At 59.9% G+C, this 57671-nt stretch carries 52 protein-coding genes and 1 riboswitch (1 of these 53 running past the window's edge); of the genes, 38 read left to right on the plus strand and 14 right to left on the minus strand.

The features are described from left to right. Positions 1 to 224: 224 nt before the first annotated feature. Positions 225 to 563 (minus strand): hypothetical protein, encoded by a 339-nt coding sequence (locus PL597_RS07985; protein ID WP_271364917.1) that lies wholly within the window; start codon positions 561 to 563, stop codon positions 225 to 227. A 315-nt stretch (positions 564 to 878) separates the two neighbouring features. On the opposite strand from PL597_RS07985, the gene PL597_RS07990 reads away from it, so the two are divergent. From PL597_RS07990 to PL597_RS08120, 27 genes are all read left to right on the plus strand, one after another. Continuing rightward, positions 879 to 1967, plus strand: coding sequence for a septal ring lytic transglycosylase RlpA family protein (locus PL597_RS07990; protein ID WP_137410306.1), 1089 nt, complete (start codon positions 879 to 881; stop codon positions 1965 to 1967). 75 nt (positions 1968 to 2042) lie between these two features. Then, the gene (locus PL597_RS07995) at positions 2043 to 3215 is read left to right on the plus strand and encodes a D-alanyl-D-alanine carboxypeptidase family protein (RefSeq protein WP_271364918.1); all 1173 of its coding nucleotides are present in this window, start codon (positions 2043 to 2045) and stop codon (positions 3213 to 3215) included. Between the two features lie 137 nt (positions 3216 to 3352). Further along, entirely contained in the window at positions 3353 to 4027 is a 675-nt protein-coding gene (tmk, locus tag PL597_RS08000) for a dTMP kinase (RefSeq protein ID WP_137410305.1), read from the plus strand. After that, positions 4020 to 5045 (plus strand): DNA polymerase III subunit delta', encoded by a 1026-nt coding sequence (locus PL597_RS08005; RefSeq protein WP_271364919.1) that lies wholly within the window; start codon positions 4020 to 4022, stop codon positions 5043 to 5045. The genes tmk and PL597_RS08005 overlap by 8 nt, the downstream gene beginning before the upstream one ends. 111 nt (positions 5046 to 5156) lie before the next feature. Next, positions 5157 to 6707 carry a methionine--tRNA ligase gene (gene metG / locus PL597_RS08010; protein ID WP_271364920.1) on the plus strand — a complete coding sequence of 517 codons (1551 nt, stop codon included), beginning with the start codon at positions 5157 to 5159 and terminating at the stop codon, positions 6705 to 6707. 11 nt (positions 6708 to 6718) lie between these two features. Next, complete coding sequence (locus PL597_RS08015; RefSeq protein WP_217004767.1) at positions 6719 to 7501, plus strand: TatD family hydrolase; 783 nt, start codon at positions 6719 to 6721, stop codon at positions 7499 to 7501. Between the two features lie 2 nt (positions 7502 to 7503). After that, the gene (locus PL597_RS08020; RefSeq protein ID WP_269834535.1) at positions 7504 to 8328 is read left to right on the plus strand and encodes an MBL fold metallo-hydrolase; all 825 of its coding nucleotides are present in this window, start codon (positions 7504 to 7506) and stop codon (positions 8326 to 8328) included. Between the two features lie 21 nt (positions 8329 to 8349). Beyond that, positions 8350 to 10131, plus strand: coding sequence for a chloride channel protein (locus PL597_RS08025; protein ID WP_137410300.1), 1782 nt, complete (start codon positions 8350 to 8352; stop codon positions 10129 to 10131). Between the two features lie 488 nt (positions 10132 to 10619). Then, positions 10620 to 11921: an MFS transporter gene (locus PL597_RS08030; RefSeq protein WP_271364921.1), complete on the plus strand. Its 1302-nt coding sequence runs from the start codon at positions 10620 to 10622 to the stop codon at positions 11919 to 11921. Positions 11922 to 12186: 265 nt separating this feature from the next. Continuing rightward, a complete protein-coding gene (locus PL597_RS08035) occupies positions 12187 to 13266 on the plus strand; it encodes an efflux RND transporter periplasmic adaptor subunit (RefSeq protein WP_271364922.1) in 1080 nt (359 codons plus the stop codon). Beyond that, positions 13263 to 16385 carry an efflux RND transporter permease subunit gene (locus PL597_RS08040; RefSeq protein WP_271364923.1) on the plus strand — a complete coding sequence of 1041 codons (3123 nt, stop codon included), beginning with the start codon at positions 13263 to 13265 and terminating at the stop codon, positions 16383 to 16385. The genes PL597_RS08035 and PL597_RS08040 overlap by 4 nt, the downstream gene beginning before the upstream one ends. Next, on the plus strand, positions 16382 to 17146 hold the full coding sequence (locus PL597_RS08045; RefSeq protein WP_269825678.1) for a 4'-phosphopantetheinyl transferase family protein: 765 nt from the start codon (positions 16382 to 16384) through the stop codon (positions 17144 to 17146). Before PL597_RS08040 ends, PL597_RS08045 begins: the two co-directional genes overlap by 4 nt. A 23-nt stretch (positions 17147 to 17169) precedes the next feature. After that, entirely contained in the window at positions 17170 to 17949 is a 780-nt protein-coding gene (locus PL597_RS08050; RefSeq protein WP_137410295.1) for an amidohydrolase, read from the plus strand. Positions 17950 to 18085: 136 nt separating this feature from the next. Continuing rightward, the gene (locus PL597_RS08055; RefSeq protein WP_269825679.1) at positions 18086 to 18745 is read left to right on the plus strand and encodes a TetR/AcrR family transcriptional regulator; all 660 of its coding nucleotides are present in this window, start codon (positions 18086 to 18088) and stop codon (positions 18743 to 18745) included. A 405-nt stretch (positions 18746 to 19150) separates the two neighbouring features. After that, on the plus strand, positions 19151 to 23743 hold the full coding sequence (locus PL597_RS08060; protein ID WP_271364924.1) for a type I polyketide synthase: 4593 nt from the start codon (positions 19151 to 19153) through the stop codon (positions 23741 to 23743). A 27-nt stretch (positions 23744 to 23770) separates the two neighbouring features. Continuing rightward, positions 23771 to 25867, plus strand: a complete 2097-nt coding sequence (locus tag PL597_RS08065; protein ID WP_271364925.1) for an SDR family NAD(P)-dependent oxidoreductase — start codon at positions 23771 to 23773, stop codon at positions 25865 to 25867. A 142-nt stretch (positions 25868 to 26009) separates the two neighbouring features. Next, positions 26010 to 30173, plus strand: coding sequence for a hotdog fold thioesterase (locus tag PL597_RS08070; protein ID WP_271364926.1), 4164 nt, complete (start codon positions 26010 to 26012; stop codon positions 30171 to 30173). After that, positions 30170 to 31834, plus strand: coding sequence for a PfaD family polyunsaturated fatty acid/polyketide biosynthesis protein (locus tag PL597_RS08075; protein WP_271364927.1), 1665 nt, complete (start codon positions 30170 to 30172; stop codon positions 31832 to 31834). The genes PL597_RS08070 and PL597_RS08075 overlap by 4 nt, the downstream gene beginning before the upstream one ends. Before the next feature lie 26 nt (positions 31835 to 31860). After that, positions 31861 to 33225, plus strand: coding sequence for an aspartate aminotransferase family protein (locus PL597_RS08080; RefSeq protein WP_217004753.1), 1365 nt, complete (start codon positions 31861 to 31863; stop codon positions 33223 to 33225). After that, complete coding sequence (locus tag PL597_RS08085; protein ID WP_269823945.1) at positions 33222 to 33989, plus strand: SDR family NAD(P)-dependent oxidoreductase; 768 nt, start codon at positions 33222 to 33224, stop codon at positions 33987 to 33989. The genes PL597_RS08080 and PL597_RS08085 overlap by 4 nt, the downstream gene beginning before the upstream one ends. 13 nt (positions 33990 to 34002) lie before the next feature. Further along, the gene (locus PL597_RS08090; protein WP_271364928.1) at positions 34003 to 35232 is read left to right on the plus strand and encodes a thioester reductase domain-containing protein; all 1230 of its coding nucleotides are present in this window, start codon (positions 34003 to 34005) and stop codon (positions 35230 to 35232) included. Positions 35233 to 35333: 101 nt separating this feature from the next. Continuing rightward, a complete protein-coding gene (locus PL597_RS08095; protein ID WP_271364929.1) occupies positions 35334 to 35687 on the plus strand; it encodes an ArsR/SmtB family transcription factor in 354 nt (117 codons plus the stop codon). Between the two features lie 83 nt (positions 35688 to 35770). After that, positions 35771 to 36298, plus strand: a complete 528-nt coding sequence (locus PL597_RS08100; protein ID WP_077982309.1) for an arsenate reductase ArsC — start codon at positions 35771 to 35773, stop codon at positions 36296 to 36298. Further along, positions 36298 to 37356 (plus strand): ACR3 family arsenite efflux transporter, encoded by a 1059-nt coding sequence (arsB, locus tag PL597_RS08105; protein ID WP_077982310.1) that lies wholly within the window; start codon positions 36298 to 36300, stop codon positions 37354 to 37356. Before PL597_RS08100 ends, arsB begins: the two co-directional genes overlap by 1 nt. A 2-nt stretch (positions 37357 to 37358) precedes the next feature. Continuing rightward, positions 37359 to 37781: an arsenate reductase (glutaredoxin) gene (arsC, locus tag PL597_RS08110; protein WP_271364930.1), complete on the plus strand. Its 423-nt coding sequence runs from the start codon at positions 37359 to 37361 to the stop codon at positions 37779 to 37781. After that, positions 37738 to 38484 carry an arsenical resistance protein ArsH gene (gene arsH / locus PL597_RS08115; protein WP_269823949.1) on the plus strand — a complete coding sequence of 249 codons (747 nt, stop codon included), beginning with the start codon at positions 37738 to 37740 and terminating at the stop codon, positions 38482 to 38484. The genes arsC and arsH overlap by 44 nt, the downstream gene beginning before the upstream one ends. Positions 38485 to 38672: 188 nt before the next feature. Further along, positions 38673 to 39683 carry an IS30 family transposase gene (locus PL597_RS08120; protein ID WP_271364931.1) on the plus strand — a complete coding sequence of 337 codons (1011 nt, stop codon included), beginning with the start codon at positions 38673 to 38675 and terminating at the stop codon, positions 39681 to 39683. Positions 39684 to 39781: 98 nt separating this feature from the next. Here the strand turns inward: PL597_RS08120 and PL597_RS08125 are convergent, their stop codons facing one another. Further along, positions 39782 to 40234, minus strand: coding sequence for a DUF5680 domain-containing protein (locus PL597_RS08125; RefSeq protein WP_269823951.1), 453 nt, complete (start codon positions 40232 to 40234; stop codon positions 39782 to 39784). Positions 40235 to 40400: 166 nt separating this feature from the next. On the opposite strand from PL597_RS08125, the gene PL597_RS08130 reads away from it, so the two are divergent. From PL597_RS08130 to fghA, 3 genes are read left to right on the plus strand one after another with little or no spacing between them, the layout of a single operon-like run. After that, positions 40401 to 40856, plus strand: coding sequence for a YaiI/YqxD family protein (locus PL597_RS08130; RefSeq protein ID WP_077982316.1), 456 nt, complete (start codon positions 40401 to 40403; stop codon positions 40854 to 40856). A gap of 25 nt (positions 40857 to 40881) precedes the next feature. Then, entirely contained in the window at positions 40882 to 41541 is a 660-nt protein-coding gene (locus PL597_RS08135) for a DUF1345 domain-containing protein (protein ID WP_137410290.1), read from the plus strand. A 30-nt stretch (positions 41542 to 41571) separates the two neighbouring features. After that, a complete protein-coding gene (fghA, locus tag PL597_RS08140; RefSeq protein ID WP_271364932.1) occupies positions 41572 to 42405 on the plus strand; it encodes an S-formylglutathione hydrolase in 834 nt (277 codons plus the stop codon). A gap of 59 nt (positions 42406 to 42464) precedes the next feature. Here the strand turns inward: fghA and PL597_RS08145 are convergent, their stop codons facing one another. The 6 genes from PL597_RS08145 to crcB form a co-directional block, all read right to left on the minus strand. Then, positions 42465 to 42854: a RidA family protein gene (locus PL597_RS08145; protein ID WP_271364933.1), complete on the minus strand. Its 390-nt coding sequence runs from the start codon at positions 42852 to 42854 to the stop codon at positions 42465 to 42467. Positions 42855 to 43105: 251 nt separating this feature from the next. Continuing rightward, positions 43106 to 43594: a hypothetical protein gene (locus PL597_RS08150; protein ID WP_142912206.1), complete on the minus strand. Its 489-nt coding sequence runs from the start codon at positions 43592 to 43594 to the stop codon at positions 43106 to 43108. Between the two features lie 60 nt (positions 43595 to 43654). Continuing rightward, complete coding sequence (locus PL597_RS08155) at positions 43655 to 44449, minus strand: ATP12 family chaperone protein (protein WP_271364934.1); 795 nt, start codon at positions 44447 to 44449, stop codon at positions 43655 to 43657. 29 nt (positions 44450 to 44478) lie between these two features. Next, positions 44479 to 45147: an HAD family hydrolase gene (locus PL597_RS08160; protein ID WP_271364935.1), complete on the minus strand. Its 669-nt coding sequence runs from the start codon at positions 45145 to 45147 to the stop codon at positions 44479 to 44481. Between the two features lie 6 nt (positions 45148 to 45153). Further along, on the minus strand, positions 45154 to 46143 hold the full coding sequence (locus tag PL597_RS08165; RefSeq protein ID WP_035264040.1) for an RluA family pseudouridine synthase: 990 nt from the start codon (positions 46141 to 46143) through the stop codon (positions 45154 to 45156). 66 nt (positions 46144 to 46209) lie between these two features. Then, complete coding sequence (gene crcB / locus PL597_RS08170; protein WP_269825688.1) at positions 46210 to 46587, minus strand: fluoride efflux transporter CrcB; 378 nt, start codon at positions 46585 to 46587, stop codon at positions 46210 to 46212. 197 nt (positions 46588 to 46784) lie between these two features. Here crcB and PL597_RS08175 point away from each other — a divergent pair, with 197 nt between their 5' ends. Together PL597_RS08175 and PL597_RS08180 are read left to right on the plus strand one after the other, a co-directional pair. Further along, on the plus strand, positions 46785 to 47075 hold the full coding sequence (locus PL597_RS08175) for a hypothetical protein (RefSeq protein ID WP_271364936.1): 291 nt from the start codon (positions 46785 to 46787) through the stop codon (positions 47073 to 47075). Positions 47076 to 47194: 119 nt separating this feature from the next. After that, positions 47195 to 47623, plus strand: coding sequence for a plastocyanin/azurin family copper-binding protein (locus PL597_RS08180; protein WP_269823958.1), 429 nt, complete (start codon positions 47195 to 47197; stop codon positions 47621 to 47623). A gap of 61 nt (positions 47624 to 47684) precedes the next feature. Here PL597_RS08180 and PL597_RS08185 read toward each other — a convergent pair whose 3' ends face one another. Continuing rightward, positions 47685 to 48671 (minus strand): copper chaperone PCu(A)C, encoded by a 987-nt coding sequence (locus PL597_RS08185; protein WP_271364937.1) that lies wholly within the window; start codon positions 48669 to 48671, stop codon positions 47685 to 47687. A gap of 87 nt (positions 48672 to 48758) precedes the next feature. Continuing rightward, positions 48759 to 49139 carry a hypothetical protein gene (locus PL597_RS08190; protein ID WP_077982929.1) on the minus strand — a complete coding sequence of 127 codons (381 nt, stop codon included), beginning with the start codon at positions 49137 to 49139 and terminating at the stop codon, positions 48759 to 48761. Positions 49140 to 49311: 172 nt separating this feature from the next. On the opposite strand from PL597_RS08190, the gene PL597_RS08195 reads away from it, so the two are divergent. The 5 genes from PL597_RS08195 to PL597_RS08215 all read left to right on the plus strand — a co-directional run bounded on the left by PL597_RS08195 (position 49312) and on the right by PL597_RS08215 (position 55250). Then, positions 49312 to 49497 (plus strand): DUF3008 family protein, encoded by a 186-nt coding sequence (locus tag PL597_RS08195; protein WP_173989057.1) that lies wholly within the window; start codon positions 49312 to 49314, stop codon positions 49495 to 49497. 158 nt (positions 49498 to 49655) lie between these two features. Beyond that, positions 49656 to 49743: riboswitch (glycine riboswitch) on the plus strand. A 151-nt stretch (positions 49744 to 49894) separates the two neighbouring features. Continuing rightward, on the plus strand, positions 49895 to 51034 hold the full coding sequence (gene gcvT / locus PL597_RS08200; RefSeq protein WP_271364938.1) for a glycine cleavage system aminomethyltransferase GcvT: 1140 nt from the start codon (positions 49895 to 49897) through the stop codon (positions 51032 to 51034). Positions 51035 to 51062: 28 nt separating this feature from the next. Continuing rightward, complete coding sequence (gene gcvH / locus PL597_RS08205) at positions 51063 to 51425, plus strand: glycine cleavage system protein GcvH (RefSeq protein ID WP_144574422.1); 363 nt, start codon at positions 51063 to 51065, stop codon at positions 51423 to 51425. After that, a complete protein-coding gene (gene gcvP / locus PL597_RS08210) occupies positions 51425 to 54289 on the plus strand; it encodes an aminomethyl-transferring glycine dehydrogenase (RefSeq protein ID WP_271364939.1) in 2865 nt (954 codons plus the stop codon). Before gcvH ends, gcvP begins: the two co-directional genes overlap by 1 nt. Before the next feature lie 154 nt (positions 54290 to 54443). Beyond that, positions 54444 to 55250: an endonuclease/exonuclease/phosphatase family protein gene (locus PL597_RS08215; protein WP_271364940.1), complete on the plus strand. Its 807-nt coding sequence runs from the start codon at positions 54444 to 54446 to the stop codon at positions 55248 to 55250. Positions 55251 to 55288: 38 nt separating this feature from the next. Here PL597_RS08215 and PL597_RS08220 read toward each other — a convergent pair whose 3' ends face one another. Next, positions 55289 to 55744, minus strand: a complete 456-nt coding sequence (locus PL597_RS08220; protein ID WP_269834603.1) for a hypothetical protein — start codon at positions 55742 to 55744, stop codon at positions 55289 to 55291. Here PL597_RS08220 and PL597_RS08225 point away from each other — a divergent pair. Beyond that, a complete protein-coding gene (locus tag PL597_RS08225; RefSeq protein WP_271364994.1) occupies positions 55743 to 55907 on the plus strand; it encodes a hypothetical protein in 165 nt (54 codons plus the stop codon). The two genes, PL597_RS08220 and PL597_RS08225, sit on opposite strands and share 2 nt — an antisense overlap. A gap of 58 nt (positions 55908 to 55965) precedes the next feature. On the opposite strand, the gene PL597_RS08230 is transcribed toward PL597_RS08225, so the two are convergent. From PL597_RS08230 to PL597_RS08240, 3 genes are all read right to left on the minus strand, one after another. Beyond that, positions 55966 to 56778 (minus strand): ferredoxin--NADP reductase, encoded by an 813-nt coding sequence (locus tag PL597_RS08230; RefSeq protein WP_137410277.1) that lies wholly within the window; start codon positions 56776 to 56778, stop codon positions 55966 to 55968. A 146-nt stretch (positions 56779 to 56924) separates the two neighbouring features. Continuing rightward, a complete protein-coding gene (locus PL597_RS08235; RefSeq protein ID WP_077982933.1) occupies positions 56925 to 57431 on the minus strand; it encodes a DUF934 domain-containing protein in 507 nt (168 codons plus the stop codon). Between the two features lie 10 nt (positions 57432 to 57441). After that, positions 57442 to 57671: the 3' portion of a nitrite/sulfite reductase gene (locus tag PL597_RS08240; RefSeq protein ID WP_271364941.1), read on the minus strand. Its footprint extends 1441 nt past the window's final position; only the last 230 of its 1671 coding nucleotides appear in the window; its start codon lies off the right edge, out of view — the gene reads right to left on this strand; the stop codon is at positions 57442 to 57444.

Here is a 57671-nt window from a genome sequence, read left to right on the forward strand (position 1 = left end):
TAACCGAAGTCTCTCTCCACGGCATCAACACCTCCCGCAAAGCGAAAAGTGTTACCCATGTCTCCGGTACAAAACGTCACCTATCTCTCAAGTCGGACATTTAAAATCATTCGAACAATGCTGCGTTGAGGGATGCTTCGATCCCGCTTCCTGGCTTTGGAATGGCTGGAAAACAGCGCGAACGAGAATCCCGCTGTGCGGCGGGTTCCATTTTGTCGATGCAATCATATTTCCGGGCAGCCCCGTTCATTGGCGAAGGTGATGCGATCCGGTCCCCGGCGCGTGAAGCCTTCTACGACGACACGACCCGGGGTGACGCGCACGACCTCGGGGTCGCGCAGGCCGGCCTCACGGGCGGCGGCGCGGGCTTCGCGTTCGCTACAGCCGCGCATGCGGGGCGGGCCTCGGCGGTCTACGTCCCGGTCACGATCGCGGATGATGGGGCGAACGCCGTCGGGGCCGATTCTGAGTTCCATGTCCTGCGCACCGGCGGGGATCGGCGTGGCGAAGGATACGAGGGCGACGCCCATTGCCAGAGCTACAGTTTTCATTGGCTTGATCATGTTTCCTCCCTCAGCCGAAACCGGCGGAAGCTTGTTTGCTTGCGGGGAGAGAACGCGGTTGCCCTCCGTTTGTTCCTTGCGGAAGGGGGGGCGGGAGATGCCGTTGCGGCAAGTTTGGTCCGATGGGAGGGCTGAAAAAATAGAAATCATTAACCACGTTCATTACAATTTTATCGAATTTGCAGAAGTCGTTCGCATTTTCGCCACGTTATGCACAAGATTAAGCGACTGTTAGGTGCTTCGATGGCAGGGGCAAATAATCGAGGCAAGTGAGGGTGCGGTTCTCCGAGCCAATAGCAGCGTGGGGCAGACGATTTGAATTCTACGGTCAAGAAACTCGGCATCAACGCCAGGTCGGGCGTGAAGTGGCTTGCAATTTCCGTGCTTTGCGCCGCAACCGCATCGTGTTCCACGACATCCGAGACCAAGCCTAAGCCCAAGCGCAGCAAGGAATATTTTTCCGAATCCGAATATGGCGTCAAAGCCAGTCCGCGTGTGGCCGATGGCAAGGCCATTCCCAAGGGCGGCGGGCGCGAGCTGATCGGCAATGCCTATACCGTCAAGGGCCGCCGTTATTTCCCCAAGGAAGAACCGGGTTACAACAAGACCGGCCTTGCCTCCTGGTATGGTTCCGCCTTCCATGGTCGCCTGACCGCCAATGGCGAAGTCTACGACAAAGAACATCTTTCTGCCGCACATCCGACATTTCCCCTGCCGAGCTACGCGCGCGTCACCAATATGGACAATGGCGCGTCGGTTCTGGTGCGCGTCAACGATCGCGGACCGTTCCATGAAGGCCGCCTGATCGACGTTTCAAGCAAGACGGCCGATCTTCTCGACATGAAGACCACTGGCACGGCCAATGTGCGGGTACAATACGCCGGACGTGCGCCGCTCGATGGTCACGATATGCCTTATCTGATGGCATCTTATATTCCGAAGGGTTCTCGCTCACCGGGTGTGGCGCCGGAAGGGCAGATCGCGACAGGCGTGATGGTGGCTTCAGCCTCGCCGAATTTCGTTCCGGCTCCGGCGTCCAACCCGAATTATGGCGGCTCGACCCAGACAGCGCTTGTCGGCTCCAGGAAGAATGCAGCGCTGCAGGCCATGCCGCTGGTCAATGGTTCGGCACCGGCTTTCGAACAGTTCGCGATCCTGCCGGAAATCGGTCCTTTCCTGGCCGAACGTCCGGAAGGCAATTTCATGCGTGAACCGGCGGCGCCCGGCGGCAATTATCTGCGTGTGCCGACGCCTTCCTCCAAATTTGCGGCGGCCTATTCCGAAGAATCGGCTACGGTCTCCAGGACCGCGAGCGCCTTCGACAGCGTGCTCGTCGACCGTGGCGCGCTCAACGAGCAATCGATACTCGCCCACGTGAAACGTCAGCAGGCGAAGTCGCGCTGACGAATTGAAGGATACGGCCGGCCTTTTGCCTTTGTCGCGGGCAGCCGGTTACGGCAGGCAGGACTGGGCGGTTTCATGCGCAAGGCCATTCATCGCTCCTATTGTTCGCTCCTCGCAGCGGCAGCGTTTGCGCTTTTCAGTGCAAGCCCGGCACAATCGCAGACCGGCCCCTTCATCGCCAAGGCGGAACAGGCCTATATGATCGATGCCGAAACAGGCACGGTGCTTCTTTCGCAAAATGAGGATCAGCCTTTTCCGCCCGCATCGCTCGCCAAGCTGATGACGGTGGAAGTGGTGCTGGATGCGCTTTCAAAGGGGCAGGTGACGGCAGAGACGGCTTATCCCGTCTCGGAATATGCCTGGCGCACGGGCGGCGCGCCTTCACGCACCTCGACGATGTTCGCGGCGCTGAAATCCTCGGTCAGCATCAACGATCTCTTGACCGGGATCATCGTTCAGAACGCCAATGACGGCTGTATCGTCGTCGCCGAAGGCATGGCAGGTTCGGATGCCGCTTTCGCCAAACGCATGACGGTGCGGGCGGACGAACTGGGCATGAGCCGCAGCACCTTTACCAATTCGACTGGGCTTCCCAACCCCGGCAACCGGACGAGTGCGAGGGATATGGTGCGCCTTGCCCAGCATCTGCATGACACCTATCCCGACCGATACGGGCTTTTTACCAAGCCGGATTTCGAATGGAACCGGATTTTCCAGCGCAACAAGAATACGCTCCTGATGCCCGGGAGCGGTATCGACGGTCTCGGTCTCGGTTTTGCGGAAGGCAGCGGTTTTGCGGCTGTCGTTTCGGCCGAGCGGGGAGGCCGCCGGGTCTATCTGGCGCTTGGCGGCATCGCGGACGACAAGACGCGGCAGGAAGAGGCCCGCCGGGTGGTGGACTGGGGCCTGACCGCCTTTGAAAAACGCCATCTCTTCAGCAGGGACGAAGCCGTCGGGTCTGTCAGCGTTTATGGCGGCGATGTTTCGCATATCGATCTTTCGCCGAAGGAAGATGTGAGCGTGCTTGTGCCGGTCAATAATCCGGACCGTATTTCCGGCCGGATCGTCTATCGCTGGCCCCTGAATGCGCCGCTGGACGTCGGTGCAAATGCCGGAACGCTTAAGATTTTCTCGGGCGAGCGCCTGTTGCGGGAAGTGCCGCTTTACACGAAGGCGGCGGTCGGCAAGGGGTCGCTCACCCAGAATGCGACAGGCGCGCTGAAGGAACTGCTGCTGTTCTGGCTCTGAAAGCCTGTTGCACGGGCGGCCTTGTTCCTATGCTTTTGTTCAGGCATCGGATTTTCTGAAAAGCGCTTCACACTTTTCCGTTCGATGCTGTAAACAGGCATTTCAACATTGACGTGAATTCCTCGCAGGACGTGACATTGGCCGAAAAGACCGGATTGTTCATCAGCTTCGAAGGCGGCGAAGGCGCCGGCAAGTCGACGCAGATTCGCACGCTTGCCGAGGCGCTTCGCGGCCGTGGTTTCGAGGTGGTCGTGACGCGTGAGCCGGGCGGCTCGCCGGGTGCGGAGGCCGTTCGGCATGTTCTGCTCTCGGGTGCGGCAGAGTCCTTCGGGGTGCGCATGGAGGCAATCCTGTTTGCGGCGGCGCGCAACGACCATGTCGAAGAGGTCATTCGTCCGGCGCTTGCGCGCGGCGAGATCGTGCTCTGCGACCGCTTTCTTGATTCCTCGCGTGTCTATCAGGGCACGACCGGCAATCTGGAGCCTGATTTCATTGAGACGCTGCAACGGATAGCCATCGATGGCGTCGTGCCGGAGTTGACGCTGATCTTCGATATCGCCGCCGAAAAGGGTCTGGCCCGCGCCAGAAAGCGCGCGGATGAGGGTGCTACGCCGGATCGGTTCGAAAAAGAGGAAATCGAGACCCACGAGAAGCGTCGTGAGGCCTATCTGGATATTGCGCTCGCCGAGCCGCGTCGTTGCCGGATCGTGAACGCCGACCAGCCGCAGGAAAAGGTGACGGAGGATGTCATGTCCTTTGTCGAGCCGTTGCTCGAGCGTGCGGGAAAAGCTGCGGACGCCGCGCATGAGTGAGGTTCAGGGCGTTCTCGACGGCGCGATTGCGCCGCAGCAGAACACGAGGCTTTTCGGGCACGAGGAGGCGGAGGCCTTTCTTGCGCAATCCTATCGCTCCGGCAAAGGCCATCACGCCATTCTGATCGAGGGACCGGAGGGGATCGGCAAGGCGACGCTCGCCTTTCGTTTCGCCAATCATGTGCTGACCCATCCCGATCCCGCATCCGCGCCGGATTTCCTTGCCGATCCCGATCCGCAATCACTGGTCAGCCGGCAGATCACCGCCTGCGCCTCGCACAATCTGCTGCATCTGACCCGTCCTGTGGACGAAAAGACGGGCCGTGTGAAATCCGCCATTACGGTGGACGAGGTGCGGCGGGCAGGGCACTTCTTTTCGCAGACATCCGGCACGGGCAACTGGCGCATCGTCATCATCGATCCTGCCGACGATCTTAACCGGAACGCCGCCAATGCCATCCTGAAAATACTGGAGGAGCCACCGAAGCGGGCGATGTTCCTCGTGCTTTCGCATGCACCGGGAAAATTGCTGCCGACCATCCGTTCGCGCTGCATGCCGCTCCGGCTCGTGCCGCTTTCCGATGCGGCGATGGTGCAAGCGCTCGATCAACTCGACATCAGCCCCGAAGGTGAGAAACGCGACGCTCTGCTTGCCGCCGCCAAGGGCAGCGTGGCGCAGGCGCTGAAACTGATGAATTATGGCGGTTCCGACATTGTCGAGGTCTTTGCCGAAGTGATGACTGCCGAAGGGCCGGGCGCGCGCAAGCGCATGCACAAGCTTGCCGAGGTTCTGGCGCAGAAAGATGGCGACATCGTTCTCGGATTCTTCATGGAGCATGTGACGGAAGAGCTGATGGCGCGAGCGCGGGCGGCGGCAATGGCGGGTGACCTTGCGGCGGCAGAAAAACATGCACGGCTTTCCTCGACGCTTTCGGAGCGCATCACTGTGGCGCAGGCCTATAATCTCGACAAGAAGCAGATGGTGCTTTCCATTCTGGAAGATATTCGTTCGGTTTAGGCGCCGGGATATGAATCATACCCGAAATGGGGAAGTTGTTGTTTCGCTGCTGCGAACAATGGTTTAAGAGCGGTCTATCCAAAAAACAGCCTGTAAAGTCGATAGACCGTCATGACAGACAAGACACCGTTCTACATCACCACCGCGATCTCCTATCCCAACGGCAAGCCGCATATCGGCCATGCCTATGAGTTGATTGCGACGGACGCCATGGCACGCTTTCAGCGCCTGGACGGAATGGATGTTTTCTTCCTGACCGGCACCGACGAACATGGCCAGAAGATGCAGCAGACGGCGCGGGCGGAAGGTATTTCGCCGGAAGATCTCGCCCAGCGCAACTCCGACCAGTTCCGCGAGATGGGCAAGCTGCTCAACGCCTCGAACGACGATTTCATCCGCACCACGGAAGAGCGTCACCATGAGACCTCGCGCAATATCTGGAACCTGATGGCCGGTAGCGGTGACATCTACAAGGACAGCTATGCCGGCTGGTATTCCGTGCGCGACGAAGCCTATTACGCCGAGGACGAGACGGAAGTGCGCGCCGATGGCGTCCGTTACGGGCCACAGGGCACGCCGGTGGAATGGGTGGAAGAGGAAAGCTATTTCTTCAAGCTCTCCGAATATCAGGATAAACTCCTGAAACTCTACGAAGAGAACCCTGACTTCATCGGTCCGGCCGAGCGTCGCAACGAAATCATTTCGTTCGTGAAATCCGGTCTTAAGGACCTGTCGATTTCCCGCACCACCTTCGATTGGGGCATCAAGGTCCCCAACGATCCGAAGCACGTCATGTATGTCTGGGTCGATGCGCTGACCAACTACATCACCGCGACTGGTTTCATCGAGGATAAAAACGGCCCGCGTGCGAAATATTGGCCCGCCAACGTGCATATCATAGGCAAGGACATCATCCGTTTCCACGCGGTCTATTGGCCGGCCTTTCTGATGAGCGCCAAGCTGCCGCTGCCCAAGCGGGTCTATGCGCATGGCTTCCTGCTCAACAAGGGCGAGAAGATGTCGAAGTCGCTCGGCAACGTCGTCGATCCGGCCAATCTGGTAAACCATTTCGGTCTCGATCAGGTCCGTTATTTCTTCCTGCGCGAAGTCTCCTTCGGCCAGGACGGCAGCTATAGCGAAGAGGGCATCGCCACCCGTATCAACGCCGATCTTGCCAATGGCATCGGCAATCTCGCCAGCCGTTCACTCTCGATGATTGTCAAGAATTGCGACGGCCAGATCCCGACGCCCGGTGAGTTCACCGAAGAAGACAAGGCGATGCTTGGCTCCGCCGATGGGCTGCTTGAGATTTGCCGCGAGGAGATGGGCAAGCAGCTCATCCACCGTGCGCTTGCGGCCATCATCGCCGTCGTCTCGGAAACCGACCGCTATTTCGCCTCGCAGGAGCCGTGGGCGCTGAAAAAGACCGACCCTGAGCGCATGGGCACCGTGCTTTACGTTACGGCGGAAGTGGTGCGCCAGATCGGCATTCTCCTGCAGCCCTTCATGCCGGAATCCTGCGAGAAGCTGCTCGATCTCGTCGCTGCGCCTGCCGATAAACGTGATTTCGCTGCTTTGGGCGCAGCTGGCCGTCTGGTTCCGGGCACGCCGCTGGAAGCACCGAAGCCGGTTTTCCCGCGTTATGTCGCGCCGGAAGCTTGAAGGCGACAACCATGCTGATCGATACCCATTGTCATCTGGATTTTCCCGATTTCGAGGCCGAGCGCGACGACATTATCGCCCGTGCCCATGCTTCTGGCGTCGCCCAGATGGTGACGATCTCGACCCGGGTGCGTCGGCTGCCGGAGCTTTTGAAGATCGCGGAAAAATATCCGTCGGTCTTCTGTTCGGTCGGTACGCATCCCAACAATGCCGACGAGGAACTGGATATTTCCGCCGACGAGCTTGTGCGGCTCGCGGAGAGCCATGACAAGATCGTGGCGATCGGTGAGGCGGGTCTGGATTATTTCTACGATACGCAGAAGCCGGAAGACCAAAAGACCGGCCTCATCCGCCACATCGAGGCCGCAAGACGAACGAAGCTGCCGCTCGTTATCCACAGCCGCAGCGCCGATGAGGACATGGCCGCTATATTGCGCGAGGAAAGCGACAAGGGGGCGTTCCCCTTCATTCTGCACTGCTTCTCTGCCGGCCTTGAATTGGCGAGAACCGGCGTCGAACTTGGCGGTTATGTGTCCTTCTCCGGTATTCTGACCTTCCCGAAATCGCAGGATATCCGCGATATCGCCGCCACCGTGCCGCTGGACAGGCTGCTGGTGGAAACGGATGCGCCTTATCTCGCGCCAAAGCGCTGGCGCGGGAAGCGCAACGAACCCTCCTATGTGGTCAACACAGCAGAGGTTCTGGCCGAGGTGCATGGCGTTTCCTTCGAGCGCATGGCCGAAATCACCACCGAAAACGCCTTCCGCTGCTTTTCCAAGATGACAAGGGTGTAGACGTGGCAATCTACCGTCGTCGCTTCACGGTTCTCGGTTGCGCGTCGTCGCCTGGCGTGCCGCGCATCAACGGCGACTGGGGCGCCTGCGATCCCGAGAACCCGAAGAACCGGCGTACGCGAACGGCCTTCCTAGTGGAGCAGATCGGCCCGGATGGCGGCAGGACGACCGTCGTTATCGACACCGGCCCGGATTTTCGCGAACAAATGATCGCGGCGAAGGTGGAGGCGGTCGATGCGGTGCTTTACACCCACGCCCATGCCGACCATCTGCATGGCATTGACGATCTGCGCATCTATTTCGCTCTTCAGAAACACCGCATCCCCATCTATGCCGATCCCGTTACCATGGCGCGCATAAGGGACGGTTTCGCCTATTGCCTGGAGACCCCGCCGGGCAGCAACTATCCGCCCATCGTCGAACCGCGGATCATCGCCGATATCGACACGACCTTGATTATAGACGGGGCAGGCGGGCCGATCCCATTCAACGTGCATATGCAGCAGCATGGCGATGTGCATTCGCTGGGTTTCCGTATTGGTGACGTCGCCTATTGCACCGATGTCAGCGATTTTCCGGCAAAAAGCCTGCCGAAGCTTGCCGGTCTCGATGTCCTCGTCATCGATGCGCTGCAGCACCGTTATCACCCCAGCCATCTTTCGCTGGAACAGGCGCTCAGCTGGATAGAAAGATTCGCACCCAAAAGGGCGATCTTGACCCACATGCACATCCCGCTCGATTATGAAACGGTGATGCGTGAAACGCCTGATCATGTTGAACCGGCTTATGATCAGATGCGTTTCGAAATCGAGATCGAAGCAGCCTGACGCCGCCTGAGAAGGAATAACATGTCGACCAAGCCTTTCCGTGCACCCAGTATGGCGAGCTTTTTCGACAATCTGCGCGCCAGCCGCCTGCGGGCGATGTTTCGACGCGGTGAAGTGGGGCTGGTGCTTCTTGCCGTCTTGATCGGCATTGCAGCGGGCCTTCTGGTGGCGTTGATCGGCGCCCTGAGCACGGCGTTGCATGTTATGGTTTTCGGCGTCGAGCGGCTGAGCAGCAGCGATCTCTCCGGCCGTATCGTGCTCGCCGGGCCGATCGTCGGCGGCATCGTGCTCGGCATGATCATCTTCATTCTTTCGAAGACACGCAAAAAACCCATGATCGACCCCATCGAGGCGAATGCGCTGCATGGCGGTCGCCTGTCGCTAACGGACAGCATCATCGTGTGCGTGCAGAATATCGTCTCCAATGGTTTTGGCGCTTCTGTCGGGCTTGAGGCAGGCTACACGCAGATCGCCAGCGGCGTTGCCTCGAAGATCGGCATCAAGCTGAAACTGCGGCGAGGGGACATGCGTATTCTTGTCGGCTGTGGTGCGGCGGGCGCTATTGCTGCGGCCTTCAACGCGCCTCTGACCGGGGCGTTCTACGCCATCGAACTCATTATCGGCACCTATACCGTGGTGACGCTTGCGCCGCTCATCGTCGCGGCGCTGGTGGCGACGACGGTCATCGGAATTATCGGTGGCCATGGCATCTCGATCGATATTGTCGATGCCAGCCGTGTGACGCCGGCCGATTATGTGCCCGCCATCTTTCTCGGCGTCGTGTGTGCGGCCATTGGCATCGTGCTGATGCAGGCAGTGTCCTTCATCGAAGAAACTGCGCGTAAAAGCGCCATTCCGGGCTGGCTGCGTCCCACGATAGGTGGCGTGGCGGTGGGTGCTCTTGCGCTGATTTCACCGCAGGTACTGTCGAGCGGCCATGGCGCACTGCATCTCAACATTGATGCCGAACTGACGATATATGGGGTGGCCGGGCTGTTTCTGCTGAAGGCCGCGGCCAGCGCCATTTCCATCGGCTCGAACTTCCGCGGCGGCCTCTTTTTCGCATCGCTGTTCATGGGCTCGTTGCTCGGCAAGATTTTCGCGCTTTGCGCACCCTATATCGGTTATGGATCGACCGCGCCCATCGTTTATGCCGTGATTGGCATGAGCGCCTTTGCCGCCGCCATCATCGGCGGCCCGCTGACAATGACGTTTCTGGCGCTGGAACTGACAGGCGACTTCCAGATCACGGCTCTGGTGCTTGCCGCCGTCATCACCACCTCGCTCGTGGTGCGCACCACCTTCGGTTATTCCTTCGCCACCTGGCGTTTTCACCTGCGGGGCGAGAGCATTCGCAGCGCCCACGATATCGGCTGGATCCGCGACCTGACGGTCGGCAAGATGATGCGCGCCGATATCCGCAAGGCCAATGTCAGCATGGGGCTTCCGGCCTTCAAGGAGAAGTTCCCGCTCGGCTCCACGCAACGGGTGATCATGACCCATGATGACGGGCGTTATGCCGGCATCGTCCTTGTCCCGGAAATCTACGCCGACCCGATGGATCGCGACCCCAGCAAAATCAGCCTCGAAACCTATCTGCATTACAAGAACGACGTGTTGCTGCCGACCATGAATGCCCGGCAAGCGGCTGCGGCCTTCGATGCGGCGGAAAGTGAAGCCCTGGTCGTCGTCAACGACAAGATCGAAAATCGTCCTGTCGGATTGCTGACTGAAAGCCATACGCTGAGGCGCTATAGCGAAGAACTGGATTTAAGACGCCGGGAGGCATCGGGTGAGTTCTGATATTACATTATATTGCCTGCTTTAAATTTTGATATAATTATATTATTTCTATCCGTATTCACCTCAATTCTTCGCGGAAAAGAGGCTTTTCTCCGCGCAAACACGCGTCGGCTGAATCCCTGTGACAAGCACGGAAATGCGGGTCGAGGACTGGCTCCGGCCCGGGGAGCCAATTTGTCGCGTATGGGCGCAGAAAAAGCTGCCCCAATGTCCAGTCTTCACCATCGCCTGACCTCGCCTGCACACGCGACCCCAAACGACATTTCCCGTCACCCTGTCATTTTTCTCGAGCCCCGCTTGACAAAAAAACATTCGTCGCAATAAATAGACTGACTACTTAATTAATGAAAGAAACGGCTAAGATGAGCCGGGCAGGCGAGGTGTGAGGATCGTTCACACGGGTCCGCTCCGGGAACCTGTGCGGCCGGATATTTACTGCCTTCATCCTTACCGGCAGCGCCGTGAGCCGATGAAACTTGGAGAGTGTTATGCCTTCAGACAGCAGCACGGTTGAGACGACGCCTTTTGCGGCTTCCTGCGGCAAACTCGAAATGGTTTCGGAGCCCGGGTTTCGCGGGCTCGGTCTTCCGCATCGCCGTGCGCCGCTTTATGGCGTCATCGTTGCCGGGGGGCTGTCGCTTTTCGGCAATGCGGTGGCGGCCGTTGCGCTGCCCTGGATCGTGCTGTCCCTGACCGGCAATGCCGCATGGACGGGGATAGCGGCGGCGGCGGGCATGATACCGCTGGTTATCGGCGCTTTCTGCGGCGGCCCCGTCGTCGACCGTTTCGGTTCGCGCATCGTTGCGGTAACCGCCGATCTCGCTAGCGCCCTGAGCGTCGCGGCCATTCCCTTTCTGATGATGACCGGGCAGATGGATATAGGCCTGCTACTCTGCCTGATCGTGGTCGGGGCGCTGCTCGACGGTCCGGGTATGATCGCCCATGATGCAAGGGTGCCGGAACTTGCTCGCATCGCCCGCATGCCGATCGAGCGGGTCACCTCGATAGATGAGTTGCTTGATAATGCGGCGATGATTTTCGGCCCGCCGGTCACGGGGATCGCCATTGCCGCTTTCGGGATGGAATATGCCTTGATGATCACGGCGGCCTGTTCGCTGCTCGCTGCCGTGATCGGCGCGATCTGTTTGCCGCGTCATAGGCGCAAGTCCGTCGATGCGGATCGCGGCGATGCGACTTTTGCGGGTCTGCGCTTTCTGCTCACGGAGCCGATTCTGCGTCTTCTGCTCATCGTCGCCATGGTGATGCTGGCGGTTTTCGGGGCGCTCAACGCCGTTGTCCTGCCGGTGCTGTTCAAGGCCAGCGGAGCGGATGTCCTTAATCTCGGGCTGTTTCTCTCGGTTTCCGGGGCAGGGGCGGCTTTGTCGGCGGTGGTTTTCGCCATTCGCGGCCACTCCTGGAACGGCCGGGCCGTCCTGCTCGCAGGCATATCCGGCGCGACGCTCTCCATCGGCCTCGTCGCTTTCCTTCAGAGCGGTCCCTTGCTGCTCATCGCGGCTGCCCTGGTCGGTCTTTCCACCGGGGCGCTCGGCCCGCTCGCCAATGCGATATTTCTGAAACGCGCGCCGGCTGCAATCCGCGGCAGCGTGCTTGGAACCACGGCGGCGATTGCGATGACGGCGACGCCGCTTGCCGTGCTGATCGCCGGTTTCGGCCTTGAGGCCGCCGGCGCTGCCCGGTTCTTGTGGGGGCTCAGCGCCACGCTCTGTCTGCTGCTGCTCTGGGTTTTCCTCAACCCGGTCGCGCGCGCGCTGAAGAAATCGCCGCCATGATCGGGCCTCCACCTTTTTTGCGATGCAATCAAACCATCCGTGCGCCGCAGTTTTTGCCACACCCGATGTTCGAACCCGGACCCGTCCTGCCATGAACGACCTGAATTCCTCTTTCCCAAACCACCAGCCCACAAATCCTCGGCCATTGCTCGGAGAAACGACAGGACGACGGCCTTCCAGACGCCTGCTCTGGTGGACGCTGCTAGCCATTGGACTTGCAGGCGGTGCTACCTGGCTGATATCGCCGGTTGAGGAGGCGCCCGCCGTGAGTCAGACCATGACGCCTGTCAAGGTACGGCCGCATGTGTCCGTCGTCACCGCAGCGCCTTATGGTTTCAACGCCGGGCAGGATGTTGCCGGGCTTCTCGCCGCCCGCAACGATATTTCCATCGGTACGGCCGTCACTGGCCAGCGCATCGTCGAGGTTTTCGTCGATGTCGGCGATACGGTTGCGGCCGGGCAATTGCTGGCGCGGCTGGAAAGCAGGACACTCGCGGCCCAGGTTGAACAGACAGAAGCAACCGTCGCCCGCGCCCGCGCCGCACTTGCCGAGGCCGAGGCGGCTGAGATAGAGGCGAGCGAGAATCTGCGCCGCGCCGAAGGGCTTTCCGGCTCCAGCGTCAGCAAGGAACAGCTTGGCCAGCGCCGCGCCGCCGCGGCCATGGCGCAGGCAAAGATCGAGGGCGCCCGTGCCGAACTGGCGGGTGCGCAGGCGCAACTGACCCAGCACCGTCTCGAGCTGGAGCGGACCGAGATTCTTTCGCCGAAACCCGGCCTCATCACACAGCGCCATGCACGTATCGGCGCGATGCCCGATGGTACGGAGCCGCTGTTTCGCCTGTTGCAGGATGGCGAACTGGAGTTTCTGGCCGAAGCGCCGGAACGGGTGCTGCCGTCCCTGCAGACCGGCCAATCCGTAGCGATCGCGGTCAATGGCGTCGGCCGCGCCATTCAGGGGACCATCCGGGTCGTCGAACCGGCGGTCAACACACAAAGCCGTCTCGGCATCGTGCGCATCGCCGTTCAACCGGCCGCCGATCTGAGGGCAGGTGCCTTCGCGCGCGGCAAGGTCGATCTCGGCGAGCGCCGCTTCCTCGTCTCCGTTCCTGAAGCAGCATTGCGGCTGCGCCGCGAAGGTGCGGCCCAGCTTGTGGTGGTCGATGGTGAGAACAAGGTGGCGCGCCGTGCCGTTCGTGTGGGGCAGGCGCAGAACGGCGTCGTTGAAATCCTTGAAGGGTTGAGCGCGGGCGAGCGCATCGTGGAAAGCGCCAGCGCCTTCCTGCGCGACGGCGATGAGATCGTCGGCATCAGCGAAATCGCACAGAAAGAAGAGGGGCGCCGATGACCAATATTTCCTCATGGGCCATCCGCCGTCCCATCCCCACCATCGTCCTTTTCCTGCTTCTGACGCTTATCGGCATCCAGTCCTTCATGAAGCTGCCGGTCAACGCCAATCCGCGCGTCGATTTTCCGATTGTCACGGTCTCCATCGTTCAGGCGGGCGCGGCCCCGGCGGAGCTTGAAACGCAGGTGACGCGGCGGGTCGAAGGTGCGATTTCGGGCCTTGCCGGCATAAGGCATATCCAGTCGACCATCGGCGACGGGCTTTCCACCACGACGGTGGAATTTCAGCTCGGCATCGATACGGCCCGCGCCACCAACGATGTGCGTCAGGCCGTCTCGCAGATCCGCTCCGAAATGCCGGGCGATATCGAGGAACCGACAATCGCCAGCCTCGATGTCGAGGGTGGCGCGATCCTTTATTTCGCGGTTCGCGCCCCGCAAATGTCGCCCGTCGATCTTTCCTGGTTCGTTGACGAGGCCATCGGCCGCGAATTGCTGACGACCAAGGGCGTTCAGCGGGTGCAGCGCATTGGCGGCGTCAGCCGTGAAATTACCGTCCAGCTCGATCCAGACCAACTCACCGCTTTCGGCATCAATGCCGAGGATATCAACAATCAGGTTCAGGCCTTCAACACCAATGTGCCCGGCGGCAGAAGCCGGCTCAACGAGAAGGAACAGTCGATCCGCGCCGTCGGCGGCGCGATCAGCGCCGGCGAGCTGGCGGAGCGGCCGATCAGCCTGCCGAACGGCCAATGGACGACGCTCGCCACGCTCGGAAAGGTGACGGATGGCGCGGCTGAGCCGCGTGAACTGTCACGCCTCGACGCTGAGCCGGTGGTCGGCTTTTCGGTGTTCCGCGCCAAGGGGTCGAGCGACACGGCAGTCGAAGACGCCGTCAATGCCACGATTGCCCGGTTGGTCGCCATCTATCCCGGCGTCGAGATCAACCGGGTGCTTTCGACCGTCGATTATACCCGGGCGAGTTATCAGGTCGCTATGGAGACACTGATCGAAGGTGCTGCGCTGACCGTCGTCGTTGTCTTCCTCTTCCTGCGCGACTGGCGGGCGACGCTGATTGCGGCCGTGGCCATGCCGCTTTCGATCCTGCCCACCTTCACGGTAATGTTGTGGTTCGATTTCACTCTCAACAGCATCACCCTCCTGGCGCTGACGTTGGTGATCGGCATTCTCGTGGATGATGCGATTGTTGAGGTGGAAAATATCGACCGGCATCTGCATATGGGCAAGCGGCCGTTTCAGGCATCCATCGATGCGGCCGATCAGATCGGTTTTGCGGTTCTTGCCATCACCGCCACCATCGTCGCGGTGTTTCTGCCGGTCAGCTTCATCGGCGGCGTCATTGGCCAATATTTCAAGCAGTTCGGCCTGACCGTGTCGGTTGCCGTGCTCGCCAGCATGCTGGTGGCGCGTCTCGTGACGCCGCTGATGGCCGCCTATATTCTCGTACCGAAGGCGGTGAAGCACGAAGAACGCGGTGCGCCGAAGTCCCGCATGGGCCGGGGTTACGTAGCGCTTCTGGAACTTGCCCTTCGCCATCGGCTGAAAACCTGCGGCATCGGCGTTCTGGTGCTCGTCGGTTCCTTTCTGCTGGTGCCGCTTCTGCCCTCAGGCTTCCTGCCGAGCGACGACCGCAGCCTGTCGCGTATCCTGATCGAGCTGCCGCCGGATTCGACGCTGCGCGATACCGACAGTGCCGTGCAGTCGATAACGACGGCGCTCCGGGAAATGCCGGAGGTTAAAAGCGTCTTCGCCTCCATCGGCAGGACGGATGACGGCCCCGACGTTGCCCGCGCCTCCCTGCTGGTCAATCTCGTGCCGGCCTCCGAGCGTACGCTTTCCCAGCGTCAGTTCGAGCTTGGTGCAGCAGACCTGATTGCTCGCACACCCAATATCCGCTTCGCTTTCCAGAATGAAAATGCGGCGCGCGATATTTCCGTCATCCTCGTCGGCGACGAGCCGGAGAAGCTGGCCACTGCGGCTCTTGCCGTGGAAACCGGCATGCGCGGCATCGAGGGAATTGCCAATGTGCAGACCGCCGAACCCCTGCCGCGGGCGGAATTGCAGGTCAGGCCGCGTTTTGACGAGGCGGCTCGGCTTGGCGTTTCCACGCAATCCATCGCCGCCGTCACGCGTATTGCCACAACTGGCGATACGGACGCCAATTCCGCCAAGTTCAATATCGGCGACCGACAGGTGCCGATCCGCGTGATGATCGACCGGCGCGCGCAGAGCAATCTCGATACGCTCGGCATGCTCAGGATGTCGGTGGCGAATGGCAGCCTGCCGCTGTTATCGGTGGCCGATCTTTCGGTCTCGGAAGGGCCGGGGCAGCTCAACCGCTTCGACCGCATGCGCCGGGTGACCGTCAGCGCCGATCTCGCGGGCATTCCGCTTGGCGTCGCGCTGGAGCGCATCAATGCGCTCGACGCCGTGACCTCGCTTCCGGCCGGCGTGCGGCAGGTGCAATATGGCGATGCCGAATATATCGGTGAGATGTTCCAGAGTTTCAGCGCCGCCATGCTGTTCGGCCTCATGATGGTGCTGGCCGTGCTGATCGTTCTCTTCAAGGATTTTCTTCAGCCGATCACCATCCTCGTGGCATTGCCGCTTTCGGTGGGCGGCGCAATTGTCGGTCTGCTGCTTTATGGCGGCGCGCTCGATCTGCCGGCGGTCATCGGCTTGCTGATGCTGATGGGCATTGTCACCAAGAACTCCATTCTGCTGGTGGAATTCGCCATCGAGAAGCGCAAGGGCGGGCTCAGCCGCCAACGGGCGCTGGTGGAATCCGGCGTCGAGCGCGCCCGTCCGATCATCATGACCACGCTTGCCATGGTTGCTGGCATGATGCCGGCGGCGCTGGGGGTGGGGGCGGATGCCGGTTTCCGCGCGCCCATGGCGATTGCCGTGATCGGCGGCCTCATTACGTCCACCCTGCTGAGCCTCGTCTTCGTGCCCGTCGTCTTCACCTATATGGACGATCTGCGCGGCTGGCTCAGCCGCAGGCTGCAACGTCTCACCTCCGTGACCGCCGCAGACCGGGCAGCGGCGGAGCGCCGGATAGCCGCTGGCGTGGCTGAAACTGCGCAGGGGCATGGATGATGACAGACGCTCCGGTCTCAGGCCTGACGGCGACCGCCATACACGAGCATATCGCCGCCGCCGGGCGATCCGAGGGGTTTCTGTCCGGCCCGGTTTTTCTCGATACCGGATCGGAAGACGTCATCGCGCTCGAGGTGCAATATCACCTGCCATTCTACCGGATGGCCCTGTTCGACCGGCTGGACGTGGCGATGCCGAAACTGCTGGCGGAAGCGGTTCCCAAGCGGCAGGCGGAGTTTCTCGCGGGCCGTTTCCTGGGGCAGGCGGCGCTCACGCTTTTCGGGCATGACCCTCAGCCGATCGGCATCGGCAACAGGCGCGAGCCGGTATGGCCTTCAGGCATAAGCGGCTCGATCAGCCATTCCCACGGCATCTGCGTGTGCATGGTAACGCAGGAGCACGATGTCAGGGTCGGTGTCGATATAGAAAAGATTGAGCCAGGGGCGGTAACGGAGATCATCCTGAAGCGCGCCCTGGCGCCGCTGGAGCGCAGGCTGATTGCCGAACTGGAGGAATGTGACGCAAGCATACTGCCTTTTCTGGTGTTTTCCGCCAAGGAGACGCTGTTCAAGGCGCTTTATCCGGTGGTTGGACGCCATTTCAATTTCCAGGCGGCGCGTCTTTTCGAAAAACCCGGTCGCGATGAACTGCGGCTGGAACTGACGCGCCCGCTACATCGCTCACTTCCGGCGGGACGCCGTTTTTCCATACGCTTTTCGGTGGCGGGCAGTTTTGTCCGCACCTGGCTTGTTTGTCGTTAAACCCATATTTCAGGGAGATATAGATGAGTGACAGGGATCTTCGCGTAACGCTTGTGCAGGCCGATCTGGCCTGGGAAAACATCGAGCGGAATTTGCAGCAGTTCGACCGGCATCTCAATGAGATCGAGACGACGGATCTGATCGTCCTGCCGGAGATGTTCACCACAGGTTTCAGCATGAACCCGAAGGCCGTGGCGGAACCCATGGATGGGCAGGCAGTAAATTGGTTGCTGGAAACCGCACGCCGGCATGACGCGGATATCGTCGGCAGCGTGGCGATTGCTGAAGACGGCCGTTATTTCAATCGGCTGATCTGGGCGCGTCCCGACGGCACGCTCATTCATTACGACAAGCGGCATCTATTCACCTATGCAGGCGAGCACGAGCATTATACGCCGGGGCAGGCGCAGCAGTTGATCGAGCTAAAGGGCTGGAGCATCGCGCCTTTCATCTGTTTCGATCTGCGCTTCCCGGTCTGGTCGCGCAATCGCGGCCAATATGATGCTGCGATCTATATAGCGAGCTGGCCCGCCCGGCGGGCCTCCCACTGGAAAACGCTGCTGCCGGCCCGGGCCATCGAAAACCAGTCCTACGTCATCGGCGTCAACCGCATCGGTATCGACGGCAATGATCTCTCCTATGACGGCGACAGCATGGTCATCGACCCCCTGGGCGAGACATGTTTTCACGCCAATGTGAACGCAACCGTGCATCAGCAGCGGCTCTCCCGTCAATTGCTGGATGAAACCCGGACGAAACTGCCTTTTTTGCGCGAATGCGAACGCTTTGAATTGACCGCCTGATGCCGCTGGCAACCGAAATTCGGTCGGGGCGGGTGCTCCTCCGCCCTCCATTCGCCTCTTACGGGTAAGAGCGGGTTGACAAGGGGCCGCGATATAATTAATGGACTAAGCGCTCAATTAATTTATGGGAGCAATCATGGCCCGCAAGCTGGATCCAGCCAAGCATGAAGCCAAGCGGCAGCAAATTCTTGAAGCCGCCATTACCTGCTTCGCACAAAACGGCTTTCACCAGACGACAACGGCGCAGATTTGCGCGGCGGTTGGCATGAGCTCCGGCAATCTCTTCCACTATTTCGACAGCAAGGAAGCGATCATTGAAACGATCGTTGCCGAAGAACGTCGGGAAACCGCTGACTATTTTGCCGAACTCGGCGCGGCGGACGATCAGTTCGGTGCGATTTTGGGTTTCGTCGACGCCTCGCTGGAGCTTGCGACCGATCCGACCTATGCCCGGCTGGTGCTGGAAATCGCTTCCGAAGCCATTCGCAACCCAGCCATTCATGCGCTTGTACGCACCGCAGATCAGGAAATTCGCGCGGGCATCGCCGATCTTGTGCGCAAGGGAATGGAACGGGGACAGATCGACACCAACCTCGACGCCGAGCGGGCCGCCACCTGGATCGCGGCGTTGATAGACGGTGTTTTCTCGCGTCTGGCGGTCGATCCCGATTTCCAGCCACTTAAAGAAGCTGAGATGATGCATCTGATCGTCGGCCGCTTCCTATCGGCACGGCGATATTCCAAAGCAGCGGATGAAACCGGCCAATGTGCGACGCCGGCAACGGCTGGGGCATAGGCCCGTACCGAATAGTCCTGGAAAACCGGACTGCGGTTTTCATTTTATGTCTCCGGCAGCCGCCGACATGCGGCGGCTGGCTCGCTTGTATCTATGAGAAATCCGATCGTTGATGCGTGGATTTTGACAGCTAGTTTTCACCAACTCAACCAAAGATGTCTGAATTATGAAATTTCAACGTAAAGTATATTAATGCTTTTCAATTGAATGAATATGTGTTTTATACGGTATCAGACACTTAAGTTCGAAATTAACTTACGAATATACTTAATAAATATTCCGATAGCGGAGTTTTTATTTCGCCTATTTACGCGCTAAGACGCGATTATTTCGAATTACATCCTGATTTTTCTTGTCTCTGACGGGAGCGTTGCTTTCCGTCCCCAGGGAAGGACTATTATTGTGATGCTGCAGAACCACACACCTACACCGCCCCCTCTGGATATCGCGATCGTCGGCATGGCCAGCCATTTTCCCGATGCGGCCGATCTTTATGATTTCTGGTCCAATATCGTGAACGGTCACGACGCGATCCGCGACGTCGAAACGGTCGATCCGGTGGAATATTGGAAACCGGAGGATTATTACGATCCCGATCCACGCGCTGCCGACAAAGTCTATGGCCGCAAGGCCGGCTTTGTGCCACCGATCAATTTCGATCCGGTCGGTTTCAAGTTGCCGCCGCTGATGCTGCAATCGATCAGCACGGCGCAGCTTTTCGCGCTGCATGTTGCTAAACAGGCCATGGCGGATGCTGGTCTCCTGGGGCCGGGGGCCGACAAGGTCGACCGCGACCGGATCGGCGTCATTCTGGGCGGCTCCGGCAACGGCAATACGGCGTTTTCACTGGCGGTGCGTCAGCAAATCCCGTTCCTGCGTAATATCCTCCTCAATAGCGGTTTGTCCGCGGAGGTGGCGGAAGACACGGTCGAGCGATTGCAGGGCCTGTCGCTGGAATGGAACGAGGATAGTTTTCCCGGCTTTCTCGGCAATGTGGCCTGTGGCCGCATCGCCAGCTATTTCGATCTCGGCGGCACGTCCTACATGGTCGACGCCGCCTGCGCGAGCAGTCTCGCCGCCATCAAGGCCGCTATCGGTGAATTGACGGATGGCAGCTGCGACGCCGTTCTGACCGGCGGCGTCAATCTCGAAAATTCGATTTTCTCTTTCCTGTGCTTCAGCAAAACGCCGGCTTTATCGAAAAGCAACCGATCGCGGCCCTTCGACAAGAAATCGGACGGCATGATGCTGGGCGATGGCGTCGGTTATCTGGTGCTGAAGCGGCTTTCGGACGCCGAGCGTGACGGCGACCGCATCTATGCGGTGATCCGGGCGCTCGGCGCTTCCAGCGACGGCCGCGCCAAGAGCATTTTCGCGCCGCGTTCGGAAGGTCAGGTAAAGGCGCTGAAGCGCGCCTATGCCCAGGCGGGATTGACGCTGGCCGACATTCAGTTGATCGAGGCGCATGGCACCGGCACGGAATCCGGCGACGAGACCGAGATCAAGAGCCTCCTCAGGCTGTCCGAGGAGCAGGGTATCGATGGGAGCCATTCCATCGCCATCGGCAGCATCAAATCGCAGATCGGCCATACGCGTTGCGCGGCCGGCGCGGTGGCGATGATGAAAGTGGCGCTCGGCCTTTATCACAAGGTTCTGCCGCCGACGATCAATGTGGAGGAACCGACAGAGGCTCTGACCCGGCCGTTCTACATCAATACGCTGGCGCGCCCGTGGATGCGCCCGCCGGGCGGCGAATTGCGGCGCGGGGCGCTCAGCGCCTTCGGTTTCGGCGGCACCAATTTCCACGTCATTCTGGAAGAATACGAAGCGGAAACGCGCGAAGAGGCCTATAGGCTGAGCCGGTCGGCGCAGGTTCTGGCGTTTCATGCGCCGACACCCGCCTTGCTGGAGGCGACGTGCCTAGACGCTCTTTCGCAGCTTTCCGGGGAGGCGAAGGCTGCCTTTTTCGAGGCACATCTGGCGGATGGCGGCAGGCTCGCCCCTGCGCCATCCTCCGCCCGTCTCGCTTTCGCGGCAGCGACGCCGGAAGAGGCGCATGAACTTCTGGCGCAGGCCGTGCCCCTGCTGCAATCCGGGTCTGACAAGGCGTTCGAACATCCGGCTGGCATCTATTACCGGCCCGAGGCGGCGCCGGTTGCAGGCCGTATCGTTGCGCTTTTCCCGGGGCAGGGCGCGCAATATGTCAATATGGGCGCGGGCGTGACCCTTGATTATCCTGAGCTGCGTCAGGCGGTGGAGGAGGCCGATGCCGTGGCGCTCGCTGCCGGCTTTCCGCCTTTGTCGGCTGTCATTTACCCCCAGCCGGCCTTTTCCGATGAGGAAACTCTCGCGCAGGCCCGCGAGCTGACCCGCACCGCCAATGCGCAACCGGCCATCGGTGCGGTGAGCGCCGGCTACTTCCGGCTGCTGCGACGTCTCGGCTTTGCGCCTGATTTTGTCGCCGGGCACAGCTATGGCGAGTTGACCGCGCTCTGGGCGGCGGGCGTGCTTTCGGATGCGGATTTTCACCGTGCCTCGATAGCGCGCGGCCGCGCCGTCGAGATGCCGAGCGGCTTTGCCGATCCGGGTGCGATGCTCGCCGCGCAGATGCGTCAAGAGGAGGCAGGAGAATTGCTTGCCGCCGTCCCGGATATCGTGATCGCCAATGACAATGCACCGGAACAGCTTGTTTTCGGCGGTTCCACGGAAGCCATTGCGCGCGCTCATGCCTGGCTTTCGCAGCGTGGCCGCCGCAGCCAGACCCTGCCCGTTTCGACAGCCTTCCACACGTCCTATGTCAGCCATGCGGCCGATCCCTACCGGGAAGGTATTGCCGGCGTCGAATTCACAAGACCGCGCTGCGCGCTTTATTCGAGCGCGACGGCCGAACCCTACGGCGATGACCCCGCGCATTATCGCGATGCGCTGGTGGGGCAGCTCGTACAGCCGGTGCGTTTTCGCGATATGATCGAGCGGCTCTACGCCGATGGCGGTTATCTGTTCGTCGAGATCGGTCCCAAGGGCATTCTCGGCAAACTGACCGCCGACATTCTAAAGGGCAAGCCGCATGCGGTGGTTTCGCTCAATCCAAGCGCCAATGGCGAAGAAGCAGTGCAATTGCGCAGGGCGCTGGCGAAGCTGGTGGTGGAGGGCGTGCCCCTTTCCGCGGCTGACCCTTACGCCCGCAAGCGTTCGCCGGAGGAGCGGCCGGACAGGCAGGCTTCCAGCTTTACCCTTCAGGGCGGTTTTTACCTAACCGAGAAGAACCGCAAGCGACGTGAACATGCGTTGCGCCACGATACGCGCGTGGTGGAGAAATTCCTCGCCGAGCGCACCGCCCGACGCGGGACCGAACCGTCCGTTTATCCGCCGCCCCAAACCGCGCCTCAGCCCGTACAGAACGCTCCCGCACTGGTTGCAGAACCCGTCTCCCCCAATTTGTCCTCCTCCACTCAGCCCTCCCATGCCACTGACAGGATCGAGATAACAATGACGCGCCAATCCGAGAATATTCCGAAGCCGGACCAGATGGACAGGCAGATCGAAAGCCAGAATTTGCTCAGCCAGCTTCACCAGCAGTTCCAGACCAACCAGAAAGATTATATCGACATGCTGGGGTCTCTGGTCAGCAAGCAGCACAGCCTGCTGGAGAAGTTCCACGGCCATCCGCAGATGGAGAGCATGACCACAAGTCTGGCCCGCAGCCTGCAATTGCTGGAGCGCAATCAGGAACTCTACCATTCCAACCATGAGCGATATTTCGACAACCAGATGTCGCTGATGAGCGGCGAGGCGGTCCGCAGCCGTGCGCCTGTGCCTGCCCTTTTGCCGAACACGCTAGAGATGCCGAATCCGGCGGAACCGCTGGCATTGCCGCATCATCAGAGTTTGGCGCCCGCGCCGCAGACGGAGACAAAGCCCGCCATTGTGTCGGCTACGCAGCCGTCCGCTGCCCCGGTTACGGCCATTGTCGCTCCGAAACCGCTTGTGCCGACAATGTCCGTTCCTCAGTCAATGCCGGTGGCTGCTCAGGCTCCGCTTCTCAGCGCCGAGGATCAGTCGCGAATCGCAGTCCTTGAAGCCATAACCGAAGAGCGGCTGATCCGCGAATTAACGGAAATCGTCAGCGAGCGCACGGGATATCCGGTCGACATGATCGGCGACCAGATGGATCTGGAGGCCGATCTCGGCATAGACTCCATCAAGCGTCTGGAAATTTTCGGCGCGATGTTCGACCGTCTGTCGAATGGCACGCGGCTTCTGGACGATGCGGACAAGAACCGCAACGACGAGAATTTCGATATCGAAACCATGAGCAATATCGCCAAGATGACGCAGTTCTTCCTGCGCACCATCGGCGAATTGCTGGCCGATATCAAAGGCGTGTCACCCGTGACCGCCGTTACGGAAACGCCGAAGCCTGCCGCCCCCGCCAGCGCGTCTGCCGCGGTCGGTGCTTCCGTCGTTACCCTCCAGCGTCTCGGTGTGGTGACATCCACGAAGCTCTCCGGCACGGGCGACGAGGAGGACTCCCAACCAAAAAAAGCTTTGGCTGAGCAGGATGCATTCGCGCCTCTTGCTCAGCCGGTTATCGCCGCCCCTGTCGTCTATCGTCAACTTGTGGTGCGTCAGGACCTTTCGCGGCCGGACAGAATGCCGCTGGCGCTCGCCGCCGGCCGCATCTGGCTTATCGTCGATGACGGCAAGGGATTGAGCGAGATATTGGCCGCGTGCCTGATGGGGCAGGGGCAGAAAGTCACCCGTATTCAATTGTCCGCGCCGGCAAAACCGGCAAAGGGCAAAAGAACCGCAAAGCAGCAAGCTGCCGGAACGGCCGTGGAGGGTGTGAGAGATTACAGTCTCCAGGACCGCGGCAAAGCGGCCATCGAGACTTTGATCGCCGAAATCGAACAGGCGGAAGGTCCGATTGGCGGCTTCATCCATCTGCAACCTGCAACTGGAGCGGCATCGCTCGGTGAAGTCTTTGCCGAGGTCTGATATGACGCCGCCGAGACGCTATTCACAATGGCCGGCGTCCTGCAACCGCGACTGACGCATGCAGAGGGGCGCAGCACCTTCTTCGCCGTCAGCCAATATGACGGTGCGCTGGGAACGGCGGGCAGGGGCCTCTTCAACGCGGCCGGCGCGAGTGTCGGCGGATTGGCGAAATCGCTCGCCGTCGAATGGGAAGACGTCTTTTGCCGCTGGGTGGATATTGATCCGGACCTCACGGCTGAAGAAGCGGCCGACCTCATCATCGAGGAGCTGGAAGACCCGCAGACGGCGCTGGTGGAGGTTGGACGCGGTTCTGAAGGATCCCGTATGACCCTGACAGGCCGCGCCGAACCGGTGACAACCCAGCAGGAGACCGGGCTCAATGCGGACAGCGTGCTGCTCGTCAGCGGCGGAGCGCGCGGAATTACCGCCGATTGCGTGATTGCATTGGCCGAACGTCACCCGGTCCGTTTCGCCCTGCTGGGACGCACGGATATCGATGCGCCGCTGCCCGAATGGGCCGAGGGCATCGAGGGCGATGAGGCCCTCAAGGCGGCGGCGATTGCGGCCATGCAGGCCGAAGGCGAACAGCCGACGCCGGTAAAAGTGGAAAAAATGCTGAATGGCCTGCGCCATGCGGCACAAATCCGCCAGACCTTGGTCAGGATCGAAGAACTGGGCGGCAAGGCGGCTTATTTCGCCTGCGATATCGCCAACGCGAATGATGTCGAGCGCACGGTCGTCGCCGTCGAGGAAACCCTCGGCAAGGTTACTGGCATCATCCATGGCGCTGGCCTTTTGGCCGACAAGCGTATCGAGAAAAAGACCGCTGAGGATTTCACCGCGGTTTTCGATACCAAGGTGCGCGGCCTGCAAAACCTCATGCAGGCGCTCCGGCCGGAGGCAATAAGGCATCTGGTGCTGTTTTCGTCCGTCTCAGGTTTCTTCGGCAATGCCGGGCAAACCGACTACGCCATGGCGAACGAGGCGCTGAACAAGTTCGCGCATATGTTCAAGGCGAACTATCCCGATGCTTTCGTCCGCAGCATCGGCTGGGGTCCGTGGGATAGCGGCATGGTCAATGACGTGCTCAAGAAGGCGTATAGTGAGCGCGGGCTGGCGATCATTCCGGTGGAAACGGGTAGCAGGTTCTTCGCCGACGAGTTCGGCTCCGGCGAGGCTGCGCAGATCCTGGTGGGCGGCGACAGCTACAAGGTGGCGTACACAGTCAAGACGATAACGGCCTCGCGCATTGTCGAACGCGTCGTCAATCTCGATACCGCGCCCTTCCTCGCCGACCATGTGGTCGACGGGCGGTTCGTCCTGCCGGCGACGGCGGCAGCGAGCTGGCTGGTGAAGCTAGCGGAAGACATGTTGCCCGGCTACCGTTTCGAGACCCTGCTCGGCTTCAAGGTTATCAAGGGCGTTGCTTTGCATAGCGGGGAAACCTGCCTTCTGGAGGCGCAGATCGAACCGGCGGTGGCGACCCATGGCCTGGCTGCCGGCGACCGGCATGCGCTGACGATCTCGGTTTTCAGCGGGTCGGGTTCCGAACGTCACAACCGCTATATCGGCACCGTGGTCCTGAGCCGTGAAATGAGCCTTCGCCCGCGCCTCGGTTCCTTCGATCTGCGCAAAGATGATGAGCCGCTGGGTTATCCGCTCTATGGCACGCCGCAGGAAGGCCCGCTGCTGTTCCACGGTCCAAGTTTCCGGGGGCTGCGGGAGGTGCTGAATGGCGGCGACCATGGCCTGACGCTCGCCTGTAAACTCACGCCGGTGGAAGAAGCGATGCAGGGGCGGTTCCGCACCACATCCTTCAACGCCTATATCGGTGACGTCTTCATGCAGGCGCCGTGGCTGTGGTTGATCCTCGGCAGCGACTATGCCGGATTGCCTTCCGCCATCGGCCGTGTCGACCGGTTCGCCACGCTCGGTTTCGGTGAGCCGTTCTTCCTCTCCATGACGATCAAATCCCTCACACAGGCAAGCCTGCTGGTGGATATCGCCGTGCATGACGAGGTGGGGCAGCTTCATTTCCGGCTGTCGGATGTCCAGTTCACCATTTCCCGGCAATTGCGCGCGCGGCTGGTGGGACGTGAAGAAAAGGTCGAGGCGGCTGAATAGCCGCCCGACAATTCTTCGGAAAAGCGAAGGCTTTCCGGGGCACCCGTAACAACAGGCAGAGAGACGCATTCCACATTCCGCTTCTGGTCGTTCAGGCCGGGAACGCTCTCTTCTGCGCGCAATTTGACGAAGGACTATGGCGATGGGACAGATAGCAATCACGGGGCTCGGATGCGTTTTCCCAGGAGCGGATTCGCCGGACCGTTACTGGCGCAATCTGGTCGAGGGCAGGGACTGCACCTCCCCGCTTTCCGCCGTCGAACTGGGCGTCGATCCCGCCCTTTATCATCATCCCGAGCCGGGAACGCCAGACCACATCTGCTATACTAGCAATGGACATGTGCGTGACTTCCGTTTCGATGCCGAGGGTTACCGGCTGCCGGCCAATGAGCTTCGCGCGCTCGATCCGCTGTTTCACTGGACGATGCATGCCGCACGTCAGGCGCTAGAGGATAGCGCCGCGTTGCCGAAGCGCTGCGGCCTGATCGCCGGCAATATCGGCATGCCGACCCATTCGGGCAAACGCCTGATGTCGGGTTTCTATCATCGCATTCTCGAACCCTATCTGCGCGAATTGCTCGACAGGCCGGATTTTTCCTTTGCTTCCTATTGGGATGCCTCGGGGCTTTCCGGTCTCAACCTCATGACCGGCAGCCACAATGCCACCATCGCGGCTCTGGCGCTCGGCCTGTCCGGCCCGACCTATGCCATCGATGCGGCCTGCTCCTCGGCGCTTTATGCGATCCGCGTCGCGAGTTCCTACCTTCTCGACGGCAGCGCCGACATGATGCTGGCCGGGGCGGTCTGCCATGCCGATCATATTTATCTCGACCACGGCTTCAACGTGTTGCAGGCGTTTCCGTCCGATGGGCGTTCCGTTCCCTTCGACCGCGCTTCGCAGGGGCTGAAGGCCGGGGAGGGCGCTGGCATCGTGGCGCTGAAACGTTACGAGGATGCACTCCGTGACGGCGACCGGATTTACGGCGTCATCGAGGCGATCGGCATTTCCAACGATGGCGGCGCCAAACATATGCTGCTGCCGGACCCGCATGGGCAGATGCTGGCGCTGCAGCGCGCCTATGCCGGCATTTCGCCCGACATCGACTATCTGGAATGTCATGCGACCGGCACGCCGGCCGGCGATCAGGTGGAGCTTTCCACCATCGAGCGTTTCTTCGGCGAAACCAAGCTGCCGCTTCTTGGCGCAAACAAGGCCAATAACGGCCACAGCCTCACCGCATCCGGCATGGCTAGCCTTCTGAAAGTGCTTCTGGCCATGCGCCATGATCTGATACCGGCGACGCTGGATATCGAGAACCTCGTCGCCACGCCGAAGGGCCTCGTCAACCGCGACCATATCGTGCGGGAAAACCACCCCTGGGCAAAGGGGGGAAAACCACGCCGCGCCGGCATCAACGCCTTCGGTTTCGGCGGTGTGAACGGCCATATGGTGCTGCGCGAACATGTTGCCGATGGGGCCGTTCCGGTCGCCGCGAGCACGCGGGTCGTGGCTCCGGCAGAACTGGATATTGTCGGCATCGCCATGGCCCTACCGGGAACTGACAATGTGGAAATCTTCCGCGAGACCATCACCACCGGACGCCAATGGTTCCAGCCCCTGCCGCGCACGCGCTGGCTCGGCCTCGAGCAGCGCCGCGATATTCTCGCCATCGGCGGCATGGATGAAGCGCCGGAGGGCGGTTATATCGAGAGCTTCGATTTCGATTGCCGCCATTTCAAGCTGCCGCCCAAGGTCATCGGCAATCATCTTCTCGCCCATGCCTTCTTGTTGCCAGTGGCCGAGCGGGCTTTTCTCGATGCGGGTTATGCGCTCGACGGGCAGAGACGCAATATTGCGGTGATCGTCGCAAGGGATGTCGATCATAGTTGCCTGCGCTATCAGGCACGCAACGAGATCGGTTGGCAATTGCGCGATAGCCTCGATCGGTGCGGCATTACGCTTTCCGCCGAGCAGATGCAGGCGCTGCAGAGGATCGTCAAGGACAGCCTGTTTCCGGAACCCTTCCCCGAAGGGATCACCGGCGGGGTCGGCAATATTGCAGCAAGCCGTGTCGCAGCGCATCTGCGGCTCGACGGTCCGGCCTTCGCACTCTGCTCGCATGAAAGCTCGGCTTTCAAGGGGCTGCAACTGGCACGCTACATGCTCTCCGAACATATGGTCGACGCCGTCATTCTGGCCAGCAGCGCCTGCGATGGCGGGCTGGAAAACATGGTCTATGCCACACCCCATCGCAGCCAGCCGGTGGGCGAGGGCTGCGGCGTCCTGATGCTGGAAAAGGCTGGGAGCGGGGCGGCGGGCCGGGCCTATGCACGTCTGCGCGCGCTTGAAATACAGCATGACACGACCCCCGGCGTGAGCTTCCTGCCATCGGCGGATGCGGTGGCCCGTACGGCGCAGGCCTGCCTGCAAAAAGCGGGCGTCGCACCTGCGGATATCAGCTATATCGAGCGCTACAGCATGGCGCAGGACGCGGAGGCGCGCGTCGAGGCGGATGGGCTGGAAAAGGTCTATGGCACGTCGGTTCCGGTTGGAAGTTCCAAGAATAATTACGGACATCTCGGTGCGGCGTCCGGCATGCTCAGCCTGATCAACACGGCGCTGGCTCTACATTACGGCCTGTCGCCGCGATCCACCAACGGGCGGCAGCTGGCGGCCGTCAGCGGCATGGGTGTCGACCGGGCCTATGCGCATATTGTGCTCGAAAGTCCGGCCTCGGCGCGGCCGCATGCCACGGGTCCATCGGTGAAGGCGCCGGCGGCCGATCCGCTGCTGGTCAGGGTTTTCACCGGACGGGAACGCACCATCCCCGAGGTCATTCTCGATCCCGCCAATATCGCCCTCTTTCAAAAATCACGGTTCGGGACGCCGCATCGGCCGTCCCCGGCGGTGGTGGCCGAATCTTTCCCCAAACCGGTTACCGACTGCCTCCAACGCCTGCCGCTGGACTGGCAGCAGAGGCAGGCGGTCCGCAATGCCCGCACAAATCTGCGCTTCATGCAAACGGAACAGGTGTTCTATCGTCGCCTGCGCCATATGATAGCCAGCGAAACGGTCGTGCCTTCGCGCCCCGTGCTGTTCGACGAAGCGCAACTGGTCGAGCTGACGGACGGTTCGGTGAGCCGCGTGCTCGGGCCGGATTATGCACTGGCCGATAGCTACGCGATCCGCACACGTATGCCGTCACCGCCCTATATGTTCGCGTCCCGCATCACCGATACGACCGCAAAAGCAGGAGCGCTGGAGCCGTGCCGCATCGAATGGGAACTCGATCTGCCTGACGACGCCTGGTTCATGTGCGAGGACAAGGTTCCGGCTTTCGTGGCGCTGGAATCCTCGCATGCGATGATCGTCGCCTTCACGCTCATCGGCTGCGACCAGCTCTTCAGGGGCGAGTTGCGCTATCGGGCGGTGGACAGCCGCACCTTCGTTTACGGCGAAATGCCGCGCACCGGCGAATTGCTGCGCGGGCGGGTGGATATCAAATCCTTCCTCAAGGTCGGCCGCAATATTCTGGTCTCCTATGAATATTGGTGCCTTGCGGATGAGCGGCCCGTCTTCCGTCTGGAGGCGAATTCCGGCTTCTTCCTGCCGCGCGATCTGGAACGGTCCAAGGGCGTGGATCCAGCGCCTTTCCTCAAGAATGACGGCCCGGTGCGAAACCCGTTCACGCCGCTTCTCACCTGCGCGAAACAGCATTTCGGCAATGCCGAGATCGAGGCGCTGGGCGCTGGCAATCCCGCCGGCTGCTTCGGACCCGACTATCGAACCGACGCCGTTCCGCCAAAGCTCTGGACGCCAATGGCGCGGATGCTCGACCGGGTCGTCTCCGTCGACCCGAAAGGCGGGGCGTTTGGCCTCGGCTTGGTGGTGGGCGAGCGCGATATCGATCCCGACCATTGGGCTTTCAGGGCGCATTTCAAGAACGACCCCTGCCTGCCCGGAACGCTGCTGGTGGAAGGCTGCGAACAGCTCCTCAAATTCTACCTCGCCTATCTCGGGCTTTATTCGGCTCCCGGCCTCCATGGCCACACGCTGACCGATCACCAATACAGCGCCAAGTTCCGCGGCGAGGTGAAGCCGCAGCACGATATGCTGCGCTACCGGCTGACCTGCAAATCGATCGACGTCGCCTATGGCGAGGATGGCGTCACGCTGGAGGCCGCATCCTTCGTTTTCGTCGCCGAGATCATCCACAAGGACAATGTCATCGGCATTTGCGACAATCTCGGCGCCGGTTTTTCCCGTCGCCGCAACGACCAATCATCATGGGTGGCCGCAGCATGAACGAGAACCTGCACATCAATTCCAAACCGCTACTGCGGGCATGGCGAAAACAGGCCGGTAGCCCCGCTTCCATCGAGACGACCGGCCGGCTTCTCGCCGATCTCGGTCGCCGGCTCTATGTGGTGAATGCCGGCGACCGGCTGTCGCTTGAAACGACATGCAACGACGCGCAGGCATGCGAGGGCATGGTGCCGGCGCTGGAACCGCAGCAGCTCGGCGATCCAGCCTTCCTTCACGATTACGGCGTGCGCATGGCCTATTACGCCGGCGCAATGGCGAATGGCATCAATTCCGAGGACATGGTGATTGCGCTAGGCCGGCAGGGGCTTCTCGGCTTTCTCGGTGCGGGCGGGCTCGGCCGCGAGCGTGTCGCATCGGCGCTGGCGCGCATCGGCGCGGCTCTCCCACATGGACCCTGGGGCGTGAATCTTCTTCACAATCCCGGCGATGCCGAATGGGAGATGGACGTGGTGCGCCTGTGCATCCGCCACGGCGTCAGGGTTGTGGAAGCATCAGCCTATATGAACCTGTCGCCGGCCGTTGTTTACTGGCGTGCGTCCGGGCTTGCCCAAAATGGGCAGGACGGCATCGACATCCGCCACCGCATCATCGCCAAGGTTTCGCGGCGCGAGGTGGCGCAGCATTTCATCCATCCGGCCCCGGAAAAAATATTGGCGAGGCTGGTGGAGGACGGCCTGATATCTGCCGATCAGGCGGAGATGGCGGGCGAGGTGCCGATGGCAGACGATATCACCGTCGAGGCCAATTCCGGCGGCCATACCGATAATGGCGTGCTGAGCTGCGCCTTTCCTTCCATTGCGGCGTTGCGTGACGACATCGTCGAAACCCGCGGCGAGGCGTTCCGCGTCCGTATCGGTGCGGCGGGCGGTATCGGCAATCCGCAGGCGGTTTACGCCGCTTTCGCCATGGGCGCGGCCTATGTCTGCACCGGTTCGATCAACCAGGCCTGCATCGAGGCAGGCACCTCGCCACAGGTGAAAGCGCTGCTCGGACGCGCCAAAATGGACGATGTGGCGATGGCGCCATCCGCTGACATGTTCGAGATCGGCTCCAAGGTGCAGGTGCTGAAGGGAGGCACCATGTATGCCATGCGTGCGCAGAAACTCTATAATCTCTACAAGCAATATGACGGCCTCGAAGATATTCCGGCCGCCGAGATCGCCGGTCTGGAGAGCGTGATTTTCCAGAAATCGCTGCCGCAGGTCTGGGAGGAGACACGGCAGTTTTTCAAGGCGCGCGGCAATCCCAAAATTCTCGAAGCGGCGGAAGCGCATCCGAAGAAACGTATGGCGCTGGTCTTCCAGTGGTATCTCGGCCAATCCTCCCGCTGGGCGATTTCCGGGGCGAAAGCCCGCGCGGTCGACTACCAGATATGGTGCGGCCCGGCCATGGGCGCGATCAACGAGTGGCTGCGCGGCAGCCCCTATGAGGCGGTTGAAAGCCGCTCAGTCTTCACAATCGCTGATCTTATGATGCGCAATGCGGCCTATCTGGCGCGGCTTGCCGCCCTTAAACATGCGGGCATGCCGGTGCCGGAAGCGCTTTATCGTTACCGGCCTTGGGCGGGCCATTCCGCGCCGCACCTCATGCCGTCCTCACCAAACTCCTCCCTGCCAATCGGAACCGTCCCGGCAGCATAGCCGGCCCAACTGGAGAAAGCACAGCCATGATCACAGATACAGACAGCAAGCTGACGCTGAAGATTTCGCGCGATTTCTACAAGCGGCTCTGGGAACTGATGCCGGGCGGCACCCACTATAATTTCGGCGATGCCGAGCGCGCCTTCGTCGTGCCCTTCAACAAGGGCCGCAATTCCCGCGTATGGGATCTGGATGGCAACGAACATCTGGATTTGTTCTGCAAATTCGGCGCGCTTTTCGTCGGTCACCACAACGAGGCCTATAATGAGGCGCTGATCCACTACATGGAAAAGGTCACGTCCGTCGATACCTGCGATCTGGAGATCGAGGTGGCGGAGTTGATGATCAAGCACATCCCCTGCGCCGAGATGGTGCGCTTTTGCCTCAGCGGCACGGAGGCGGTGCAGAATGCGCTGCGGCTGGCGCGCGGTTTTACCGGCAAGAACCGTTTCATCCGCTTCCATGGCCATTATCACGGTAATGCCGACAACGTCATGGGTTTCCGCAAGAAGGACAATCTCGATTTTCCCGTGCCGGAGAAATACCAGGGCGACATGCTCGATACGCTCGGCCGTGCGGAAGGTGTGCTTGAAAGCCAGAGCTTCATGCTGCCGTGGAACGATATCGATGCGCTGGAAGCCACCATCCGCCGTTACGGTAATGAGATCGCGGCCGTGCTGATGGAGCCGATCTGCATCAATGGCGGCGGTATCTTCCCGGTCGAAGGTTATCTGGAGCGGACGAAGGAACTGTGCGAAGAGAATAATATCGTTCTGATCTTCGACGAGATCATTACCGGCGTGCGCCTCGGCCTCGGCGGTGCGCAGGATATTCTCGGTGTGACGCCGCATCTCGCCACCTTCGGCAAGGCGCTCGGCGGCGGTTCGATGCCGATTTCCGCCATCGCCGGCCGGCGCGACATCATGGACCTCTATACGCGCGGCAAGGTCATCCATGCCGGCACGTTCAACGGTTATCCGCTGGGTCTCGCTGCGATCAAGGCGACTTTCGACATCGTTGAAAAGGATCCCGGTTGCTACGACCGGATGCGCCGCTACACCGAGCAGATCTCGGGCGTCTTTACAAGGGCGGCGAAGGCTGCCGGCATGCCGCTCGTCATTCAGGGCATGCCGACGGCGCTGGTCTATCACTCGCAGGAAGAGCCGGTGGATCGTTCCGAGGGCTATTCGCACAAGGTGAAATTCTGCGACATCATCATCCGCGAGGTGAGCAAGCGCCACGGCATCCAGTTCTCGCCGCTTTCGCGCATCTATTCCAACCTCCTGATGAACCAGGACGATGTGCATTTCTTCGAGGAACGCATTTCCGATGCGCTCGTCAATGCGCGCAAGGTCATGGAAATCGCCTTCAAGGACGAGGAAGTCGCGTGAGCCAGCAAATTGCGGTCGTGACAGGTGCTTCCGGGGGCTTCGGCGCCGCCATTACCCTCTCATTGCTGGAGGTGGGTTATGCTGTGGCGGCAACGGATATCGACGTCGCCGCGCTGCAACGCCTTGCGCGGGAGGCCGGCAATCCCGAGCGGCTCGGCATTTTCGCCATGGATGTGACGAACCATGGCAGCGTCGAGCAGGCGTCGGGCGCTATTGCCGATAAAATGGGACTGCCGGTGACCGTGCTGGTCAATAATGCCGGCATTCTCGACCGCACCTATTGCGTCAACGATCGCAGCCAGACGCAGTCCCGCAAGGTCATCGACGTCAACCTTGCGGGCGCGTTCAACTGCACCGGCGTATTCACGCGCTCCATGGTGCGCCAGCGTTACGGGCGCGTCATCAATATTGCATCGATTGCGGGCATCTGGGGGGCAGGGGGCGGGGCGGCTTATGCCGCCTCCAAGGCTGGCCTCATCAAGGCTTCGGAATCCTGGGCGCAGGAGCTTGGCCAGTTCAACATCAGCGTCACGGCGATTGCGCCGGGTATCTGCAAGACCAACATGTCGAAGCCTTTCGAACAGGAAGGCATCAACGACACGGTGGCCGATGAACGTCTGGTGCGCTCCATCGTGCCGGTCGGGCGCTGGGGCACGCCTGAGGATGTGGCGGAAGTCGTGACTTTCCTTGCCACCTGCAAAACCAATTATCTCAATGCCGCGGTGATCCCCATGGATGGCGGCATGCGGGTCGGAACGCTGTGAACGGAGATCGGCGATGACATATGGGAACGATGTGGAAAACATCCTGCTGACCGGCGCCACCGGCGTGATGGGCGGCCGTTTGCTGCAGGAACTATTGAGCGCGACGAAAGTGACGATTTATTGCCTTGTACGCGCGGCCGATGCGGCAGAGGCAAAAAGCAAGATTGAAAGCGTTTTGTTCTGCTACGATGAGGAGCGCAGCCTGAAGCAGGAGGCCGACGCGCGCATCGTGCCGGTTCTCGGCGATGTTTCCCGGTCCAATCTAGGCTTGCAACGGCAGGTGTGGCGCGATCTTGCCGCCAGGATCGACCTTGCGCTGCATTGCGCGGCCAATGTCAATCTGATCGCCTCCTATAGCAGGATTGCGCCGGTCAATGTCGGCGGTTCGGCTAACATGGTGGAGCTGTGCCTCGAGGGGAAAATTCCCCTTTTGCACACATCGAGCTTCAGCGTCATTGGCGACAAGATCTATGAGGATTTCACGCTTTATGAGGATGCGCTCGATGTCGGTCAGCGTTTTCCCGACATGGATTATGAACGCTCCAAATTCGAGTCGGAAAAGCTGATGCATGCCGCCGGGCAAAAGGGCCTCGATTTCATTATCGTGCGGCCGGGCAATATCTGGGGCGACAGCCGCACCGGGCGTTATCCGTTGACGCAGACCAAGGTGAAGGGCATTTATTACGAAGCGGTGCGCGCAATCGTGGAAACCGGCTTCACCTTCGCGTCTGATGAGGATTTCGACATCACGCCGGTCGACTATGTGGCGCGGGCAAGCCTTCACCTCGCCATGAACTGGCGTGTGCATAACCGCCGCACCTTCAATCTCGTCAACCCGAAGCCCATCGACTGGAATACGTTGGTGGAACAGGTGCGCGATTGCGGCTACGTGATCCGCGAACTCTCGCGCGACAATTATTTCGATGCGCTCAATCAGGGCCGGATGCTGCGGGAGGGCAAGGCATACAGCTCGGTCTTCACCGATCTGCTGTCAATGCTGGGAAATGGCGACTATGTACGCGACAGCGGCAAATACGATACTGCCAACACCCGGAAGGCGCTCGCGGGAAGCGGGATAAGCTGCCATGAATGCGATGTCATGCTGATGATGCGCTATCTCGACTATGCCTTCGAAAAAGGTTTTCTGCCGCTCGCCGGTAGCGGCTTTCCGCTGGCCGAAATTTCCAGGACCGTCGTGCCGCGCGGTTTCATGGAACGGCTTTACGACGCGAAGCTGGTTTAAGCGCGTGCACGGGCAGGGCGAGGGGGATTCCTTCGCCCAACCTGTCGACCATGACGATATTCGGTACTTGACACATTCAATATATCCATTATTCTGGATTTATGGATAACAGTAGTGCAATCACCGCGCTTGGCGCGCTCGCCCAATCTACCCGACTGGAGACCTTCCGGCTTCTCGTGCGCCACGAGCCGGATGGCATTCCGGCCGGTGAGCTTGCGCGTCTTCTCGCCGTTCCCCAGAACACGATGTCGGCGCATCTCGCCACGCTTTCCCGGGCCGGTCTGGTCAAGAGCGAGCGGCAAAGCCGGTCTGTCATCTATCGTGCCGATCTTGACGGGTTGCGCCTGCTGACCCTGTTTCTGCTGAAAGATTGCTGCGGTGGTTCGACCGAGCTTTGCGCGCCGTTGATTGCCGAGCTGACGCCCTGCTGCAGCTTGCAGGCGACGCCGTCATGAACGCCGCCTGGCTGGTGTCCATCATCTCTTCTGCTTCGATCGCGGGGCTTGCCAGGCCACCGATCTAACCACGGACCGAAACCATGACCGATAAGATCTATAACGTGCTCTTTTTGTGCACGGGCAATTCCGCTCGCTCCATTCTTGCCGAATCCATTCTCGCCAAGGAAGGTGAGGGGAGGTTCAATGCCTATTCGGCCGGTAGCCAGCCGAAGGGAGAGGTAAATCCTCACGCCCTGAGGGAACTGGCCGTGCTGGGTTATCCGACCAGCGGGTTCACCTCGAAAAGCTGGGACGTGTTTGCCGGACCTGATGCGCCACGGATGGATTTCATCTTCACGGTGTGCGACAGCGCCGCCGGCGAAGCCTGTCCGGTCTGGATCGGCCATCCGATGACTGCCCATTGGGGGATAGAGGATCCCGCCGCTACGGTCGGCTCTGAGATCGAGGTTCAGCGCGCCTTCGCGCAGGCCGCTCGTTTCCTCAAGAACAGGATCGCGGCTTTCGTCAGCCTGCCGCTGCAATCCATCGATCGTATGGCGCTGGAGACCCGGCTTCGACAGATCGGTGCACTGGATGGAACCACCAATCCTGAAGGAAAGTCGGCCTGATGTCCCTGTTCGAACGTTATCTGACCGTCTGGGTGTTTCTGTGCATTGTCGCCGGTGTGGCGCTCGGCCATCTGATGCCCGGTGTCTTTCAGCTCATCGCTGCGGCCGAGATCGCCAAAGTGAACATTCCGGTTGCGATCCTGATCTGGCTGATGATCATTCCGATGCTGCTGAAGATCGATTTCCGGTCTCTTTCGCAGGTCGGCATGTTCTGGCGCGGCATTGGCGTGACCTTGTTCATCAACTGGGCCGTCAAGCCGTTCTCGATGGCGCTGCTCGGCTGGTTTTTCATCGGCTGGCTGTTCCGCCCTTATCTTCCGGCCGGTGAGATCGATTCCTACATTGCCGGGTTGATCATCCTTGCCGCGGCTCCTTGCACGGCCATGGTCTTCGTCTGGAGCAACCTTACGCGGGGTGAGCCGCTGTTCACGTTGTCGCAGGTCGCGCTCAACGATGCGATTATGGTCGTGGCTTTTGCTCCCGTGGTCGGCCTGCTGCTCGGTCTTTCCGCCATTACAGTGCCGTGGGCTACGCTTCTTCTTTCCGTTGCGCTTTATATTGTCGTTCCGGTCATCCTCGCGCAACTGGTCAGGCGCCGGCTCATGGCTGACGGAACCTCACGGACGCTGGATTACGTTCTCGCGAAATTGCAGCCGATTTCGCTGGCGGCGCTGCTTGCGACACTGGTTCTTCTCTTCGCTTTTCAGGGCGAGCAGATCATTGCCCAGCCGGCCGTCATCGGCCTCCTTGCCATCCCCATCCTCATCCAGGTCTATCTGAATTCGGGGCTCGCCTACGTCCTGAACCGCATGACGGGTGAGCGCCATTGCGTCGCTGGGCCTTCCGCACTCATTGGCGCCAGCAACTTCTTCGAACTCGCGGTCGCGGCTGCCATCAGCCTGTTCGGGTTTCAGTCGGGTGCGGCGCTGGCAACCGTTGTCGGCGTCCTCATAGAAGTTCCGGTCATGCTTTCGGTCGTCTGGATCGTGAACCGCTCGAAGGACTGGTATGAGGCTGCACCCGCCGTTTCCCGAACGATAACGACCGAAAGGCAATGACCATGGACGCCACCATCTATCACAACCCGTCCTGCGGGACGTCGCGCAACACGCTGGCGCTGATCCGCGCGGCAGGGATCGAGCCGACCGTGATCGAATATCTGCGGGAACCGCCGACACGCGAGCAGCTTGCACGCATGATTGCGAATGCGGGGCTGACGGTGCGCGAAGCCATGCGCGAAAAAGGGACGCCTTATGCCGAGCTCGGTCTCGACAATCCGGACCTGACTGACGATCAGTTGCTCAATGCGATGATGGAAACGCCGATCCTCATCAATCGTCCCTTTGTCGTAACGCCACTCGGCACCAGGCTCGCCCGTCCTTCAGAGGCCGTGCTGGATATTCTGCCGGACACATTCAAAGGGCCGTTCTTCAAGGAGGATGGCGAGCAGGTCCTCGACAGTGAAGGAAAGCGCGTTGCCTGATAGTTTTCCCGCGTTGCAGGGGCATCACCTGCACAGCATCGACCCGGTGGCTCTGCGTCCGGCGTTTTCGACCCATAAACCACGCATCCTGATCCTTTACGGCTCGCTGCGCGAAGTCTCCTATAGCCGTCTGCTGGCATTCGAGGCCGGGCGGCTGCTCGAACGGCTCGGTTGCGAGGTTCGGATATTCGATCCGAAGGGCTTGCCTTTGCCCGATGAAGCGCCGGTCAGCCACGCCAAGGTGCAGGAATTGCGTGAACTTTCAGAATGGTCGGAAGGACAGGTCTGGGTAAGCCCCGAACGCCATGGCGCGATGACCGGCATCATGAAATCACAGATAGACTGGATTCCTCTTGCTATCGGTTCTGTACGGCCGACGCAGGGCAAGACACTCGCCGTCATGGAAGTGTCTGGCGGCAGCCAGTCCTTCAATGCCGTGAACCAGATGCGAATTCTCGGCCGATGGATGCGGATGATTACCATTCCAAACCAATCCTCGGTGGCAAAGGCCTATCAGGAATTCGACGCGGAAGGCCGGATGAAGCCGTCATCTTATTATGATCGGGTCGTCGACGTCTGTGAGGAACTGGTGAAATTCACGCTGCTGACGCGTGACGCTTCCAGCTATCTCACAGACAGATATAGCGAACGCAAAGAGTTGACAGATGAACTTGAGAAACGTGTTTCGCTAAAATCAATCTGACGGGCTGGGTTCGGTTCAACGTTTCGTGCTTTTCAATCGTGGTTGAATGCGGCTGAAATCCAGACCCACAGCATCAAATAAGTTCCATAATCTATCTTATGCGATTAACAGCTTGGCTGAGGTGGGTTCAAGGATGAAGTGCGACTTGCGAATGATACCAATGGGTTGTCACTCGCAAGGAACCTGCAATGAAACGCACCTACTCCCATATCGACATGGATGAAAGACGCAAGATCGCCCGCTGGCGTACGGCTGGCCTGACTGTTGACATCATCGCCGAGAAGCTTGGACGCCATCGCTCGACAATTTTCCGCGAGATCCGGCGCAATATGTTCATCGATGACGCGGTCTCCAATCTGAACGGCTATTATTGTGTCACGGCGCATGACATGGCTTGCGAACGGCGGACCAAACTGCGCAAGCTGATGCGCTTCTCGCATGTCCGGCAATCTGTCATCGACCGGATCATGCACGGCTGGTCGCCACAGCAGATCGCTGGCCGGATGCGCCTTGAGCGGCATCCAGTATCGGTTAGCCACGAAACCATCTACAAGTTTGCATACTCATCTGACGGCCAAGCGATCAAGCTGTGGCGGCACCTGCCGGAGCATCGAGCTCGGCGGCGACCGCGACATGCCAGACGCAAGCATGGCCAACGGTTTAGTCCGGAACTCAACATCCTGCGCCGCCCGGATGTGGTCGCCGATCGCAAGCAGTTCGGGCATTGGGAGTGTGACCTGATCCAGTTCCGAAAGAAGTTTGGAAAGGCCAACGTCACATCACTCGTTGAACGGGTCAGCCGCTTTGCAATCTTTCTGCGCAACAATGATCGGCAGTCTCGACCGGTCATGAACGGCCTCGTGCAAGCACTTCAGACCCTGCCCCACCTCGCCCGTCGTTCCATCACGTTCGACCGTGGCACGGAGTTCACCGACTGGCCTTACCTACAGGCGAGCATTGGCACCCAGACCTGGTTCTGCGACCCTCAATCGCCGTGGCAAAAAGGAACCGTCGAAAATACCAACAGGCGGGTACGGAAATGGCTTTCGAGAGAGGTCGATCCCTTATCCGTAACCGACGCCGACCTCATTGAGATCTGTAACCAGCTCAATGCCACGCCGCGCAAATGCCTCGGCTATCGAACGCCGGCGGAAGTCTTCCGAAAGAAACTGCTCGCCCAAATGCGGCATGCCAGCTAGCTTGAAACGCCCCGCAAGTCGCGCTTCAGCATGAACTCACATGATTTGAAGCCTGGCGATGGAGCGTTGAAACATCATCGTCCCATCCTTCGCCTCTTTCACGGCTTTATCATTCCGCCATGATAATCGAGCCGGTATGTCTCGACGTGTCCCCGGTAAATGCGCTCCAAGCCGGTGAAGGACTGGAACTCTCCGGCATTCGTGTCGACATAGACCAAATTCTCCACCGGGTGGGTGAAGCCGCCGAGAAAGCGGCCCTCACGATAGAGCGTGGAAAGCGACCTCTGGATGACCCTGCCGGCCGTGGCGCCATCGATCATGTCGGGCCGGAGGATGCGGCCGTAATAACTCATCGCCCACACCGCCGTTCCCTGATGCCAAACGACCTCCTGACCTATGAAATCGGTTCCCCCGAAATAGCTGTCGATATAGTGCCAGTCGCCGTTCCGATAACCGAGATCGTGCGATCCCTTGCGAGTGGGCGTCGCGGAGTTGTTGCCGCCGCCAACATACGTCGCGGACTTGGCCTGCACGATGAAATCTTCCAGCATGGGAAACCTTTGGGAAGTAAGAACATAAAGTGAACATAGGTGATTTTTGGGATGTTCGCAAGTGCGCCCCTGCCCTGTGTCGAACCCGCATTTCAACAATGGCGGGCTTGGTAATCGCGGCGTTTGCGCTTAGAAGCATGGCAGGAATTATCCGAAAAGAGTGTCCATGCCGCAAAACCCGCAGATCTATGTCGATGCCGATGCATGCCCCGTGAAGCCGGAGATTCTCAAGGTGGCGGAGCGGCATGGGCTGGAAGTGACCTTCGTTGCCAATTCCGGCCTGCGTCCGTCGCGCGATCCTATGGTAAAAAACGTCATCGTATCCGCCGGTTTCGACGCGGCGGACGACTGGATCGCCGATCATGCAGCCGAAAACGACATCGTCATCACCGCCGATGTGCCGCTGGCCGGCCGCTGTGTCGCCAAGGGTGCGCTGGTGACCGGGCCGACGGGCCGCGTTTTTGACCAGTCGAACATCGGGATGGCGACGGCGATGCGCGATTTTGGCGCGCATCTGCGCGAAACCGGTGAAAGCAAGGGATATAACGCGGCTTTTTCGCCGCGCGACCGCTCGGCTTTTCTGGAGACGCTTGACCGTTTCTGCCGCCGTGTCAAAAAATGACGGCGCCAACGGAGAGGCGCCACCCATGAACCCGGCCACTATGAAAAGCAACAGCTATCGTCGCCATCAACCTTTCGTCATTGCTTTTTTGGTCGGCGCCGTGAGCCTTGGCCTGGCGCTGGTTTTTGCGCCGCCGCTGGCGATCGAGATCGCGGCCGTTCTGTTCTTCCTGACCTATCTCACCTTGATTGCATTTCGCCTGTCGGGGTTGACGGCGCAACATCTGAAGGCCCATGCCGATAGCGATGATCTGCCTGCGGTCGCCATCATCGCCGTCACGCTGCTTGCCGTTGCCGTCGCGGTGGTATCGTTGTTTCAGGCCCTCAATCATACCGGCGAAACAGTCTGGGCGCTGCTCATCGCCTTCGCCTCGGTGATCTTCGGCTGGCTGACCATCCACACCATGACCGCCCTGCACTACGCTCATCTTTACTGGCGGCCGGCGATGGCCGACGGCAAGCCCCAGCATCGCGGCGGCATGGATTTTCCGGGGACGAAGGAACCCTGCGGCTACGACTTTCTCTATTTCGCCGTGGTGATCGGCATGACGGCGCAGACGTCGGATGTGGGCGTAACCACGACCGCCATGCGTAAGGTCACGTTGCTGCACTCCATCGTTTCTTTCTTTTTCAATACGGTTTTGGTAGCGGCGGCGGTGAATGCCGCCGTCTCGCTTGCGGGCTGAACCGATTTTCTTTTCAAGAGGACTGTCTTCATGAACATTATTTCGCAAAATACGGCCTTTGGCGGCATGCAGGGCGTATTTTCGCATACATCGGAAACCCTGAAATCTGAGATGACCTTTGCGGTTTATGTGCCGCCGAAGGCGATTCATGAGCCCTGCCCGGTTGTCTGGTATCTCTCGGGCCTCACCTGCACCCACGCCAATGTCATGGAGAAGGGCGAATATCGCCGCATGGCGTCTGAACTCGGACTTATCATCGTCTGCCCGGATACCAGCCCGCGCGGCAATGACGTGCCGGATGAGCTGACCAACTGGCAGATGGGCAAGGGCGCCGGTTTTTATCTCGACGCCACGGAGGAGCCGTGGTCGGAGCACTACCAGATGTACAGCTATGTGACGGAAGAGCTGCCTGCCCTAATCGGCCAGCATTTCCGCGCGGATATGAGCCGCCAGGCCATTTTCGGCCATTCGATGGGCGGTCATGGCGCGATGACCATTGCGCTGAAAAAACCCGAGCGTTTCAAGAGCTGCTCGGCTTTTGCACCCATCGTTGCACCCTCTTCCGCAGACTGGTCGGAACCGGCGCTGGAAAAATATCTCGGTGCTGACAGGACCGCATGGCGTCGCTATGACGCCTGCTCGCTGGTCGAGGATGGCGCACGGTTTCCCGAATTTCTGATCGATCAGGGCAAAGCCGATAGTTTCCTGGAAAAAGGCCTACGCCCCTGGCTGTTCGAAGAGGCGATCAAGGGCACGGATATCGGCCTGATGCTGCGCATGCACGATCGTTACGACCACTCCTATTATTTCATCTCCACTTTCATGGATGACCATTTGAAGTGGCATGCGGAGCGGCTGGGGTAAGGATAGAAAGAAGGTTGGCGGCGCCCTTTAAGCGCCGCCGCTTCATATCTAACCTGACATTACAGGATACGGGCAATGACCTTGATCTCGAAATCGAAGCCGGCAAGCCAGTTGACGCCGACGGCGGTCCAGTTCGGGTAAGGCTTTTGGCTGAAAATCTCCTGCTTGACGGTCATGATCGTGCCGAACTGGTTTTCCGGATCCGTGTGGAACGTCGTCACATCCACAATGTCGTCGAAGGTGCAGCCCGCCGCCTCAAGCGTTGCCTTGAGATTTTCGAAGGCCAGCCGGACCTGTCGCCCAAAATCAGGTTCAGGCGTTCCATCGGCACGGCTGCCGACCTGGCCGGAAACGAAAAGAAGGTCACCGGATCGGATAGCTGCGGAATAGCCATGCTCCTCGTAAAGCGCATGCCTGTTAGCGGGGAAAATTGCTTCGCGTGCGGTCATTGTGGATCTCTCTCTTTTGGCTGGAGTGGTCATGGACGCGAGAAGCGTTGCTCTTATTCAAAGAAGGCTTCGGACGTCCATTTACATACGTTACGTATGCCAGATAATTACATACGCGTCGCATGTCAATTATATATACGCGACGTATGTGAGCTTAGAGGCACAGAAGATGCGCCCGATTGAAGCTTGAGATATTTCTGAAGCTGAGATGCGGACGAATAGCCGTCACGCCCTCGCCTTTTGTGTCCTGCTTATGGAAACAGAGCCGTCGCAAGCGTCGTCGGAGCGCGCCGGTTCAGCCTGAATTCGCGGATCACGCGTTCGGCGACGCCATAGGCAAGTTCCTGCTCTATTGACTGATCGTCGAAGCTGACGACGGTGGCGGTGAATTTGGCTTCTGCAATTACCTCTCCCGTCGCAACGGCGGCGGCGCGGACGATAACCTTGGCTGACGCCCTTTCCCCGAACAGGAAGGGACCGCGTGTAACGGATGCAAGTCGGATGGTCAGCACCACGCGCGGCCTTGTTTCTCCACGCGCCGTGGTTTTGATCGCATTTTGCACCTGTGCATGGATGGACTGCATCAGCGCCGGGGCGACATCCGGGCGTGCCGCGACGAACGCGCCGCGCACGTCGTAAAGCAGCCGGTCGGTATTGGTCGCTTCCGGTTCCAGCCTGAAAGACATGAGCACGAAACACGCCAGCACAAGAATGCCAAGGCGTTTTAGCGTGGTAATCATGATCAGCGGCTCCCCTAACGTGAGGTAGCCACATGTTCGACGATCAGGGTTAGAAAAGCGTTAAGAGGCGCTCTTCAGCGACTCCAGAACATTGAGGGCCGCCCGCATGTCGACAAGCCTGACGGCGCGGCGCTCCAGCGCCTCCTCGTCCTCGCCCCATTGCTCGGCGGACCAGTCCTCGTCCAGATGGGCGAGCGCCCATGTTTCTTCCAGCTTCAGCTGCCCTTCCGCGAGCGCCAGCGCCAAAATGGCTGAGCCGGTCAGAGACGTCATGGTGTGAAGAGCGGCAAGCGCAATCGGTGTGTCGTATTTCTTCAGCGTTACCGCAAAAGCGGCGATGGCTTCGCGCGGCTGGTCCTGATGCATCACGCCTTCTACGAGAAGGAAACGCGCGCCGAGCACATTGGCCGACCAGTCCAGCACGGGATCCCAGTGGTCCGTCTGCCGCGCAACCAGCGCTTCCGGGTCGCCGGCCCTATAGCAGAGGAGATCGGAAGAAGAAAAACGAAGTACGTCCTCAAAAACCGCCTGCGTGTCGTTGGCGACGCCATCAATGGCCGTGTTCACATGCCGAGAGACGGGCATGACCACCGGATTGACCACGTCTTTCTGGGCGTCCCATTCATCGCGAAGCAGCTCCGCCAGCGCACGCGTCGGGACGGTCAGTGGCTTCTTGGCTGGAGTGCGCAGCGGCTTGCCATCGAGAAGGATGGTAAAACCGCCCTCCTCCGCCTCGCCGACGGTGACATCCTTGTAGAACCGCTTCGGCAGAGGCTTCTGCATCTGGATCTGCGCGCGCAGGATCGGGTCGGGATGGCTCAGGCCCTCCGAAAGGTCGTTCAGGAGATCACGCATGGCACGTCCTCGTCAGTCGGATAGAAAGGTTATTCAAGAATATCGGCCGGAACATAGGCCTGAATTTCGCGCGGGTGGTTGACGACCGCATCGGCGCCCGCCTTCCAGAGATCGTCTACCGAGGCATAGCCCCAGGCGACGCCGATTGCTTTTGCGCCCGCAGCCTTGGCCATCTGCATGTCGTAAATCGCATCGCCTATTACGACAGTATCGGCCGGAACCATGCCGGTTTCATGGCAGCATTCCATCACCATGGCCGGATGCGGCTTGGAGGGGCAATCATCCGCCGTACGCGAAACGATGAAGTGATCGGCAAGGCCGTGGGTCTGCAGTATATGGGTAAGACCGCGCCGGCCCTTGCCGGTCACCGCCCCGATCAGCACATCGTCACGTTTCGAAAGCGCATCGATCAGCGGGGCGATACCGTCGAAAAGCGGCACGGTCATTTCCGAGCGCTCCCGCAGGGGATGATAGATTTCCCTGTAGCGTTCTGTCATCGCCTGCGCCTCGTCATCCACATGTGCTTTGCCGAGCATGCGGGCGATGGCAATATCGAGCGTCAGTCCGATGATCGCCTTGGTTTCGGAGATATCGGGGCGCGGCTTGCCGAAATCAGCGAAAGTGTCTGCCATGACGGCATGGATCAGGCCGGCGCTATCCACCAGCGTTCCGTCGCAATCGAAAAGAACCAGTTTCATGGGCTGTCAGTCTTCCCTATCGCCATCGGCCACGTCGAGACCGAGCAGGTTCCAGGTTTGCACCATATGCGGCGGCAGGGGTGCGCTGACCCGAAGCCGACCGCCATTCGGATGCGGAATATCGATGTGGCGCGCATGCAGATGTAGGCGCTTCTGGATGCCGCCCGGAAAATCCCAGTTCGGATCGTCGATGTAATATTTGGGATCGCCGATGATCGGGTGGCCCATATGCAGCGCGTGCACGCGAAGCTGATGGGTGCGGCCGGTATAGGGTTCCATTTCCAGCCAGGCGAGATTCTGCGCGGCGGTATCGATGACGCGGTAATAGGAGACGGCGTGATCGGCCCCCTCCTCGCCATGTTTGGCGATACGCATACGGTCGCCATCCATCGTCTGTTCCTTGACGAGCCAGGTGGATATCTTGTCCTGATGTTTGCGCGGCACGCCCTTGACCAGCGCCCAATAGGTCTTCTTGGTATCGCGTTCGCGGAAGGCGGCCGTCAGCTTCTGCGCAGCGCCGCGGGTGCGGGCAACCACCAGCACGCCCGACGTGTCGCGGTCCAGGCGGTGTACCAGACGCGGCTTTTCGCCCTTCTGGTTGGTCCAGGCTTCCAGCAGCCCGTCAATATGGCGAGTGACGCCGGAGCCGCCCTGCACGGCGATGCCGGCCGGCTTGTTGAAAACGAAGACCTTGTCGTCTTCATGCAGCAGCATGCGCGCGAGAAGCTCCCCATCTTCGGAATGTTTGAGATCCTTCGATCCGATCGGGCCGCTTTTGACCTTGAGATCGGAATCGACCGGCGGAACGCGCACCATCTGTCCCGGCTGCACGCGTGCATCCGTCTTCACCCGGCCGCCGTCCACACGCACCTGGCCGGAGCGCAGAAGCTTCTGCAGCTGCCCGAAACCAAGTCCCGGATAATGAATCTTGAACCAGCGATCGAGGCGCATACCGGCCTCGTCGGCCCCGACCTTGATGTGCTCGATACCTGCCATGAAATTTCCAGTCTTTCTGTCCTGATCGCGCGCCCTGTTCGCCAGCGCGCCGTTTGGACCAAGCCTTTAGAACAAACTGCGGCCCAAGGCCAGCCCGGCGAAAACCGCAGCGATGGAAACCACAAGGCTTGCAAGCACGTAAACGGCGGAAAGCCCGAGTGTGCCGCGTTCGAACAGCGAGACCGCATCGAGCGAAAACGACGAGAACGTCGTAAAGCCGCCGAGCACGCCGGTGACGAGAAACAGGCGCATTTCCATTGACGCGTTCAGTCGTCGCGCCACGAGCTCCGCCAGAAAGCCGATCATGAAAGAACCCGCCACGTTGACAGCCAGCGTTCCCCACGGGAAGTTTGCTCCCGCCAGCCGGACGCTCCAGACACCGACGAGATAACGGAAGACGGAACCGATTGCGCCGCCTGCTGCGACAAGAGCGATATTGATCATGGGATGATGTCTCCGGGAGTTGCCGGACCGGGCAGTCCGACGCATTTCTAGACCAAGGCAACCGCTGGCGAAACCCCCTCGTCAGCTGCTTTCATCGATTAAAATACGATTAAATTGCAGTGTCGCGATTTAGCCTTCCAACAAGATGCGAGTGCTAATATTCGGTTTTCAGGGTCGCCAAGATGACCGGGGGTTGGATGACACAGGTTCTTTCTGTTTCTGCGAATACGGCAGCCTACGCGCTGGAAGCCGTGAAGCCGTCGCAGCGCGCTCCGCGCAAAACCGAAGTCGAAGACGCCATTCACGAATTGGCACGCAAGGCCGAACGTGGAGAGGACTTCCAGCTTCGCGGCATGATGACGGCAATCAAGCCGCCGGCCTTGGCACTCTATTTCCTGACGGTTGCCAGCCAGCGCCAGGAGCAACAGGCAACGCTGGAACAGGCCCAGCGGGCATATGAGGATAATGAAGGAAATAAATTTATTTAATATCATGTGTTTATAATAATTTCCGTATCCATTTTATGATATATGTCAGTTTGATTTCACGCGTTCAGGTTGCCGTCAGTTAGATTTCCTAATCCTCCGACATCCACTGGAGGAACATCATGACATCATTGATCCGTTACGCCACCGTCTTCGCAGCAGTGCTGACAGTTTCTGCGCCGGCTTTTGCTGCCACCACCATCAAGGTAACCGAAGGCGGTGAAGGCGGAGGTCCCATGACGCTCGTCTTGGACCAGAAGACGGTCAAGGCAGGGGACGCGGTATTCCAGGTCCATAATGACGCAATGAGCGAACAGCACGAGATGATCCTCGTAAAGCTGAAGTCGGCCGATGAGAAAATCCCTCTCAACACAGCCAAACATCGCGTCGATGAAAAGCAGTTGAAGAGCCTTGGCGAGGTGGCAGACCTCAAGCCCGGTGGCGATGGGCAGTTGAAGGCGAAGCTGACGCCCGGGGCCTATCTTCTCTTCTGCAACATCAAGGGTCACTACGAAGCAGGCATGCAGGCCAGGCTAACCGTTACAAAATAAGAATGGCCGACTAACTGAGGCTGCCGGATGGGTATTGCGTTCCGGCAGCCTCTTTTTATCGTCAGTTGTGCTGGTGTTCGCCCTTGGCCTCACCGCCCTTGGCTGCGCCCGTCGAGAGGGTAATCTCGACTTTGCCGGCCTTCTCAAAGACCAACGTCACCGGCACCTTGTCGCCTTCGGCAAAGGGTTTCTTCACATCGAAGAACATCATGTGCAGGCCGCCGGGCTTCAGTTCCACCGTCTGGCCGGCGGGAATGACGATGCCGTCATCCAGCTTGCGCATTTTCATGACGTCGTTGACCATGGCCATCTCGTGGATTTCAGCGCGACCGGCGGAAGAGGATTCGACCCCAACCAGCTTGTCGTCGCTGTCGCCGGTGTTCTTGATGGTGACGTAACCGCCTCCGACCGGCTGGCCCGGTAGCATCGCCTTGGTTGCGCCATCGGATACTTCGAGGTTGCCGGCCTTCACGACATCCATATCCATCGCCATGGCGGAATGATCGTGCCCACCGGCATGTTCCGACTTCGCGGTTACCTTGATGGTCGGCGCCGGGCTTTTCAGCGAATGCGGATCGACACCGGCGGCTGCGACTTCATCCCAGGAGACCTTGCCCTTGTCGCCGCAAAGCTGCGTCACCTTGAACGGCAGGTCCTGCCCCACTTCAACGCCGGAGATTTTGCCCTGCACGGCGAAGGTGTCGTAGAACTCGTCCGGCAGGTTGCCACCTTTCCAGCGGATCTCGACCGGTCCGCTTTTAATCTCCTTGCCGTGGTTCTTGTAGGTCTTCTGGTAGTCGCCCTTGATGATTTCCAGTTCCCAGCCGGCCTTGGGCTGTGGCTTGGCGGAAATGAATCCTTCCGGCAGCTTGATCTGAATTTCGGTCGTGGCGAGCCCGCCGTCGCAGCCATGCGGCACCTGGAGGGCCGCGACGATGGTGCTTTCCTGTTCGGCCGAACCGTCAACGAAGGTGGCGTGGGCGAAAGCCTGCGCGGTCGATACCGAAGCGACGAAAAGGCTGCATGTGATGATCTTGGTAGTTTTCATTTGCTTGTCCCTGCGACTGCTCTCCCTCTGGGTCCGCGCAGCCGCTCCGTGCCGCCAAAGGCGGCGATGATACCGTAAAACGAATAATCAGTCGGACAGGGTTGGCGGGCCGCGCGCAGCGGGTTTCTGGATCGTCAGCACGGAGCGGAAGCTCCATTCCGAAGGCAGGCGATTGTCGAGCCAGGCAAATTCAGTTCTCAGCCAGCCAGCCATATCGGGCGTCGGCAGAAGAATGGACGAGGCCAGGAGGCAGGCCTCGCAAAACAGAATGGCGTCGCGGGAATGGGCGGGGCCTTCCTTGGTATGGGAAGCGTTGACGCCGTCGCCATGACCAAAACAGATTTCCGCAAAGGTGCCGTCCGGCAGCCGGTAACTCTCGTCAAGGACAACCTGAGAGCTGACGGCAAGCGCGGGCTTGTGGGCAAAACCGAGCGACAACATCAGGGCAGCGCAGAAAATGCGAAGCATCTTCTCCAATTCTGCCAGCCGTCTCTTTCGATCTGTATCCATACTCTACGCGATATCTCGCTTTCCTGCCGATTTCAAAGGGGAATTTTGCCGCAGGCTCGATAGTTGCGAGGGAACAATCAATGCAAGCCGGCATTTTTCTGCTGGAGCCATCGTTTCAAAGGAGGCAACCATGCCAGCCAAATCGAAAGCCCAGCAGAAAGCCGCGGGTGCAGCTCTCGCCGCCAAACGCGGCGAAGTGAAAAAATCAAGTTTACAAGGCGCTTCAAAAAGTATGGAGAAGTCTATGACAGAAAAGGAACTTGTTGATTTTGCCTCGACGAAACGGAAGGGCTTGCCGGAGAAAAAATCCGATTAGCATTGCATCTTTACGCTGGCCGAATCCCGGTCGCTGAAACGCATCTGCAAACCTTTCGACGAGACGGCTGCTATGACGATGGCGCAGATGGAGCAAGAATCTGTTCAGATGCGTCATTTGGTCCTTGCCAATAGCCGGGCTTCGAAGATAATGAGCGCGCATCATCGTTGGGAGAAACCGCTTCAATGCGGTGCCGAAGGAGCAACCGCCCCGGAAACTCTCAGGCAAAAGGACCAGCGGTGACGACGGAACTCTGGAGAGAAGCCACCTTGATCTAAAGGACGGCTCGCCGAAGGGATAACAATCTCAGGCGACAAGGACAGAGGGGGCTCTTGAACCGGCGCATCGCGCCATGACCTGAGCCCGCGCGATATATCGCGCAACCCTGGAGGCGTCCTTGGACGATACCGCCGCGCTGAAAACCACGCCGCTGCATTCCCTGCACATAGCGCTTGGCGCCCGCATGGTGCCTTTTGCCGGTTACGACATGCCGGTGCAATATCCGGCCGGCGTGCTGAAGGAGCATCTTCAGACGCGCACTTCTGCAGGTCTGTTCGACGTGTCCCATATGGGTCAGGTTATCCTGAAGGCGAAGTCCGGCAACAATGAAGATGCCGCACGTGCGCTCGAAAAGCTGGTGCCGGCGGATATTCTCGGCCTGAAGGAAGGCCGGCAGCGGTACGGTTTCTTCACCGACGAAAACGGCGGTATCCTCGACGACCTGATGATCACCAATCGCGGCGATCATCTTTTTGTTGTCGTCAACGCCGCCTGCAAGGATGCCGATGTTGCCCATATGAAGGCGCATCTTTCCAATGCTTGCGAAATAACGCTTCTCGATGACCGGGCGCTGATCGCGCTTCAGGGACCGCGCGCGGAAGAGGTGCTGGCGGAGCTTTGGACAGGCGTATCCGACATGAAATTCATGGATGTGCAGGAAGTGCCGTTGCATGATGTGCCCTGCATCGTCTCCCGCTCCGGTTATTCCGGCGAGGACGGTTTTGAAATCTCCGTGCCTGTGGACAAGGCAGAAGAGATCGCCAAGGCCCTGCTCGAACATCCCGATTGCGAAGCCATCGGGCTTGGCGCGCGCGACAGCTTGCGTTTGGAAGCTGGCCTTTGTCTTTATGGCAACGATATCGATACCACGACCTCCCCCATCGAAGCCTCGCTCGAATGGGCGATCCAGAAGGCGCGCCGCGCCGGCGGTGATCGCGAAGGCGGTTTTCCGGGGGCGAAACGCATTCTTGGCGAACTCAAGGATGGCACCGCGCGCCGGCGTGTCGGTCTGAAGCCGGAAGGCAAGGCCCCGGTGCGCGGCCATTCGAAGCTTTTTGCGGATGCCGAAGGCAAGACGGAAATCGGTGAAGTCACCTCAGGCGGTTTCGGCCCCTCGGTCGAAGGTCCCGTCGCCATGGGTTACGTGCCAACGGCTTACACGGCTCCCGGCACGGCGATCTTTGCGGAAGTGCGTGGCAAATATCTGCCCGTCACCGTCGCCGTCCTGCCCTTCATCAAGCCCACTTATAAACGCTAATCCTCATTCCATCTCCGGAGAGAACACGATGCTGAAATTTACCGCAGAACACGAATGGCTGAAGTTCGAAGGCGACGTCGCCACCGTTGGCATTACCAGCCACGCCGCTGAACAGCTTGGCGATCTGGTTTTTGTCGAATTGCCGGAAGTGGGCGCCACCTTCGCCAAGGATGGCGATGCTGCGACCGTTGAATCCGTTAAGGCCGCGTCCGATGTCTATTGTCCGCTGGATGGCGAAGTGGTGGAAATCAACCAGGCCATCGTTGATGATCCCTCGCTCGTCAATTCCGATCCGCAGGGCGCCGGCTGGTTCTTCAAGCTGAAACTCTCCAATCCGGCCGATGCCGAGACGCTGCTCGACGAAGCAGCCTACAAGGAGCTGATCGCGTAATGACGACGCCCACCGAATTCCATTTTACCGACTACCAGCCCTATGATTTCGCCAACCGGCGTCACATCGGGCCGTCGCCGTCGGAAATGGCGGAGATGCTGAAGGTTGTCGGCTATAAGAGCCTCGACGCACTGATCGACGCCACCGTCCCCTCCTCCATCCGCCAGAAGGTGCCGCTGACCTGGGGTGCCGCGCTGACCGAACGCGAGGCGCTCGACCGCCTGCGCGAAACGGCCAACAAGAACCAGGTGCTGACCTCGCTGATCGGCCAGGGTTATTACGGCACGATCACGCCCCCGGTCATCCAGCGCAACATTCTGGAAAACCCGGCATGGTACACGGCTTACACGCCCTACCAGCCGGAAATCAGCCAGGGCCGCCTTGAGGCGCTCTTGAACTACCAGACTATGGTCTGCGATCTGACCGGTCTCGATGTCGCCAATGCATCGTTGCTCGATGAAGCGACGGCCGCCGCCGAAGCCATGTCCATGTGCCAACGCGTCGCGAAATCCAAGGCGACCGCCTTCTTCGTGGACGCCAATTGCCACCCACAGACCATCGCGTTGATTGAGACCCGTGCGGCGCCGCTCGGCTGGAAGGTGATCGTCGGCAATCCCTTTACCGATCTCGATCCTGTCGACGTGTTCGGCGCGATCTTCCAGTATCCCGGCACACACGGCCATGTCAGCGATTTCTCGGGCCTGATTTCCCGTCTGCACCAGACGGGCGCGATCGCCGCGGTTGCCGCCGATCTGCTGGCGCTGACGTTGCTGAAATCTCCCGGCGAAATGGGTGCTGACATCGCCATCGGCACCTCGCAACGTTTCGGCGTTCCTGTCGGTTACGGTGGCCCGCATGCGGCTTACATGTCGGTCAAGGACGCGCACAAGCGTTCCATGCCCGGCCGTCTGGTCGGCGTCTCCGTCGATGCGCGCGGCAATCGCGCCTATCGCCTGTCGCTGCAGACGCGCGAGCAGCATATCCGTCGCGAAAAGGCCACTTCCAACATCTGCACGGCGCAGGTGCTGCTGGCCGTCATGGCCTCCATGTACGGCGTCTTCCACGGCCCGCAGGGCATCAAGGCGATTGCCCAGCAGACCCACCAGAAGGCCGTTTTGATGGCCAAGGGCCTTGAGAAACTTGGCTACGTCATTGAGCCGGAAACCTTCTTCGACACCATCACCGTCGAAGTCGGCCATATGCAGGGCGTCATCCTGCGCTCGGCCGTTGCGGAAGGTGTGAACCTGCGCAAGGTCGGCGCGACCAAGATCGGCATGAGCCTCGACGAGCGCACGCGCCCTGCAACGCTTGAGGCCGTGTGGCGCGCATTCGGCGGCAATTTCTCGATCTCGGATTTCGAGCCGGAATATCGCCTGCCGAAGGAACTGCTGCGTACCAGCCAGTACATGACGCATCCGATCTTCCACATGAACCGTGCCGAAAGCGAGATGACCCGGTACATCCGCCGTCTTTCGGACCGCGATCTGGCGCTCGACCGCTCGATGATCCCGCTCGGTTCCTGCACCATGAAACTGAATGCGACAGCGGAAATGCTGCCGATCACCTGGTCGGAATTTTCCGACATCCATCCCTTCGTGCCGGCTAATCAGGCGCTCGGTTACAAGGAGATGATCGACGATCTCTCCGAGAAGCTTTGCTCGGTGACCGGTTACGACGCCTTCTCCATGCAGCCGAATTCCGGCGCGCAGGGGGAATATGCGGGGCTTCTGACCATCCGCAACTATCACTTGGCCAATGGCGACAGCCATCGCGATATATGCCTCATTCCAACGTCCGCCCATGGCACCAATCCGGCCTCGGCGCAGATGGCCGGTATGAAGGTGGTGCCGGTGAAGGCACGCGATAACGGCGACATCGATATCGATGATTTCCGTGCAAAAGCAGAGCAGTATGCAGAAAACCTCTCGTGCTGCATGATCACCTACCCGTCCACCCACGGCGTGTTTGAGGAGACTGTTCGCGAGATTTGCGATATCACCCACAAGCATGGTGGACAGGTCTATCTCGACGGGGCCAACATGAACGCCATGGTCGGCCTCGCCCGGCCCGGCGATATCGGCTCTGACGTTTCGCACCTCAACCTGCACAAGACCTTCTGCATTCCGCATGGCGGCGGCGGCCCGGGCATGGGACCTATCGGCGTCAAGGCGCATCTGGCGTCGCACCTGCCTGGCCATCCGGCGACGGACGGTCGTGAGGGTGCGGTGTCTGCCGCGCCGTTCGGCTCGCCGTCGATCCTGCCGATTTCCTGGAGCTATTGCCTGATGATGGGCGGCGAAGGGCTGACGCAGGCGACCAAGGTGGCGATCCTCAACGCCAACTACATCGCCGAACGGCTGAAGGGCGCTTACGACGTACTCTACAAGTCCGAAACCGGACGTGTGGCGCATGAGTGCATCATCGACACCCGGCCCTTAGCGGACAGCTGCGGCGTGACGGTGGACGATGTCGCAAAGCGCCTCATCGATTGCGGTTTCCATGCACCGACCATGAGCTGGCCGGTTGCCGGTACGCTGATGATCGAGCCGACCGAATCCGAGACCAAGGCGGAAATCGACCGTTTCTGCGATGCCATGCTGGCGATCCGTGAGGAAGCCCGCGACATCGAGGAAGGCCGTGCGGACAAGAGCAACAATCCGCTGAAGAACGCGCCGCACACGGTGGAAGACCTCGTCGGCGAATGGGATCGTCCCTATAGCCGCGAAAAGGGCTGCTTCCCGCCCGGCGCCTTCCGCATCGACAAATACTGGTCGCCGGTCAACCGCATCGACAACGTTTATGGCGACCGCAACCTCATCTGCACCTGCCCGCCAATGGAGGCCTACGCCGAAGCGGCGGAATAAGGCAACGGTGCAAGCCGACACGCGAAGGCCTGGAGCAATCCGGGCCTTTTCCGTCAAGGCGACATTTTCGCTATCTGGCTCACGCTTCCGCATGGTTGATCACGGTATGTCCCGTGTTAAACAGATGACGCTGCGACATGGGGATGGAGTTGGAATGCGTCTGATTTGCCTGAACGGTTGGGGCGGAAAGCTCCACGATGAACTTGTCCCTTATATTGTCTCGTCCGACCCCGATATCTTATGTCTGCAGGAAGTGGTGCACACACCGGTCGCCACACAGGACTGGCTGAGTTACCGTGATCACGGCATCGAACTACCGCAGAGGGCGAATTTCCTGCGTGATGTCGCCGAGGCCTTGCCGGATCATGTGGCGATATTTTGCCCTGCGGCGCAGGGCGATCTCTGGCAGGGCGTGACTCGATATTCTTCCCAATGTGGACTGGCGACATTCGTACGCAAGTCCATAGCCATCGTTGCGCAGGCGCAGGGGTTTGTGCATGGAGCCTTCTCCGCGGATGGATATGGCGATCATCCACGTTCACGCACGGGCCATGCCATCAGGGTTTTTGACTTCACGACCGGTCAGCCCGCCGTTATCGCCCACATGCACGGCCTGCGAGATCCCAACAACGGCAAGCACGACACCTCCGACCGTCTGGCGCAGGCAAAACGTCTCGTCCAACTTGTAAAAAACATTGCGGAGGATGGCGACAGGATCATCGTCTGCGGCGACTTTAATGTCCTGCCAGAGAGCCAAACCTTTGCCATACTCAAGGAGTTGGACCTCGTCGAGCTTGTCACCACACGCGGCTTTACCGATACTCGGACGTCACACTACCCCAAACAGAACCGCTATGCGGATTACGTGTTGGTCAATGAGGCCGTGAAAATCGACTGCTTTGACGTGGTGAAAAGGCCGGAAGTATCGGACCACTGCCCCCTGCTCCTGGAATTCCACTGACAATTGGGTTGCCTTTCCCGACATCGTCATTTGCTCGATCAACGCACCAGCCTTATATCGCTCGTTACCACCGTCTTGCCTGTCTTCCCATCCTTGTCCGTGGTGCGCAGCCGCAGGCCGTTATCGCCGATTTTCTCTATGGTCATGGCGGCGGTACGGTCACCGTTGATGTCGCGTTGCCAGCGGACAGTGAGATTGATCGCATTTCCCCGGCGATTACCAGCGAGCGCGGAAGGGCGGCCGGAAGGTCCCGTGTAAGTGCCGCTGTAACGCGCACCGCTTGCTGCCAGATCGGCGGCGATGGAGCGTTTTACCACGAGGAGTCCGCGGCAGGTTCCGGACATGCGCAGCGCCGTTTGCCGAGCGTTGGAATTCAGCGTGCAATTTACGTTGATTGCCGGCCTGCCTATGCGGGTTATCACCGTCCCCTTCCCGATCCACGTGCCCTGAAGCGACGACAAAAAGGTGCTTTCATCGGCGGCGGCTGGCCGCATGGCAAAAAAACCTGCCGTAATGGCAATGATCGTGGCGCTGATTGTTCCTGTTCTCGTCATGGAGCGGTTACGTTGGTTTGGTTTCGTTCAAACGCTAACGCGCCATCGCGCTCGGATGTTCCATCGCGATGATGCCGCACAGGTCACCCAATCGGCTTTATAAACAAAAAAGGAGGCCCAAAGGCCCCCTGGTCTTTATTCAATTGTATGGAAATCCGGCGTCAACCGACGAATGCCCGCTCGATCACGAATTCGGCCGGCTTGTTGTTGGCGCCTTCGTTAAGGCCTGCCTTTTCAAGCAATTCCTTGGTGTCCTTGAGCATCGCCGAAGAACCGCAGATCATGCCGCGATCGACGTCGGGATCGAGCGTCGGCACACCAAGATCAGCAAACAGCTTGCCGTTCTCGATCAGCGTGGTGATGCGGCCCTTGAAGGGGTAATCTTCGCGGGTGACGGTCGCATAATGCTTCAGCTTGTCGCCGACGATCTCGTTCAGGAATTCGTGGTTGCGGATTTCCTCAACCAGATCGAAGCCATATTTCAGCTCGGCCACGTCACGGCAGGTATGGGTGAGGATGACTTCCTCGAACTTCTCATAGGTCTCCGGGTCACGGATCAGGCTCGCAAAAGGCGCGATGCCGGTGCCGGTGGAGAACATGTAAAGCCGTCTGCCAGGCGTCAGCGCATCCAGAACCAGCGTGCCTGTCGGCTTCTTGCGCATCAGGACGGTATCGCCGGGCTTGATCGCCTGAAGATGCGATGTCAGCGGGCCATCCGGAACCTTGATCGAGAAGAATTCCAGTTCCTCGTCCCAGGCGGGGCTGGCGATGGAATAGGCGCGGTAGATCGGCTTGTCGCCGACCATCAAGCCGATCATGGCGAATTCGCCGGAACGGAAACGAAAACCCGCCGGACGCGTCATGCGGAAACGGAACAGGTGATCCGTATAATGCTCCACCGATAAAACCGTCTCGGCGTAAACACCGTCAGGTATCTTGATCGCGAAATCTTCCGTCTTGGCTGGCGCGTTCATTTCAGGTTCCGTCCATTCTTATTGGATGCGACATTCTCCGACCGGGCAATTATACCATTTTTGCTCCGGTTTGAAGGCATGAGAATGTCAATACTGCCATGTGCGTAGGAAATATGTATATAACACTCATATTTCCACGCAACGTGTCATAGAGACGCACGACGACGCCAGCTATAGGCCTCGCCGCCACTCGCCGGCTTGGCTGTCGGCTGATAATAAACCGGAATTTCCGGCAGGCGATTTTCGGACAAACGGCTGATGGCCGTGCCGTTCGTCACCGCAAAGCTGGTGAATCCGGTGCGTAGCATCAGCGGCACCTGATCGATCAGGACGTCGCCAACCGCCCTCACCTCGCCCGCAAAATTAAGACGGCTGCGCAGCAACGAGGCGTGGCTGAATCCGCGACCGTCATTGAAGGCCGGGAAGCTTACGGCGACAAGGTCGATACGGTCGAGATAGGGTCCGAGCCGCGTCACATCGTCGGCGGGCGTGATCAGAACACCGAGGCCGATATCGTTGCTTTCGGCGGCACGAACCAGAAAATCGGCAAGCGGCAGCACCGGCTTCTGCTCCGCTGTCGCTTTCACTTCTTCCGTTTCAATCACCCAGGGATCGTTTTCCACGAAGCCGTCGCGATTCCAGATTTTTGTCATGGCATTCTCCTCAGGCGGCTTCTGCGGCGGAACCGTAAAGCGCGTGCTTGAACGGCTGCGGTCCAACGCGGCGATAGGCTTCAAGGAAGTTTTCTTCCTTCGAAAGGCGCAAGCCCAGATAGGTGTCAACGATGGTTTCGATGGCGTCGGTGACTTTTTCCGGCTCGAAGCCGCGGCCGATGATTTCACCGATCGAGGTGTTTTCATCACCCGATCCGCCAAGCGTGATCTGGTAGAGCT

This window comes from Agrobacterium sp. ST15.13.013, from assembly GCF_027956525.1.
Taxonomy (GTDB): domain Bacteria; phylum Pseudomonadota; class Alphaproteobacteria; order Rhizobiales; family Rhizobiaceae; genus Agrobacterium; species Agrobacterium salinitolerans.

Coding starts and splice junctions, on each gene's coding strand:
- PL597_RS07985 (WP_271364917.1), bottom strand. CDS start 563: ATGATCAAGCCAATGAAAACTGTAGCTCTGGCAATGGGCGTCGCCCTC.
- PL597_RS07995 (WP_271364918.1), top strand. CDS start 2,043: ATGCGCAAGGCCATTCATCGCTCCTATTGTTCGCTCCTCGCAGCGGCA.
- PL597_RS08005 (WP_271364919.1), top strand. CDS start 4,020: ATGAGTGAGGTTCAGGGCGTTCTCGACGGCGCGATTGCGCCGCAGCAG.
- metG (WP_271364920.1), top strand. CDS start 5,157: ATGACAGACAAGACACCGTTCTACATCACCACCGCGATCTCCTATCCC.
- PL597_RS08015 (WP_217004767.1), top strand. CDS start 6,719: ATGCTGATCGATACCCATTGTCATCTGGATTTTCCCGATTTCGAGGCC.
- PL597_RS08025 (WP_137410300.1), top strand. CDS start 8,350: ATGTCGACCAAGCCTTTCCGTGCACCCAGTATGGCGAGCTTTTTCGAC.
- PL597_RS08030 (WP_271364921.1), top strand. CDS start 10,620: ATGCCTTCAGACAGCAGCACGGTTGAGACGACGCCTTTTGCGGCTTCC.
- PL597_RS08040 (WP_271364923.1), top strand. CDS start 13,263: ATGACCAATATTTCCTCATGGGCCATCCGCCGTCCCATCCCCACCATC.
- PL597_RS08045 (WP_269825678.1), top strand. CDS start 16,382: ATGATGACAGACGCTCCGGTCTCAGGCCTGACGGCGACCGCCATACAC.
- PL597_RS08050 (WP_137410295.1), top strand. CDS start 17,170: ATGAGTGACAGGGATCTTCGCGTAACGCTTGTGCAGGCCGATCTGGCC.
- PL597_RS08055 (WP_269825679.1), top strand. CDS start 18,086: ATGGCCCGCAAGCTGGATCCAGCCAAGCATGAAGCCAAGCGGCAGCAA.
- PL597_RS08060 (WP_271364924.1), top strand. CDS start 19,151: ATGCTGCAGAACCACACACCTACACCGCCCCCTCTGGATATCGCGATC.
- PL597_RS08065 (WP_271364925.1), top strand. CDS start 23,771: ATGGCCGGCGTCCTGCAACCGCGACTGACGCATGCAGAGGGGCGCAGC.
- PL597_RS08070 (WP_271364926.1), top strand. CDS start 26,010: ATGGGACAGATAGCAATCACGGGGCTCGGATGCGTTTTCCCAGGAGCG.
- PL597_RS08075 (WP_271364927.1), top strand. CDS start 30,170: ATGAACGAGAACCTGCACATCAATTCCAAACCGCTACTGCGGGCATGG.
- PL597_RS08080 (WP_217004753.1), top strand. CDS start 31,861: ATGATCACAGATACAGACAGCAAGCTGACGCTGAAGATTTCGCGCGAT.
- PL597_RS08090 (WP_271364928.1), top strand. CDS start 34,003: ATGACATATGGGAACGATGTGGAAAACATCCTGCTGACCGGCGCCACC.
- PL597_RS08095 (WP_271364929.1), top strand. CDS start 35,334: ATGGATAACAGTAGTGCAATCACCGCGCTTGGCGCGCTCGCCCAATCT.
- PL597_RS08100 (WP_077982309.1), top strand. CDS start 35,771: ATGACCGATAAGATCTATAACGTGCTCTTTTTGTGCACGGGCAATTCC.
- arsB (WP_077982310.1), top strand. CDS start 36,298: ATGTCCCTGTTCGAACGTTATCTGACCGTCTGGGTGTTTCTGTGCATT.
- arsC (WP_271364930.1), top strand. CDS start 37,359: ATGGACGCCACCATCTATCACAACCCGTCCTGCGGGACGTCGCGCAAC.
- arsH (WP_269823949.1), top strand. CDS start 37,738: ATGGCGAGCAGGTCCTCGACAGTGAAGGAAAGCGCGTTGCCTGATAGT.
- PL597_RS08120 (WP_271364931.1), top strand. CDS start 38,673: ATGAAACGCACCTACTCCCATATCGACATGGATGAAAGACGCAAGATC.
- PL597_RS08125 (WP_269823951.1), bottom strand. CDS start 40,234: ATGCTGGAAGATTTCATCGTGCAGGCCAAGTCCGCGACGTATGTTGGC.
- PL597_RS08130 (WP_077982316.1), top strand. CDS start 40,401: ATGCCGCAAAACCCGCAGATCTATGTCGATGCCGATGCATGCCCCGTG.
- PL597_RS08135 (WP_137410290.1), top strand. CDS start 40,882: ATGAACCCGGCCACTATGAAAAGCAACAGCTATCGTCGCCATCAACCT.
- fghA (WP_271364932.1), top strand. CDS start 41,572: ATGAACATTATTTCGCAAAATACGGCCTTTGGCGGCATGCAGGGCGTA.
- PL597_RS08145 (WP_271364933.1), bottom strand. CDS start 42,854: ATGACCGCACGCGAAGCAATTTTCCCCGCTAACAGGCATGCGCTTTAC.
- PL597_RS08150 (WP_142912206.1), bottom strand. CDS start 43,594: ATGATTACCACGCTAAAACGCCTTGGCATTCTTGTGCTGGCGTGTTTC.
- PL597_RS08155 (WP_271364934.1), bottom strand. CDS start 44,449: ATGCGTGATCTCCTGAACGACCTTTCGGAGGGCCTGAGCCATCCCGAC.
- PL597_RS08160 (WP_271364935.1), bottom strand. CDS start 45,147: ATGAAACTGGTTCTTTTCGATTGCGACGGAACGCTGGTGGATAGCGCC.
- PL597_RS08165 (WP_035264040.1), bottom strand. CDS start 46,143: ATGGCAGGTATCGAGCACATCAAGGTCGGGGCCGACGAGGCCGGTATG.
- crcB (WP_269825688.1), bottom strand. CDS start 46,587: ATGATCAATATCGCTCTTGTCGCAGCAGGCGGCGCAATCGGTTCCGTC.
- PL597_RS08175 (WP_271364936.1), top strand. CDS start 46,785: ATGACACAGGTTCTTTCTGTTTCTGCGAATACGGCAGCCTACGCGCTG.
- PL597_RS08180 (WP_269823958.1), top strand. CDS start 47,195: ATGACATCATTGATCCGTTACGCCACCGTCTTCGCAGCAGTGCTGACA.
- PL597_RS08185 (WP_271364937.1), bottom strand. CDS start 48,671: ATGAAAACTACCAAGATCATCACATGCAGCCTTTTCGTCGCTTCGGTA.
- PL597_RS08190 (WP_077982929.1), bottom strand. CDS start 49,139: ATGCTTCGCATTTTCTGCGCTGCCCTGATGTTGTCGCTCGGTTTTGCC.
- PL597_RS08195 (WP_173989057.1), top strand. CDS start 49,312: ATGCCAGCCAAATCGAAAGCCCAGCAGAAAGCCGCGGGTGCAGCTCTC.
- gcvH (WP_144574422.1), top strand. CDS start 51,063: ATGCTGAAATTTACCGCAGAACACGAATGGCTGAAGTTCGAAGGCGAC.
- gcvP (WP_271364939.1), top strand. CDS start 51,425: ATGACGACGCCCACCGAATTCCATTTTACCGACTACCAGCCCTATGAT.
- PL597_RS08215 (WP_271364940.1), top strand. CDS start 54,444: ATGCGTCTGATTTGCCTGAACGGTTGGGGCGGAAAGCTCCACGATGAA.
- PL597_RS08225 (WP_271364994.1), top strand. CDS start 55,743: ATGGCAAAAAAACCTGCCGTAATGGCAATGATCGTGGCGCTGATTGTT.
- PL597_RS08220 (WP_269834603.1), bottom strand. CDS start 55,744: ATGCGGCCAGCCGCCGCCGATGAAAGCACCTTTTTGTCGTCGCTTCAG.
- PL597_RS08230 (WP_137410277.1), bottom strand. CDS start 56,778: ATGAACGCGCCAGCCAAGACGGAAGATTTCGCGATCAAGATACCTGAC.
- PL597_RS08235 (WP_077982933.1), bottom strand. CDS start 57,431: ATGACAAAAATCTGGAATCGCGACGGCTTCGTGGAAAACGATCCCTGG.